Raw genomic sequence first — 57,671 nt, forward strand, 5'->3', positions numbered from 1 at the left:
CGCCATTGTGTTTTCACCATCCCAGAGGAACTCCGCATTTATTTTCTCAAAGACAGGTCTCTCTTAAATTGCTTATTTCATTCTGTCCGTGACGTTGTCCTTCGTATGTTTTCCAAAATGAATAAAACTGAAAACTTTACTCCCGGATTTATCTGTGTTCTTCACACCTTTGGGCGTGACTTAAAATGGAATCCCCATATCCATGCCCTCATCTCTGAAGGCGGTGCTGGCAACATCACTCCCTGGCGTCCTGTCAAACACTTTGATTACAACTTTCTTCGTAATGCCTTCCGCAAAGTGCTGCTTGAACAGCTCTCCTTCCGTATTGGTCCCACCTTTCGTAAAGTTAAAAATGAAATGTACACAAAACACTCCAATGGTTTTTATGTTCGTGCAAAGCCAAATCTCTGCACTCCTGATATTACCATTAAATACATCAGCCGATACCTCGGCAGGCCTGTTATCGCCACATCACGTATTGATTATTATGACGGCGAAAATGTAACCTTTCATTACACCAGACACGAAGACAACAAAACAGTTACTGAAACCATCCCTGCTTTGAACTTCATCCAAAAACTAATTGTACACATCCCCGAAAAACATTTCAAAATGCTTCGCTACTATGGGATATATGCCAAACATCATAAACAGGAAAAGAATCTCCGTAAATGTATTTCTGCTGAAAAACAACATTTCCTGCGTTCTATCCAGGACTGGCGGCACTCCATTCTTCTCTCTTTCGGATACGACCCTCTCTGCTGTTCCGAATGTGGCACTTCTATGTTGGTTTTAGAAGTTTACCACAAAAAAACTGCACTATTTGAACAATATCGAAAGGTTATGGGATATGGATAACTCCATGCTCATAGTAATTCTTTCTCCATAGTCAGATAGTGCAGCTGTCCTAAACCAAAACAAAAAACTTCATAAACAACGTCATGGCGAATCCACCATTCGCTCTTTTGTCATGTCATTTTTTATTTCAAGTTCATTATACACTATTTCTGACTGTTTGAGAAATTTCCTATAAAGTAATAAAAGACGAAGAAGCCTGCTCCACTCAGACCACTTCGTCCCTTACTACCATCTTTTTTTCTGTTGCATATATACAATCAGTACGATAACACATATCACTACAATTGTTATTGCCAGGATTGTCATTCTATTACTTCCAGTGAAATTTTTTTGTACATCCAGAGTACTTTCTGTACTGCTCTCTGTTGTCATCTCGTACTCTGTCACTGTCTCTTCCGTCATGACTGTCCCGGACTCACTGTTTCCTACTTCTATGCTTTCACTTTCTTCTGGTGTATCTTTGGGCAAAGCGTCTGTTGTCAGTTCTGCTTCTTCCATCGCTGTAATTGATTTTACTTCCGGCAGCTTTGCCGCCTGGTCGTACTGCTCCTTTTTCAGGATTACAACAACCGCATTCCCTCCGGTATCTTCCCGCTCGATTTTTAGATCGTCACCATCCGATACTTCCTGTCGAATCAGCTTTATCCCATCTTCTATGGAAATGGAATCCGAAAAAACCAAATAACTATGTATCTCACTTTTCTGTTCGGAAATCTTCTCTGTTGTCTCGATTACTTCATTGCGTGATTCTGCGGCACTGCTGTTTCCGCTCTCCACCTCTTCAAATCGAATCTGATTTGCCATTCCGTCAGCCCCTAACCTATTCAATGCGTATACCGGTATACATTTATTACCAGATGCAACATATTCTAGCACACCTGTTTTAAAGTTTCAATACTTTACTTCTTTAAATTGAATATTCGTTTAAAGTGTTATTGGAATAGCACGGTAACTTTTTACCGATTCATCTTATAACCACACTTTGGGCACACATTTCCTCCTTTATAGGTATATCCGCAGCGGAAACAGCAGATGGTCTCATGCTTTTCTTTTGCAAGATAGGTAACATTTCTAGATTCCGGTTTTTCCTGCAAATACGCGATAAAATCCGAAAGAATCTTTGCCCACTTTGTCATCTCAGAAGTCTCTACCGCATATGGAATCTTTGTCTTGGTTCCATCGTGCTGTTCTACCGTAATTCCTCTTCCAAGCAGACCTGTATTTGCTTTTACACTGCGGATGGTCTGAATCGGAATTCCATACGCATTCAAAATGGTACTGTAAAACAGATGCTCCGGGGTTAAAATGATTCCCTCTTTTCCGCTCTCATTCCTTGACGTATCTACCACTAAAATCGGGTATTCGAATGGTTTCCTTTTCGTTGCATAAGTTCCAAGTGCATAATCAATGACCTGCATTTCCTCCTCGGTCGCCTCTTTTAAGAGGACTTTTCTTGCCGGATAAAAATGATGTCTTGGATTTTCCTTAATTTTCCCATCCATGGCGTCTTTTAACTTAGAAACTAAAAGCTCACATTCATCTGCCTTAATCTTTGTTAAACGTTTCACAAGCATTTCGAGTGCATCCACCTTTAATTCTGGCAGATATGCCCCCTGTGAAATCTTTTCATACGCTTTTGCTGCCGCATCAAAATCCATATGAGAAATATCCTTGCAAATCCCGGCAATCTCATCGGCATCCTTTTCCTTGATGCGCTCCCTGATTTTCTCGATGAAAGGCGCTGCATTTTCCGGTAAAAAGTCTCCCTCCTGAATTTTCTTTAGCAAATCAACATAATCTTCCCTGGAGATTTTTCTGGCACGCTTTACAAGATTTCCAAGCTCCTGTGTCTCAATTCCTTCTCTCCTTTGCTGAAGCTCCTTTTGATACGGTGTCATATCGACATCCTCATATTCCTTTAGCTTATCCACATATCTTTGATAACCTTTTCGGTCAAGATTTTGTGGCATCTGCTCCATTAGCTGCCTTACTTCTTTTTCACCTTTTTCGCGTAAAAGAAGCTTAATTCTATCTAGTAAAGATTCCTTGAACTCCTTTGGAACTTCTGCTCCTTTTATCTCATCAGCCACCCGTTTTAACTGTACATATCCATAGTTTTCCGCCGCATCCGCTCTTTTTTCCAATTCCTGCATGCGCCCCTGCTGCTCTTTTTCCTGTACTTTGGTAAGCATGGTTTTCTTTTGTACATCATCAAACAACGGCTCATTTTTTATCTGAAGTATCAGTTCCTGGCGCTGGCGTGGCGATAAACGCTCCCAGAGATTCATCCTGGTCTCATAATTTTCCTTTTTCTCTTTGGCTGCCTTTTTTCTGCGCTCTAATATCCGAACATCCTCTGGCACCGCCTGTGTGCTGCCAGACAGGTGTTCCTTCTGATATGCTATCTTTTCTTCGCCTTCATAATCAGGCGTCCTCTGCGAAGTTACAACACTTCCTGCACCCCGGCGCTGTGCCATCCTGCCTGTTTCACGCTGCTTTGGACCCAGCTGCCCGGATTGTTTTTCTCCTGGCATCTGTTCTTTTGTATCATATTTGTTCTTTTTCTGACGTTTCTTCGTCTGCTCCTTAATCTTTTCTTCCTGTTTTTGAATCAGCTCATGTGGGAAAAATCCTTCCTCAATCCGCGCCTTTAATCTGGAGAATTCCAAATCCGGTAACTTCTCCAACCGCTCACAAAGATCCGCTAGTTCCTCTTTGGCAGACTCACTTCCCTGCTCTTTTGTACTCTGTACCGGCTTTGCATTGCGGTCTTTTACGAACTCATTAAAGTGATAGTTAGACGTATTTTCCCCTCTTTCCCCAAGCAGTTCCAGATAATCCTCGTAAGCTTTTCGGTCAGACAAAAACGGCATTTCGTAGCATGCGCCCTCCGCTAAAAGTTTCTTTGGCCGCGGGGTGTAAAAACAATTGCAATGGTCACATGCATAGGCTCTTGCTAAATAGACTTTTCCCTCTTCGGTATCCACAAGAAGCTCCTTGCCCTCCGGGAACACGACCATATGCATTTTTTGTTTGCACTTTGGACAAAGATAGCCAACCAGGTAAAAATTATGTCCAAGACGCTCCTTCCGTCGTTCCGCAAGGGTTGTCTCCACCTTTTGAAAAGAAGTATCTAACTTTTTCCAAATCAGCTTGTGCCAAAGTCCTTGCTTTTCTTCCTCTGCAAGTTCCGGCTCCTGTGCCGGTTTTTGCTGTACCTCAAGCATTGCCTGTACAACATCCTCAAAAGTCAGGCGGATTCCTTCCTTGTAGAAGCGGAATTTTTCTCTGGAAAACGCCGGCTCTACATAGATTTCCTCTAATATTTTGGCAAACAACTGGTCTAATTTTGCATAATCCTGATCCACGCGGAGTCCTTTTATCATGCCCCATTTTCCAAATGCATAAAGCGTCATATTAAGCACATTTTGCACCTTCGGATATAAAACCAGCTCAATGACTTCTTCCTGATTGACGGGAATGTCTATGATATTTGTCGCGACCTTTTTATTTTCGAAATGAAAAAAGAGAGAACGCACTTCTCCCTGTAAAATCAGGTAATCCTCTAAGACTGCAATCAGTCCCGTCCACTTCACGTTCTCTCCCATTGTTTCAATTACTTTTTCAAATGTCTGTTTTGTTTCTGTGTTTGCATTCAGTAAAATCAAAAGAAACACCTCATCTTTCCTGTGTTTATGATACTTTCTTTTCCTCCTTGCATCCTGCTAAAATTGCAAGATAGAGGAAAAAGAGTGGCAATGTAATCGGTTGTAAAATACTGAAAATATCCTGTATAGCATATGCGACAACCGGTATCAACAATGCCTTTTTTGCATCTGACATCTCGCGCTTTATTCCCTTTGCTACGGCAGAAATCAAAACACCAAGGTAGGAAACACAGCCAAAAATTCCGATTGTCGTCAGATAGTGAAGGTACACATTGTGTGCATTGTCAAAATAGTATTCCAAATCATATATCATTTCTTTTGCATGATAGGTAAACAGTTCCAGGACCACACTTCCCTGTCCGGCACCGAATAACTTCTGAAAAAGCGGGGCATCCAGAAAAATCTGGAAAAGCCAGGTCCATACATATCCTCTTTGCGTTCCCCACTCCTTACTGAAACGGAAATATCCGTCCAATCTACCTATATTTGTAGTTCTGTCAATCGCAGAAAAATAAACAAATGCACCAAGAATTGTAACGACCACAACAACTGTCACAACAGCTGCAAACACATGTAGTACCCGGTAACATTTTTCCGATTGTAAAAGGAAACGGCATATCAGCCACAGGCATACAATCACTCCTATGAAAAAGAGACATAATTTTACATTCATTGCATATCTTCCCATACTTGAAACCGGTCTTGCGCTATGACACGCAGCATAAATTCTGCCAAAAAGAAGTGCTGTGACGCCTTCCACTGCTAAGCTCTCTAAGAACCTAAGACACGACGCCTTTTCTTTTATCATCAAAAGCAAAAGAAGGCCTGCTGCCACAGCAAATCCCAAATAGGTTGCATCCGTATTTGAGATTAAAACACCAATCGTTCCAATTCCACAGCTGATACCGTAAAATACTTTTTCCAGGAAGCCAGGCAGTTTTTCGTTCTGTTTTCCTTGCATTGGTCTGCAATAATTGTAAATTGCAACCGGAACCACCAGCGTTAAATATTGTCCATATACCCCCGTGTTGCCAAACGTCGAGAGGTAATTGTTAATTTTATCCGTCTTTAAATTTGTCAGTATTCCAAACGAATCTGCGCCCAAAAACTGTATCATTGCAAAAAGAATTACAACATCTGCCGCAAGCGTCATCCAAAAGAACAGTTTTTTGGACAGTACAATCTCTTTTTTTGCTACCACATAAAGTAAGAGCAAAAGGAACATAAAATAAAGACCAATATGCCCGTCTGTACTGCCGGTAAATGCCACGTTTTTCTTTTTTGCAAATAAAAATGATACAACTACGGATGTAAGGAAAACAATCATCCATTTATCTGTCGCACTAAAACTTTTCCAGATTTCGTTTGCTTTTCTTGGATGAAAGCCCTTTTCTTGCACTACACGCCCGGAATAGCCGCTTAATATGACATAAAACGAAATACAGATTGTAGTAACCGCAAACAAACAATATTTTGTCGCCGTCACATTATAATATCCGTTTGTCATCACGAAGGGATAAATCCCCATTAATATCAAAAATAAAATCGTACCAGCCCGTTTTCTTTTGTCACTCATCTTATGCCCTCTTTCTACATCTGATTCACGATGTTTTGTACCTCTTGTGTGCCGTTTGTTCCAATCACATAAATAAGAAGAACCAGCAGCAGAAATCCTATCGCAATCCCAATCCCAATTCCTATCACCTGTGCCGTTATGATGTTATCCTGCTCTTTTTTCTTTTTTTTGCTAATCTTATTTGCCATGAGTTACTGCCTCCTGTCTCCAACGTACTTTCACATCGTCCGAATCCAAGTAACACAACCACGATTCCCATACAGGTAATCATCTGGATTCCAACCAATGCCATTGTCATATAAGCGAAAATTGCAAACGCAATTGCGGTAAATTCCGCATCCTCTTTTCCTTTTTGCATGCATTTTCTAATAGAAAGAAAAATCCAGCCAACATACGCACCCAGTCCAATGATTCCATGTGTCAAAAGCAGCTGCAGATATTCATTGTGTGCATTGTCAAAATAAGAGCCGTAATCCGTCAAAAAGCTTTCCGTACAAATCTGCTGATAAATCTGATATGTGGTATCCGGTCCCGTTCCAAACAGCTTCTGGAAAAGTGGCAGTCCATTATAATAATCCACCGTTTTTAGCCAGATATAACCTCTGTAATTTCCCCACTCCCGGGTAATGTGAAGTTTTTCCAAAAGGGAGGATGCATGAATTGCGCCTTTATTGCTATTTACAACTACAAACATCATTACAATAAGTAATAACACGAGTGCAAGCAGTACTTCTAAAATCCGCTTTCCAATCCGCAACACTCTTTTTAACTGCGCACGTTTTTGTTTTCTGTCCTCTCTTTTTGGACTCTGTCTTTGTCTGGTTCCCATTCCATATAAGATTGCTCCAAGCACAACCAAAAGTGCTGCTCCCAGTGTTACCGCAAGCCCAATTCCTGCAATTTTGCCCTCCAGCATTATTTGGCTGACTCCATCCACTGGTTTTGCCCCGCCGATTTGCTTTTGCAAGACCCGCATCATAAGCGACATTGCAAAAAAAGCAACCAGCAATCCATCATATTCCAAAAACATTCTGACATTTTGAATCAGAATCCAGCCAAACAGGAAAAAGACAATCACTCCAAGAAATGCCCCGTCCGCACTGTTGGTTAATACCGCGCACATTGTAACTACACTTGTAATTATATGTAGCGTTTTCTCCTGCCATTTTTTTGCCATAAGAAAACCAGTCGCTGCAAATGCAAACATCATCCCTGCATAGACGCCAAACACGTCAATATGCCCAATCGTGGAAGAAAAATAGGTCTGCTGCTCTTCCACAAGATCCCAGAAAAAATGAAGTGGGTCCGCGCCAAAATGATTCAAGATGCCGATTCCACAGATAAAAATAGCGGCAAGCTCCATCGCATACAGGCTCCAGCGGTATAACTTTCCATTCTCCACAATCAGAAATATGGCGAGTGCATAAATTAAATAAATCAAAAGTCCGTTTCTTCTTCCGCACTCCCCGGTAAAAGCTTCCATTCCATACTCTGAAAACCGCACGCTGATTCCCCCGGCAAGTAGAAACAAAAGTGCCAGGCAATCCATACCATTCCACTTTGCAAAAAATATCTTTTTCCGGTTTATCACATTACACGTCAGATTGCATACCAAAAAGATGCCACCAAATAATAAGGTCGCATGCTCCATAAACTGGAATTTTGCCAGCGTCAGTGCAAAATAGCCCTGCTTTGTGTATAGTGGCAGCACACACAAGATTAAGATTGTATAAAAGAAAACTGCCTTATCCTGTATCCAGGAAAAAATCTGCGTCACCTTTTTCCCTGCCTTACTTAACTTTTCCTTGTCAAATCCGTGGAAAAGTTGAAGTATTTTACTTTTGTAAGTTTCCATTGTTGTATCCTTGTTATCGTGTATTGTAAGTATCACAATTCTTTCTATGCTTTATTATAGTTATTTTTTGTTTCTACGACAAGATGTTTCTCCATTCCCCAGTTTATAAAGATTTTAGAATTCCCGAACCCCCTGCCATTTCCACCGCTCCCGCTTTTTGTTAGCACTCATTTTAAAAGAGTGCTAATTTTTTATTGACTTTTTGTCATGGAGGTACTAATATGGAATTTATCAGGAAAAACAATAAAAAGATTTCTTTGTGGCATTCGCGCAAAGAAAAAATTACCATATTGAACTAAAGGAGTGTTGTATTATGTCAAACAAACATGGAAGTCTTTCAATCGATAGCGATAACCTGTTTCCAATTATCAAGAAATGGTTATATTCCGATCACGATATCTTCTACCGTGAGTTGATTTCAAACGGATGCGATGCTATCACAAAATTAGAAAAATTAGAGATGATGGGAGAATACCAGTTCCCTGCAGATTACAAAAAGAAAATTGAGGTCATCGTAAACCCAGAAGAAAAAACCTTAAAATTCATCGATAACGGTCTTGGTATGACAGCAGATGAAGTGGAAGAATATATTTGTCAGATTGCATTTTCCGGTGCAACCGACTTCATCGAGAAGTACAAAGATAAAGCAAATGACGATCAGATTATCGGTCATTTCGGACTTGGTTTCTACTCTGCATTCATGGTAGCAGACCGTGTTACCATCGATACCCTTTCTTATAAAGAAGGTTCTACACCAGTTCACTGGACCTGCGATGGCGGTACCGATTATGACATCGAAGATGGTACAAAGACCACAATTGGTACAGAGATTACTTTATATTTAAACGAAGACTGTGTAGAATTTGCAAATGAATATCGCGCAAAAGAAGTCATTCAGAAGTACTGCTCTTTCATGCCAACTCCAATCTTCTTAAGCAAGGCAAATGCGGAAACAGAATATGAAACCATCGACGCTGCCGATAAATTGGATACCGATACTGTTGTGGAAGAGATTCACGAAGAAGCCAAAACAGAAGAAAAAGAAAATGAAAACGGTAAAAAAGAAGTCGTTGAAGTATCTCCAGCAAAGGATAAATTAAAGATTGTAAAACGTCCGGTTGCCTTGAACGATACCAACCCACTTTGGACCAAGAATCCGAACGATTGTACCGATGAAGAATACAAAGAATTCTACCGCAAGGTATTCTTAGATTACAAAGAGCCATTGTTCTGGATTCATCTGAACATGGACTACCCATTTAACTTAAAAGGTATTCTTTACTTCCCTAAGATTAATACCGAGTACGATTCCATCGAAGGAACCATCAAATTATACAACAATCAGGTCTTTATCGCAGACAACATTAAGGAAGTCATCCCAGAGTTCTTAATGCTCTTAAAAGGTGTCATCGACTGCCCTGACCTTCCATTAAATGTTTCCAGAAGTGCTCTGCAGAACGATGGATTCGTGAAAAAGATTTCCGATTACATCACCAAGAAAGTTGCAGATAAACTGATTGGAATGTGCAAAACAGATAAAGAATCTTATGAAAAATACTGGGATGACATCAGCCCATTCATCAAATTTGGCTGCTTAAAAGACACCAAATTCTGTGATAAGATGAATGACTACATCCTATTCAAAAACTTAGATGACAAATACCTTACGCTTCCAGAACTTCTTGTAAAAGAAGAGGAAAAAGCGAACACGGAGGAAAATGACAGCAATGATTCTACAGCTAAAGACGCTAGTGACAGCGCTTCATCAGATCATTCTGATTCTGACAGCACTGCTTCTGATACAGAAGAAAAAGATGAAAGAAAAGTCATCTACTATGTAACCGATAAAGTTCAGCAGGGACAATACATCAAACTCTTCAAAGAGCAGAACATGGATGCGGTTATCTTAGACCACAACATCGATACCTCCTTCATTTCCCAGTTAGAGCAGAGAAATGAAAACTACAAATTCATGCGTATTGATGCTGACCTGACCGAATCTTTGAAAGAAGAGACAAATGCAGAAGATTTAAAAGCCGAAACAGATACCTTGACAGAGACTTTCCGTAAAGCTTTAAACAACGATAAATTAGTTGTAAAAGTAGAGAAATTAAAGAACGAAGGCATCTCCTCTATCATTACACTTTCCGAAGAAGGAAGACGTATGCAGGATATGATGAAGATGTATGCCATGAACGGAATGGGTGGTTTTGATCCATCTATGTTCGGTGGCGACCAGACTCTTACCTTAAATGCAAATAACAAACTTGTTCAGTACATCTTTGAGCACAAAGATTCCGAGCATGTTCCAATGTTCTGCGAACAGCTCTACGATTTAGCTGTCTTAACCAACCAGCCATTATCCGTAGATGCTATGAGCAAATTCGTTGCAAGAAGTAATGAAATCATGATGTTGCTTGCAAAATAAAAACAAATATTTTTAGCCCAGCTATTTTAACAGGACGGACAAAAAGATTTTCCTTTTCTTTTTGCCGTCCTGTTTTTCTACTGCTCTTTTGATTTTTCCCAAAATATCTTCTCCCATTTTACTTTTCGAAAATATGTTCGTTTTTTTCAACTTTTGTCTTGTATCTTCCTATTAAAAAGTATAGAATAGAATCATTACTGTTACAGAAAGATATGGTGACTTCTATGCAATTTATATCAACGTATTTGAAAAAACACAGACTACAATATTTTCTTGGAATATTAGCACTCTTTGCCGTCGACTTTGCCAATATTTTCATTCCAAAGCTGACCGGAACCATCACGGATGGGCTGACCGCTCATAACCTTGACTGGAACGGCATAAAAATGCTTTTGCTTTACATTCTTATCCTGGGACTTCTTTTAGCAGTCGGTCGTTTCCTATGGCGTTATTTTTTGTTTGGCGCCTCCCGCTCCATCGAAAAAGAACTTCGAAACGACATGTTTGCCCACCTTGAAAAAATGAGCGTCGAATATTACAACGAACACAAAACCGGTGACCTTATGACACGTTTTACCAGTGACTTAAACAACATCCGTATGTCAATTGGTCCCGCCATCATCTGTGTGTTTGATGCCTCCGTTATGACGATTATGGTCATTGGTCAGATGATGTACTATGTCAATGTAAAACTGACCTTACTTACCATGATTCCGATGATTTTGATTCTGCTTGGAGAAATCTATTATGGAAAAATCATCCGCTCCCGTTTCCTTGACCGTCAGGAAGCCGTGTCTAACTTAACCGATTACGTTCAGGAAAGTTTTTCCGGTATCCGCGTAATCAAAGCATTTGTACGGGAGCGTGCACAGCTTCGCGCTTTTACCAAAGAAAATCAAAACACGATGGAGAAAAACCTTTCCATTGCAAAATTACAGTCTATTGTCATCCCTCTTTTGGATGTCATCATCGGTCTTTCCAGCTTAATCACGTTGATTTACGGTGGTTACCTTGCCTTAATTGGTGATATCACACTCGGCCGGTTTGTCGCCTTTAACCAGTACATCAATATGTTGGTCTGGCCTATGTTAGCCTGCGGAGATGCCGTCAATATGTTTTCACAAGGCTCTGCCTCCATCCGCCGTATTCAGGATGTCATGGAAGAAAAACCGGAAATCTTTGACGATGCGGATACCAAAGATGTGGAGAAAATCAAAGGTTCCATCACATTTTCCCATCTAACTTTCCTGCATCATGGGCAAACGGAACCTACTTTAAAAGATATCAACCTTCACATCGATGCCGGCACCACGCTTGCGATTGTCGGCCGTACCGGGAACGGAAAATCTACCCTGGTCAACCTTTTATTGCATCTATACAACGCAAAACCTGGCATGATTTTTATCGATGGAAAAGACATTAACACCATCCCGCTTAAAACACTGCGCACCAGCATCGGATATGTTCCGCAGGACAACTTTTTGTTTTCCGATACCTTAAAATCCAATATCGCTTTCGGTGTCGAAGATGAGGATATGGAAGCAATCACCAAAGCGACGACAGCCGCCTGCATTCATGAAAACATTGTGGCTTTCCCGGATGGCTACGAAACCATTGTCGGCGAGCGCGGTGTCACCTTATCCGGCGGACAAAAGCAGCGCAGCTCTATCGCCCGCGCCCTGATGAAGGATGCACCAATTTTGATTTTAGACGATGCACTCTCCGCAGTCGATACAGACACAGAGGAACACATCTTAACGAACCTTAAGAAAAACCGTGCCGGAAAAACAACGATTTTAATTGCACACCGGATTTCCACCATTCAGAATGCCGATGTCATTATGGTGTTAGAGGACGGAATGGCAAAAGAAATCGGAAACCATGAATCCTTAATGAAACAAAACGGAATTTACAAAGACATGTTTTTAAAACAGCAGTTAGAGGCCGCTAACGGCGAAGCCGTTGCAAACTTAGAAAAGGAGGTGTAACCATGAAGCGATTACTTTCTTACTTAAAACCACATAAATGGGCCATGACCACCGCTACCGTCCTGGTTTTGTTTATTATCGTGGTCGAGCTTTACCGCCCTATTATCATCGGAAATGCAATCGACCGCTACATCAACGGTTACTACACTCCTTACGCCGTGACAACCGAGGATGGCAGTCATGCCATTGCCTACGATGACACTTACTTAACCAGAGATTTTTCCGACGACTACGATGGTCCTTTTTATCAGATTTTACTTTATAATAACCAGTATTACATGGCAAAAAATCTGACGAAAGAAGAAGTCCAGACTCTCTCCGATGCAACTACAAATGAAATTGAATCTTATGTAACCTCCAATGCAACGCTTTTAACCAGGGAAGATTTAAAAAATCTGCGCCGCTTTGACTTCACCGGTATCTTAGCCGCCGCAGGCCTGTACCTTGCCTTGCTTTTGATAGGTTTTCTTCTCAATGCGCTCGACACCTGGATGCTGCAAAAAATGGGGCAGCAGATTATTTATCAGATGCGTGAAGATGTTTTTTCCCACATTCACAGCCTCTCCCTTAGCTTTTTCAACAATACACCGGTTGGGAAGCTGGTGACACGTGTCTCAAACGACACAGAGGCGGTAAACGAGCTTTTTAGTTCTATTCTGGTAAAACTCTTCAAGAACATTGTAAAAATCGTCGGATACGCCGTTGTAATGCTTTCTATCAATATCCGGATGGCACTCATCTCTTTTGCCTTATTGCCGGTTGTGACATTACTCACGTTCTATTTCCGTGCGATGTCAAGAAAAGCCTACCAGATTACCAGAAATAAGATTACAGACCTTAATACGTTTTTGTCCGAGCACATTTCCGGCATGAAGCTTATTCAGGTCTTTGCAAAAGAGGAAGAAAAATATCAGCAGTTCGAGCAAAAATCCGAGGAGTTATACCGTGCGAACTGGCGTGAAGTTATGACTTTTGCCATTTTCCGCCCATCGATTTACTTCCTATCCGTCATTGCCATGGTTCTTGTCATCGGAACCGGAAGTTCCTCTGTGTTAAAAGGAACGCTCTCTCTTGGAACCTTATTTGTATTCATTACTTATATCAGTTCCTTTTTCGAGCCGATTCAAGAACTTGCGGAGCAGTTTGGTACCTTACAGTCCTCTCTCGCTTCCGCGGAGAAAATTTTCTCTGTTTTGGATGAAAAGCCATCGATTGTAAAACCTGCCCATCCGGTTGATGTTTCCATCAAAGGCCGCATCGAGTTCCGTCATGTATGGTTTGCCTATGAAAAAGACGACTACATCTTAAAGGATATCAGCTTTGTCATCGAACCCGGCCAAAAGATTGCCTTTGTCGGTGCTACCGGCGCAGGAAAATCTTCTATTTTAAACCTGATTGGACGCTATTATGACATCCAGAAGGGTGAAATCTTAATCGACGGCGTCAATATCAAAGAGATTGACACCGATGTGTTAAGACGTGCCATCGGCCAGGTACAACAGGATGTCTTTCTTTTCACCGGAGATATCAAGAGCAATATCTCCCTTGATAATGAAAACATTTCCCTCGAGGACGTGAAGCGTGCGGCAAAAATTGTCAACGCAGATTCCTTTATTGAAAAAATGCCCGGCACTTACGACGCACCTGTGACGGAGCGGGGAAGCACCTTATCCGCCGGTCAAAGACAGCTTTTATCTTTTGCAAGGACCTTAGCGTATGACCCTTCCATTCTGGTGTTAGACGAGGCTACCGCAAACATTGATACCGAAACCGAATCCCTGATTACCAATGCCCTCTCCAAACTGATGGAGGGACGTACTACCATCATGGTTGCCCACCGCCTTTCAACCATCCAGCATGCAGATAAAATTATCGTCATGCATCACGGTAAAATCAAGGAAAGCGGTTCTCACCAGGAACTTCTTGCCCAGAACGGTCTTTATAAAAAATTATACGATCTGCAGTTGGTGGAAGCCTGATTGAACCGTTGGTTCTGGCGTGATTCCATCTACGAATACTTTTTCAATAGAAAAAGCGCAGCAAATTTGACCGGTATCCTGTCATGCAGGTACTTTTCAAACTTGCTGCGCTTTTCTACTACAATATCTTCGTCGTCCACTTTGAACAATCCCAGACTTCATTTACAATATCCTGGTAAAACTCCGGCTCATGACTGATTAATAAAACACTTCCCCGGTATTCGTTTAAAGCACGCTTTAATTCCTCTTTGGCATCCACATCCAGATGGTTGGTAGGCTCGTCTAACAATAAGATATTTGTCTCACGGTTCATAAGTTTGCAAAGACGAACTTTTGCCTGCTCTCCACCACTTAATACCCGCACCTGACTCTCAATATGCTTTGTGGTAAGTCCGCATCTTGCAAGCGCTGCGCGCACCTCATACTGGGAAAAGGATGGGAATTCCTCCCAGATTTCTTCGATACAGGTATTTTTATTTTCTTCTTTAATCTCCTGCTCGAAATAACCAATCAAAAGATTTTCTCCCAGTTCCACAGAACCTTTTAACGGTGGAATAAGCCCTAAAATACTTTTTAGTAATGTTGTCTTTCCAATACCGTTTGCACCGACTAACGCAATCTTGTGACCACGCTCCATTGAAATATCAAGCGGTTTGGACAACGGCTCGTCATAGCCAATCACCAGACCTTTTGTCTCAAAAATGTATTTTCCAGGCGTTCTTCCTAACTGAAAACAAAACTCTGGCTTTGGACGCTCCGCTGCAAGTTCAATCACATCCATCTTATCTAACTTCTTCTGACGTGACATCGCCATATTACGGGTGGAAACTCTCGCCTTATTTCTGGCAACAAAATCCTTTAACTCACTGATTTCCTGCTGCTGTTTGCGGTAAGCTGCCTCTAACTGTGCCTTCTTGACCTCGTATACTTTTTGGAAGTTATCATAATCTCCCACATAACGGTTCAGTTCCTGATTTTCCATGTGGTAAATAATGTTGACAACCTCATTTAAAAATGGAATATCATGGGAAATCAAAATAAATGCATTCTCATATTCCTGCAAATATCGTTTTAACCAGTTGATATGCTCGACATCCAGATAGTTGGTAGGCTCATCTAACAACAGAATGTCTGGCTTTTCTAACAAAAGTTTGGCAAGCAAAACCTTCATTCGCTGTCCACCGCTTAAGTCGGTAACATCGTGTTCTAAGCCTAGTTCCATAAGTCCAAGCGCTCTTGCCACCTCTTCTACTTTTGCATCTATCACATAAAAATCATGTAAAGTCAAGGCATCCTGTATCACGCCTAACTCCTCCATCATCGCATCCATCTCATCCGGGTCAGCCTCACCTAACTTATCACAGATTTCGTTCATGCGTTCTTCCATCTCAAACAAATAAGAAAATGCGGATTTTAATACGCTCTCAATTGTCATTCCTTTTGTCAGCGTAGAATTCTGATCTAAGTATCCGACACGTACATTTTTAGACCATTCTACCTTACCCTCGTCCGGCATCAGTTTTCCGGTCACAATATTAAAAAACGTTGATTTCCCTTCCCCGTTTGCTCCAACTAACCCGATATGCTCTCCCTTTAGCAAACGGAATGACACATCATTGAAAATGGCTCGGTCACCAAATCCGTGTGTCAAATGTTCTACATTTAAAATACTCATTTGTATTCTTCTCCTCTGTCACATGGTTTTCTTCAAAAGTACAAGAATCATAACAGACTTTTGCCCATTCGTCAACGAATCTGTGTGGTATCCGCCATATAATCGTAGATTTGCTTGTAATTTCCGCGTTCCTCCCCACAGGTTGCTGTCTTATACTGCAATCCGGTACATTCCATCGTCGCAACCGAGTGGGACAAAAAATCATAGCGTTCTAAAAGCTCCTCTCCCCTTTCCCGATTCTCCCTTCCGGCATTTTTTAAATCTCTCCTTTCCTGATTCTCCCTTTCCATATTTTTTTCATTCATCTTTCCTTGTTCCTTTCCTATTTGTCACACATCTGTTTTCATACAAATTTTTTGAAATCCTTATTCTTTTTCCTGTTACGGACGAAGAATGGAAACGATTTCACCCCGTTCTTATTTTGTTATCGAATCCCTGGTTTTATGTATCTGCCCTTGAACCCGTGAATTTTATAAGCGCATTTTCTTACCTATAAAATACTCCAAAAGATTCCACAACCACAAAAAGTGGTTACGGGTTCGACTCCCATAACCACTTTTTCTAAAAATTCGATTCAAAATCTAATTCTTCATTCCAGGTTACTTATTCTGGATTATTTTCCTAAACCTCTTTGTTCTTTCCAAACATCTTCTCTGTCTTTTTGTAGACATGGAAGTATGCCGGGAATAGGAATGCATCTGCAAAAATCCAGGCTACCGGGCTGGCAAAGCACGCTGCAATAAATCCAAAGACCGGCACAAACGCGAATCCAACCAGTGCACGTGCGACCATCTCACATACCCCTGCTAGCACTGCCAGTTTGCTGTAACCCATTCCCTGTATTAAGAAACGGACAATATTGACAAATGCTAACGGAATGTAAAAGGCAGAGTTCCAAAACAGACAGCGCGCTGCATTTGCGATAACCTCTGGCTGCGCTCCATTGACAAAAAATCCTGCAAGATTTTTTCCAAAGACAGCAAGAACAACAAATGCAAGTAACGCATATCCGATTCCTAAAATCGAACAGGACTTCAATCCCTTCGAAACACGGTCTAATTTCTTTGCTCCGACATTTTGTCCACCATACGTTGCCATTGTAGAACCTAACGCATCAAACGGACTGCAGAAGAACATACTGATTTTTCCTCCGGCTGTCATCGCTGCTACCGCATTCGAACCAAGTGTATTTACCGCACTCTGTAAAATAACACTTCCGATTGCCGTAATGGAATACTGTAATCCCATCGGAATTCCCATTCCACATAAAGTTATCATATATTCCTTATTTACCGCACGTTCCTCATGGTTTGTCCGCAAATCTTTAAAATTCGCTCTAGAATATACCACGCATCCCACACCGGATACCGCCTGTGCTATTACAGTTGCAAGCGCTGCACCGGCAACCCCAATCTGAAACACCAGAATAAAAAGCAAATCCAAAAAGATGTTCAAAAAGGAAGCCAAAATCAAAAAGACGACCGGTGTCTTGCTGTCTCCCATTGAACGGACCACACTGGAAATCAAATTGTATAAATAGGTAACCGGTATTCCAAGGAAGATAATCACAATATATTGATAGGATGATTCCATAATATTGTCCGGAGTCTGCATCAAGTGCAGAATCGGACGGCAGAATGCAACGGTTAAAACCGTCATGATAATGGCAAAAATCCCAGACAAATACACCGCATTCATCATAAATTTACGCATGCCGCTAAGATCCCCCGCACCAAATTTGTGTGCAAGCGGAATCGCAAAACCATTGCAGACTCCCATACAAAATCCAATAATCAAAAAGTTTAAGGATCCGGTTGCCCCAACAGCAGCCAATGCATCCACACCCAGATAGCGTCCTACAATCAAAGTATCCACAAGGTTGTAGAACTGTTGAAATAAGAACCCAAATAATAATGGTACCGAGAAACCTAAAATCAGTTTCATCGGAGAACCATTTGTCATATCCTTTGTCATAGCTCTTATGCCTTTCCTTCTTCAAATATTGACGGCATTTTCGCGAATCACATCCGGACTAGATATCACTGCAATAGGTATCATATGTTTCAAAAAATGTGTTTGTCTCCATTTTTACCTGTGTCTCAAGTTCTAATGCATCCCATACCTTTTCATTCAAATAAGAGCCCTGTTTTTTGATGAACTCCTCATAGACATCATCGAACGCTTCCTTTTCACGTTTCTCAATGATGTTGACTTTGTTTGCATCGGTCAGTTCTTCATTGTACTTGTTGAGACATTTAATAAAATAATACCCGTTATCTGTTGAAATCATGCCGGATACTTCATCGTTTTCCAAATTGAACGCAACTTTTTCCACTTCTTTTGGCAAATCATCCCTTGCAATATTTAACTCGATGTTTCCACCCTCGTTGTAATTGCTTGCAACTGATGCGAAATCTTCTCCCGCAGAAAGTCTTGCCGCAGCCTCTTGTGCTTTGTCCTTATCGGTGATGTAAATCTGCATTGCCTCCATGACACGCGCCTCATCATCACTGACTTCCTCATTCACGCTTCCTGTCAGGGAATTGTACAGTTTCTGTGCCAGCGCATAATGCTCATAGTATGTTACAATATCACTCTGTGACACACCAAGGTAAGAAATCTCTTCCTTGGTCAAAGAATCATAATATTCCTTCGCAGCATTAGAAACCAGTTCCTCGTCCTCTTTGGATAACGAAAGATCTTCGGATTCCGCTAACAAGTCCATGCAGACAACTTTTGTCAGTTCCGAAAGTGTCACTTTCTTCACATAATCCTGCAGCGAATCTTCCTTTGTTTTTTCACTTAACAAATCAATTCCGTAGGTGTTGCCGTAGATATTCTGGTAATTTACCAGATAAACTTTCGCCTCATTTAAGGAACACGTTGCATTGCCAATGGAAAACACCTGCTTTCCACTTAAGTTTTTTGATACAACTACATCCGTTTTTCCAATCTGGCATCCTGTCAGTGCACTAGATGTCCCTATCACCAGTGCACAAAGCAATGCCACCCTTTTCTTTTTCTTTCTCATTTTCATAGCCATATTATTCCATCGCCTTTAGAATACTTCTCGCAACGGAAATTCCGTTTGCGGAAGCCTGCTGCAATCCTCTTGTTACAGATGCCCCGTCACCGATTGCGCGAAGTCCCTGGATGCTGGTCTCAAAGTCCTGATTTACCACAACCTTGTTGGAGTAGAATTTTACCTCCACACCGTAAAGCAAGGTTTCATCACTTGCAATACCAGGTGTTACCTTATCAAGTGCCATAATCATTTCCTCGATATCCACCATAATACGATGTGGGAATACCAAAGAAAGATCGCCTGGAACTGCATCCTTTAAGGTAGGAATCAGGTTGTTACGGCAAAGACGCTCCTCCGTGGTTCTTCTTCCACGCTTAAAGTCACCAAATGTCTGAACTAAAATCTTGCCATCGCAAAGCATATTGGAAAGCTGTGCAATCTGTTTTCCATATTCAATCGGTGTCTTAAACGGTTTCGTAAAGTTTTTGGATACCAAAAGTGCAAAGTTTGTGTTGTTTGTCTTCATGTCCTGGGATTTGTATGCATGGCCATTTACAACAGCTAAACCATTGTCATAGTATTCGGTTGCAACCTCACCGGACGGATTGGTACAGAATGTTCGAACCTTATCATCAAATGTCGGGGTATGATAAACCAGTTTTGCCTCATAAAGATTCTTATTGAGGAAATCCATAACTTCATCACGAACCTCAACACGAACGCCGACATCGACAGTTCCAACCTGTGTCTCGATTCCATGTTCTTTACAGATATGGGAGAACCAGTCTGCACCCTCTCGTCCGACACCGGATACGATTTCTTTTGCATAAAATGTCTCATCCTTATCGGTAACGATTCCCTTAGCAACACCATCTTCAATCAGGATATCCTTGACCATGGTGTTGAACTTCATCTCGACACCTTCTTCTAATAAATGCTCCTGAAGTCTTGCGTAAATCTTATATCCTTCCTCCGTTCCAAGGTGACGAATTGGACATTCGATTAATTTTAAGTTCGCATTGATTGCTTTTCGACGAATCTCACGAATTTCTTTTTCTTTATCCACACCATAAACCTTGGTGTCTGCTCCAAATTTCAAATAAATATCATCGGATTCTTTTAACAGTTCTACTGTTTTGTCATATCCTAAAATCTCCGGCAGATTTCCTCCGACATCCGGGGATAAGGATAATTTTCCGTCAGAGAATGCTCCTGCCCCTGCAAAACCGGTTGTAATCGAACATGGTTTACATCCGACACAGACCTTTGTTTTACGTTTTGGACATTGTCTGTCCTCAATTCTACGTCCTTTTTCCACCATTAAAATCTTTAAATCTTTGTTGGCATGAATCAATTCATACGCACAAAAAATACCGGAAGGTCCTGCTCCGATAATAATTACATCATAATTACTCATATTAATAACCATACCTTTCTTATGCCTCTACAATCAAATAACGACCACTCGGAAGTGCAAACACTTCTTCCTGTTCCTCTAAATCACCTAAACTCATTCCGCTGATGTCTGCACCTTCCTCCTTAAAGTATGCTTTTACTTCTTTTATGTTTTTGCATACGACCGCCATACAGTCCTCTAAAAACTCTTCTGCTTCTTCCTTTGAAGCTGCCACCTCTTCCGGGAAAAGTTTCAGCTGGTCTCTTAAAAATACCTCGATGCATTCCTCATCATACTGCTGCACGGAAATCACCTCACTTCTTACTTTATATTCAAATTACGGAGCCAACAGGCTCCTTTTGTAACGGTCTTTTCCAAAAATACGTTACGAACTATTTTACCACAAATAAAGATCAATTCCAAGCTTTTGAAGCTCTTTATATATCCTTGCAACCGGCAATCCGACCACATTGTTGTAGTCACCCTCAATTTTGTCAATATAGATGGCACATTTTCCCTGGATTCCATAAGAACCGGCCTTATCCATCGGCTCTCCTGTCGCAATATACCGGTTGATTTCAAGGTCCGACATCTCGCGCATAAAAACGGATGTTTTCTCATAGAACACCAGTTCTCCCGCTTTTCCACTTTTATCAATGAGAACCAGTGTCACACCGGTATAAACTGCATGCTCTCTTCCTGCTAAAAGGCGAAGCATCCGGTAGGCATCCTCTTCATCCTTTGGTTTGCCCAGTATCTCATCATCAACGGCAACCACAGTGTCTGCACCAATCACAAGCATATCCTGCGGTGTCATAATCTCCTGATGGTTCTTCTGGTAAGAAGTCAGATTTGCTGCCACCTCTTCCGCTTTTTGTCTTGAAAGTTCTTCCACCACCTCGGATGGGATTTTCTTTGTGATAACCTCTTCTCCCTTTGCCGGACAAATCTCAAATTCAATTCCAATCTGTTCTAATAATTCTTTGCGTCTTGGAGATGCTGACGCCAATATAATCTGACTCATTTTTCGCCTGACCTTCCTATCCAAAATCAATCTATTTCTGTTCTATCAACGCTTGTTCATTCCTACAAGTCTCTGTTACATTTTGTGACCTGTTTTCTTCCGACTTACGGAACCAGAATCAGCTTTCCAAGAGAAAACGAATAGATGAGTTTCTCCTTCACCGTTCCTCTTTTTCCATCCTCTGTCGTATAGATTCGCTCTAAACTCTCTGCGTAAAGCGCAAGCTGCGCCTGATAACGGTCTATTAATTCCTGCTCACTGTTCACACGGTCCGTCTTATAATCCAAAAGGACAATTCCATCCTCTTCCATCCAGAACACATCGATGATTCCCTGAATCAAAGTCAAATCATCTTCCTGTATTTTTGTCAGATTCTGTTCTGCATGTCCATGCTCCGTTTCGTCTCCAAAGCCAAATTTATTCAGTTCTTCCTCACAAAATCCCATGACAAACGGCTTCTCACGGTATAGCTGTCCCTTTTTTGCAGCCACGCGCATACGCATTCCGGTATCAGAATCTATAAACTGCTCTACCAGGTTTTGTTTTACCAAATCTGCCATATCCTTCGTCAGCTTTTCTTCCAGAAGGAGACGCTCTATCTGCTCTTTTACCGTATTCTGTGATGTAAAATCATAACATTCCATCACACGATGCACGGCAGTACCGCGAAGGGCTCCCTGATTGACTTCCTCGCTCTTAACTTCCTGCATGAATTTTGGCACATAGGAAACCGGTTCTTCTAAGAAAACCGGAACCGTCTCCTCCTGCTCTTCCTCAAATTTTTCACGCATTGCACGATGTTTCAGCTCAGAAACCGAGTATTTATTTTTTCGTGTGACATCTGTCTGCCTTGGATACCGGAACGAAAACCTCGCATCTAACTCTTTTACCTGTTCCGGCGGAACCGTTAAAATCTCCTCTTTCCGTTTGTCATAGCGTTCCTGTTTGTCTACCTGTGTGACAATCTCCTGCGTTACAAGCTCTGCCACCTCTACAAGCGTCACCGGATAACGTCCGTGATACTCATAAAGAGCAGGCAGAATCCAATCCAGATAACTTGTAGCACTCTCACGCTGTAAATAAGATAATGGCGCATGTTCGCTTTTTTCAAACACCTGGCACTCTGCCTGTGCACGGAAAGCTTCTAGCTTTGCACCTGCATCCTTTAAGCTTCCTGTTAAAATCAGCTTTTCCTTTGCTCTTGTAAGCGCAACGTAGAGGACACGAAGCTCCTCACCAAGATTTTCCATATCAATCTGTTTGGCAATCGAACGCTTTAAAAGAGTCGGTGATTTCAGTCTCCGGTTTCCATCCATAAAATCAAGACCTGCCCCATAAACCGGGTGCAGCACCATTTTACTGCGGACATCCTGCTTGTTAAAGTTTTTTCCAAGACCGGATACAAACACAATCGGGAACTCCAATCCCTTACTTTTATGGATACTCATGATGCGCACAACATCCTCATTTTCTCCAACGGTGTCGGCTTCTCCGAAATCAACGTCATATTTTTGCAATTCCTCTATATAACGGACAAAATGAAACAATCCCTTATAGCTTGTATTCTCGTAGGCAATCGCCTTTTCTAATAACATCGCAAGATTCGCTCTTCTGCGCTCTCCGGCCGGCATCGCTGCAGCATAGTTTCCATACCCTGTTTCCTTTAACAGAATTTCAATCAGATTATGAATCGGCGTATCCGGTACAAGCGCACGAAGGTTCTGATAGCAGTTCCAGAATTTTGCCAGTTTTTTCTCCCATTCTTCCAAAGTCTCACCGGAATTATCGGAATTGTTAGAATTTTCAAGTTTGTTTTGAATTTCCTGACATTTTTTTAAAACCGCTACATGGAAAAGCTCCTCTTTGTATGCAAGACGAATTTTGGCAAGATCTTCTTCTCCTAATCCACAGATTGGTGAATATAGTACCGCTGTCAGCGGAATATCCTGCATCGGATTATCTAAAATTTTTAGCATACTAAGCACAACCTGCACCTCTGTCGCAGAAAAATATCCGGTTGCTGATACCGTGTGTGCCGGAATTCCTTCCTCCGCTAACACTTCCGCAAAACGGTCTGCCCAGCCATTTAAGCTGCGAAGCAAAATCACCATATCGCGGTAATGTGCCAGGCGAAGTTCTCCCGTCTCCTTATCTGTCACAAGCTGCTCCTCTAACAGACGCTTGATACGCTTGGCTAACACTTTTGCCTCTAAAATCTTTTTGTCTGAATAGTCCGTGTCCTCTAACAGTTCATCCTGGCTGTCTACCAAAAGAAGCTCCGGCGCAAACTGCTTTGATTCCGGGTAAGATGCGCCCGGATAAAGTGCCGCATCCGCGTCATACTGCACATTTCCAAGGTCTCTTGCCATAATCTTATAAAAGATGTCATTGGTATAATCTAGAACTTCCTCACGGCTTCGGAAGTTCTTATGTAAGTCGATACGCTGACATTTTGCATTCGCCTCATCTTCTGGATGCAGTGGATACAAATCGTATTTCTCCATAAAGATTTCCGGGCTTGCCAGGCGGAAACGGTAAATACTCTGCTTGACATCTCCGACCATGAACATATTATTCTGCCCTTTTCGTTTTCTTGAAATGGAGGACAAAATAGATTCCTGTACTTGGTTACTATCCTGGTATTCATCGATCATAATCTCCTCGAACATCTCACAGAATTCATCCGCTGTCTTTCGCAATTCCTTCGTGTGCTCATCGACAAAAATCTGGAGTGCAAAATGTTCCAAATCACTAAAATCCACCAGATTTTTCTCTCTTTTCTTTGCAGCAAAAGCATCGGAAAACTCAAGGGTCAGACGCACCAATTCTTCTGCCATCGGACGGGTCTTTTGTAACTGCTCGATTGTATTTTCCATTGTCGTGTAAAAATACTGCTTCTTTAACTTCGCCGTCATATCCTTGACCTGCTGACGAAGCGCCTTTACCTGCTCCTGTTTTTCGACATCCCCGGTAAACTTTTTCCTGGAAAGTGTCTCATAAGAAATCTGTCCGATGCACTCTCCTATCTCCGTAAACGTTTTCGCTTTTTCCAATCTCTGATACTGCAAAAGGTCGCTCTGGATTGCACTTTCGTACATAAACGGCCCATCTTCTGCCCTCGTCAGCAAAAGTGCCTGCTCTAACAGCTTTACCATATCACTACAAATGTAGTTGATATTCCTTGTTAAAAGCCGCAGCCAGAATGCTTCATTTAACGCTTTTTCATCCTCGATTTCGTAGCCAGATGCGCATTTTTCCAGCCATTCTTTTGGCCACGGATAACTTCTGGAAAAAGAAAACAACTGTAAAATCATGTCATTTAATGCATCATCGCTTCTTCCAGACGCATACCCTTCCACAAAATCATGGAATTCTTTCCGGTTTTCGCTGTAATTGCGTTCTAATACCTTCTTTAAGACATCTTCCCGCAAAAGTTTTAACTCACCTTCGTCTGCAATGCGAAAGTTTGGCTCTAAATCGATTTCGTGAAAATGATTTCGGATGACATAAAGACAGAAACTGTCGATTGTTGTAATCTGCGCATTGTGAAGCAGGGTAAGCTGCCGCTGCAGATGCTCATCCTCTGGATTTTCACCAAGTTTTTTTTCAATTGCAACACCAATACGCTCTCTCATTTCCGCCGCTGCTGCATTGGTAAAGGTTACAATCAATAATCTGTCAATGTCCACCGGATTCGTTTCCGACGTGATTTTTTGTATGATACGTTCTACCAGCACAGCCGTTTTACCGGAACCTGCTGCCGCAGATACTAAAATATTTCGATTTCGAAGGTCAATGACCTTTTGCTGTTCGCTTGTCCATGAAACGCCCATTTACTCATTCCCCTTCATTTTTGCTAAGATATCGCTCTCTTTTCCAATCTTTTCCAACCGATGGTACTCATACCCCGGAAGCCTTGGGTCAAACTCACAGATGGTATGATACGGGCAGTAATCACATCCACTTTTTTGCTCCATCTGGTATGGATAAACCGCTACGTCACCCTCATAAATCTTTTGCCCGGTCTTTCGGATTATCTGGTTTACATAATCTGACATTATCTGAAAATCCTCCGTGCTTGCCACTTTGGAAGTTGCCTTTAGGGAACCATCCGTTTTCGTTGCAACCGGAATCACGGCAGAGCTTCCACTGAAATCTGCATCCATCTGCCTGTAAATATCTGGATTTTCATTCACCAAACCATTCAGTTTTAGCTGTTCTAAAACAGCCCGTCGGATTTCTTCTTCGCTTTCTAATCCGCTTCCTTCTACCATCGGGTTCGTCACGTGATAATAGAAGATACCTGCTGGCTCCACCTGCTTCTTCCGATACTTCTTTTGCATCATCTCCATCGCAGTGTTCAAATACACAACCAACTGTAATTGCAGCCCGTAATACAGGTTTAAAAGAGAAAAACTGGTGTTTCCTGACTTATAATCGATAATTTTCACATACACCTTATCCTCTGTCTCACAAAGGTCAATTCGGTCAATTCGACCCTTCAACTGCATTTTTTCCTCTTCGCTCAGAGTAAAATGAACGGCATCTAGTTTTCCGGCGCGTTCAAACGATACCTCAAACTCACTTGGCACAAAATGTCCTTTTTGCACCTGCACCGTAAGCGCCCATATCGTACGTTTTATCGTCTCTCTCATACGATTCAGCAAGTATCCATTTCTGGCATCTTCAAATACCTGCACCTGCTGATTCTTTAAAATCGCATCATCCATACAGGTGGTAATGAAACGCTCCTGTTCCTCTGGTGCAATCTCAGACCAGCTTCTTCCAGTCTCTTTTACCTTTTTGGCGTAAGCCTCTAATGCATCGTGATAGATATTTCCCATATCCACACTTGCAAACTGGTGTTCTTCTCTTTCCTGTAACCGCAAACCATAATCTAAATAATGTGCAAACGCACACGCCGCAAAACGCTCTAACCGTGTGACACTATTGGTCAAAACAGAACCATATAATGCCTTTACGACCGCTTTTGAGATTGGTTCCGCTTCGTAAGACTTACAGTTTGCACTTAGCAGACGTTCCACCTCTTTTTGATAAGCGGGATTGGATAAATACCAGTTTGCCAATGTTCTCCACGCCTCTGACGGCTCCTCTTCCCATAATCCTTCCAGCAAAAAATTTAGACTGCTCTTTGGTGTCACCAAAATCGCTTCTTTTTCCTGATCAATCTCTTTCACTGTCAGATTTTCAAACATACCAAGCAGCGTTCCAATCAGATAGGAACGTCTCATTGCCTTTCCATCCGCATTCACCTTCGAATAAGTGACGTACAGATGTCTGGATGGTTTGGTCAGATTCAGATACAAATAAAACTTCTGGATGAAAACGCGCTCCCTCGCACCAGGTGCAAGTTCCATCGCATGTTCTGCCATCTTCTCGCGCTCAAACTGGGAAATAATGCCTCCCATATTTGCAGCTTTTGGAACAATTCCATCATTTACCCCAACAAAAAAGAGAACCTTAATATGATTTAATCGGGTTCGCTCGATATCTCCCACCAAAATCTTGTCGTTACCGGGTGGGATAATTCCAATTTTTGCCGCTTCAAAGCCTGCATCCAAAATATCGGAATATTCCCCAACGGTTAGCTGCTCCTCACCAAGCAGGGAAACAATCTTATCCAAAAGATCCATCACAATCTTATAAATCTGTGCATACTCTTTTGCCTTCGCCAAATCCCCGGCCTGCTCGTACTCTTCCTGTTTATCCTTTAACTGTCTTTCCACCTCTAAGGAAACAAGAAGCTGATAAAGCGCCTTCGTCATATCCAGCGTATTACTGTCTTTTTTCTTCAGCTCCTCATAAAATGGAAATAGCAGTGCGATAAGATGTTCTCTCGTTGCATTTAAGGCATCCAAATCTTCTTTTCCATTTCTCGATACGGCCCTCCAGACGGTGCTATAACGCTTTGCCCCACGGATACCTTTTGCAATCACATAATTCTCAAGTGCATCAATCTCCGCTGTCTCTATCCCGCTTAACCCACTTCTTAAGAACCGGAATACGCTCTCATAGGAGAAATCAGACTCCACCACCTCTAGGGCTGCGCGGATAAACTCTGTCAGCGGATGAAATAAAATATTTTTGGTCTGGTCAATGAAATACGGAATCTCATATTTTTCAAAAATTTCCGGCACATAGTTGGCATAAGTTGCAACATCACCGGTTACCACCGCAATCTCTTTATAACAATAAGACTCTTTTCGCACCAGCATGGCAATCTCTTTTGCCACAAAATCAAGCTCTTCCTTTGGATCCTTACAGGAAAAAATCTGTACTTCATCCTTCTTCTGGCGAAACCTTGCGTGCTTTGGACGAAACAGATTCTGCTCCATAAAATAAAGCCCCGGTGCCTCCTTATAACGTAAGACTGCCCCCTTATCTAACACAACAGGGTCTAATACCGCAATCTTTTCCTCGCCCGCAATGGTAAGAAGTGTTGCAATGGTCTTTTTGCTCATGGAAAAAAGTTCCTGCATCCCCCTGCAATGATAAAAATCTTCTTTTGCATCAATCGTTACCGTCACAAGCACCTTGGACGCTAACTTTAACAATACCCCAAACAGCTGGTTCTGAATCGGTGTAAATCCCGTAAATTCGTCAAATACAATCACACTGTCCCTGATAATCTCTGACTCTTTTGCCACGTCACAAAGTAACGATAATACCTCTTCTGCCGTAATGTAGCGCCCACGCAAAAATTCGCTAAAGCCCTGATACATCACAAGCACATCCTGTAATTTTAGGCGTAGATTTTCCGCCAAATCTTCCTGATGAATAAAATCTTGCAATGCTTCCGGTGAAATATTATACTGGGTCAGCTCTGAAATCAGTGATTTCACCTCACTGATATAACCCATTTTATTCATATTACCGCCTAATACACAAAGATTTTTCTGCTTTTCGGCTGCCACCTTGCGGAGTACCAAATTTTTACCGGTCTCTTCTAATACCACAAGATTCTGTTTTCCAAGTTCGTCAAACACACGGTATGCAAGGCGCGCAAAACTAAGCACGTCTACATTCATAATCGCATGATTTTCCTGCAAGCGTACCAGCTCCCTTTGTGTCTGCATGGTAAACTGTTCCGGCACAATAACAAGATAATTTTGTTTTGGATTCTCCTGTGCTTCTTTTAAAATCTGCTGGTAGAGATAACTCGATTTTCCACTACCAGAATTGCCTAAAATAAATTGTAATGACATATTTTTCCCTTTTATTCCTCAAATTGAAAAGCCGGGCCTAAATTACCTTCTTTCAGATGCTGTCTGCATAAAGCAATGTAGGAATCATTTCCGCCTAATACAACCTGAGCCCCTTCTCTCACAATTCCATGTTCATTGAATCTGGCATTACATTTTGCCGCCTTTCCGCACCAGCAGACTGTCTTGATTTCTTCAATCTCATCTGCCCATGCAAGAAGCCACATGCTTCCCGGGAAAAGTTCATTTCGAAAATCTGCACGAAGCCCATAACAGATAACCGGAATATGCAGTTCGTCCACAATATAGGTCAAAAACTCTACCTGTTCTTTGCTGCAAAACTGTGCTTCATCCACAATCACACAGTCATAGGCCTTCAACTGTTCATCTGTCATTTCAAGAAGCTCCTCAGTCCAGATACAGTTTCTTTTTAGTCCCATACGGGATGAGACAATCTTTTCCCCGTCCCTGGTATCTGTTGCCGGTTTTGCAAGCAGGGCGCGTTTGCCACGCTCCCTATAATTGTACTCCACCATCAGTGCATTTGCTGTCTTTGAACTTCCCATCGCTCCATAGCGAAAATATAACTTTGCCATTTTTCTATCTTCCTTACCTATAAACTATTGCGCATATTCTGTAATTGATTCAGCGTATTCTGAACCTGAAGTTTCACATTCGAAAGGTTCTGCTGTGTTTGCTTGATTCTTGACTGTACCAGCGCATCCACTAAAAAATTATCAAAACAAATGTCCAAAAATTTGGTCACTCCGTCATCCACTCACAAAACCTCCTCCTAGCATATCCCAGATTCCAAATCCTCTAGCACTGCTAAGGTGACTTTCTGCCTCACAAATTGCCTGATAGGCTCTCTGTCCCGCAAAAATTGCTTCGTCAATTTCTCTTATCTGCTCTTCTCTTGTCATGTTCTTCCCCCTATAAGATTCCAACCGCTTCCTTTGCAAGGCGGTCTGCCTCTTCGTTTCCTTCTACACCGGAGTGCCCTTTTACTTTTACAAAATGAATCTGAATCTTATCCTTTACAGATGCCATATAATCGTGGTACGCTATCGTTCCTTTTTTATTGCGTTTCCATAACCCAAGTGCCCACATCTCAATTCCGAGATAATCATAATATATGGTAATTTCTTTTTTCCCAAGTTCGATTGCTTTTTGAACGGCTGCCATACTTCCAAGCACTTCACCTGCCACATTTCGCATCGCTGCCATCTCTTCATCCGTTCCACTGCCCTGAAGCACAATGCGCTCGTTACCATCCTGTAAAAAGCCACCATAACCGTACGTCTTTGTTGCGATGTTAAAAGAACCATCCACAAAGGCAAAAACCTGTGGCAATTTCTCTGTTACATAAGAGGGCGCTGCACCTGTCTGTTTCTTTGCGATACTTTCCTGTGTGCTTTCCGACTCTTTCCTCTTTTGGCAGGCGTCTCCTACAAACTGTTCTGCCTCTTTTCTCGTCTTAAAACTCTTATATTGTGCTCCCGGATAGCCGTCGACATTTCGTTTGCACGCCTCCCAGCTTTCATAAATTCCCGGAGTCTTTCCTTTTCTTACTGCATAAAATTTGGATGCCATATTTTCACCTGTTACTGTTGACTTAACTGATCTTTATATTTCTGATACAAGTCCTGCACTTCCTGCTTTTCTTCCTCTGAAAGATTATCTTTTACATATTCTTTCAGTCCCGCTGTATCGCCACTTTTCAAATAATCGGCTGCCTGTGAGACTGTCTCCTGCGATAAATTGTTTTCTACAATCTCTTTTACCGTCTCTTTGTCTGCCTCATCCATACTGTTATAAATATCTGATGCGGTCAGATTTCCATAAACGGCGGTGTCTGCACCGATTTTTTCATCCAGAAGTTTTTCTACCACAACCTCTGCTGCCTTATCTTTGACTTTGTTTGTTATCTGATCTTTTAAAACAAATCCAACTATTACTACAATTAATACAATTCCTAAAAATATTTTTAGTCCCAAATGTCTTTTTCTTCTTCTCTTTGCTGCCATAATGTCTCCTTTCAACTAGCAAATCTTTATTCCTGCTCACCTAACACTTTTTTCATATCCGGTGGCATCGGTGCGACAAATTCCATCTGCTGCCTTGTAATCGGATGTGGAAAACTTAGCCGGTATGCGTGAAGCGCCTGCCTGTTAATGTACTCCATATCCGGATTGTAAAGATAATCTCCAACCAAAGGATACCCTAGATACTGCATATGTACACGAATCTGATGGGTTCTTCCTGTCTCAAGTTCCAACTGAATCAGACTATGTCCGTTCACCTGCTTTATCACCTGGTAATGGGTCACGGCACGCTCCCCGTTTTCAAAATCCACAACACGCTCTAGACAGGAACTTTCCTTTCTTGCAATTGGTGCATCGATGGTCCCTTGTGATGGTAACACGTTTCCCCTTACGATTGCAAGGTATTGTCGATGAATTCCTTCTGCTTGTAATCCATCCATGGATTTTGCTGCTACCATCTGGCTTAATATGGCACCACTTACCATATTTTTTGCGACAATCGTAAGACCGGAAGTATCCCGGTCCAAGCGGTTAATACAGCGGTAAACAAACGGTTTTCCCTGCTTTTTAAAATACCAGGCAAGCGCATTTCCAAGCGTATTGTCGTGATTATGCATAGACGGATGAATCGGCATTCCTGCTGCCTTATTAATCACCATCAAATCTTCATCCTCATAGACAATATCAATCGGAAGTTCCACCGGAAGAATCTGATCCGAGCCTTCTTTTTCATTGACCCTTACTTCTAACTCGTCTCCATCCTGCAAAACATAATTCTGGTAAACAGCTCTTCCATTGACCCAGACGCTCTGTTCATCCTTTTTTAAGTGCACCCGCACCGGCGCAGAAAATCCCTGTGTCTTTAGAAATCCACTGATTTTCTGCCCCGGCATTGGATTTTGTATTGTAAAATGAAATATTCGTTCCATACTATAACTCCCTGTAAGAAATCTGATATTCAAACACTTTCATCCGCTTATCCGCAACCCTATCTATAAGTTCCTTTGCCGGATTATTTAAGCAAATAATCCCATACACTTTTTTCCCTTTAAATTTCTCGCTTTTTTCAAACCAGTCAAGATACTGGACCGTCTGCTCATAGGCATCATCATAACCACTATCTTTCTTTAACTCAACTACATATAAATTTCCGGCATCATCTTCACAGAATAAATCAATCCTGCCGACCGGAATTCTATACTGACGACCATATTCACCTTTTCGTTTATACACTTTAAGGTTCATGCCAAATACAGACTGTCCACTTTCCATTCTTGCCGTCAGTTCATCCTCCAACAACTTTTCATTGGAAAACTGCTGTCGCTTTACCCCTATGTCTATTGCATGCTTTTCTGTACTGTCAGCATCATCAAAATCAAGATTCACAACCTCATCGTTTTTCCTTAATCGTGCATTATGGTTCTCGAGTTTTTTCACTCTGTCCCGTATGGCTTTTGAAATCTTAAACTCACCAGAATTTACAAATTTCTTTGCATCTGCATTCCTGCCAAGTGCTACCAGAACACGCACATAATTATTGGCTGCACATGGCAAATCCTTCTTTTCCTCCAGACATTGCCGGAATATTTTCCCTGCTTCTAAATATTTTTTCTGTTTATACAAAGAGTATCCTAAGTTGTTCAAAGTAAACGATACATCTGGAGCAAGTTCATAACTCATACGATAATAGTGCTCTTCCTCCTTGTAATTTTTAATCTTGCCACTAGACCATGCTAACATCCAATAAATATCCGCCATGGAAAAATAATACTCCTCTGTGACTCTTTCAAAACAGGCAATTGCATTATTCCACATCGACATATTGTAATAGGTATATCCAAGCATTTCATTTGGAGATTTATAATTAGGATACTTCTGGAGAAACGATGACAGGGCATCTGCCACAACATCATTATCGTTGCTGCGATAATACAATGTTACCAAATCACAAAACTCAGGTATCCCAGCTTCAGACTTCACACTTTTTACTTCTTCTATTCCAAAATCCCAGACTTCACTCGGCGCATTTTTAAACGGAACCAAAAAGGAATCCAACACCTCATCCTCATTGAAAGCTTCTTTCTTTTGTATTTCCGCACACATTTTATGTATACAATTCTTGCATTTTCTATATTGCTTTTTCAGGTAATAATAAAACGCCCAGAAAAAGTAACTATCCTGATTTAGTTTCTCGATATTATCGCAAACCAGTCCAAGCAAAGAATCATTACTTGCAGCCAATGACTCGTCATACTTATCAAGCTCCTCCGTTGTCACCACAACTACCAAATCTTTGCAGAATCTTCTTCGTAACATCTGAATTTGAGGGTGACTACGCATAACATCTAATTTTGCAGAGATTTCATCAAATGACATCGTATCTGGAAATTCTTTTTCGTAAAATTCATCGATAACATTCTGTTCTTCCTCTGTCATTCAACTACCTCCATTCCAAATGTTCTATGATTTCTATTATAGATTATAATTAAAGTTTTTGCAAGAACGTATGTTCTGTTTTCATTAAAAAATATGCACTGTACCATAAAAAGACAAAACATTAGAGCCAGTCTTTCGACTGACTCTCCCCTACCCCAAAGAATATTATATTTTATAATCCATTCTTTATCCTTGTTTCTTTCAATGCTATTTTAGCATCCTTTACCTGACATGCCTTTATCTGTTTTTCAGAAATTTCAATATCCTCATACATATCGTCATTCCTTGTAGCTGACTTATAAATCCCAACTTCACTCTTTATATCAAACATTTCGCATCCTGCCCATCATATAAAAATCGTCTCACTTCCATAATCTTGTCATCACCCTCATCATCTATGACAACATAATAAACCACAAAGTTTTTTACATAAATCCTATAATATGGGTAGCGTCGCTCTCTAAAAGAATGATATGGTTCAAATGATTCTGCCACAGGCTGGCGTTCCAATAATGCCCTCTCAACCTCATCCAATAAATCATTGGCAGCTTTGACATTATGCAGCTTCTCTGCGATATATACAATCTTCTCCTCTAAATCTTCATAAAACAATGGCAGATAACGCAATATATATTTTGTATCAGCCATCTATCCTCCTTCTCAGATTAGCAAAAACTTCTTCATGTGTATATCTTCTATCATCTTCCTCGGCATATTTATCAGCCTTATCAAGAGCTGCATCAACACCATCTGTTAATCTTGAATATGCTTCCAGACTAAGTACTACCATTGCTCCATAACCATTTTTTGTCAAATATACTGGTTCACCACATGCAACTGCTTTTTCCACATCAGGGAATTTATTTCTTAAATCTGAAACAGGTCTAATTTGTATCATATATGAACCTCCTTACAATATTTATCATAATTTTATCAAAATGTTATCTTCATTCATATTATAACCTGTTCATATTGCTTTTACAACCTATTTTTATAGCCACCCCATGAGCTTTTGGAATCATTTTTTTACCTGAAAACTACATAAAAACCCATAGTCAATCAAAGGCTGCCGTTTTAAAAATGCTTTCTATGTTATATGTCAAAAAACGGTCTTTTGACTATGTCAAAGACCGTTTTTCTTTTCCTATTTTATTCCATTCATATATCCAGTCACTTTTTCAAAAACCAGTAAAATCAAACTCTTAATTATCCTGCATCTTTGCAAGCTTCTTCGCCTGGTCTTCTGCAATACAAGCATCGATAATTTCCTGGATATCTCCATTCATAATCTTATCTAACTTGTAAAGTGTCAATCCGATTCTATGATCCGTTACACGTCCCTGCGGGAAGTTATAGGTACGAATCTTCTCAGAACGATCTCCGGTACCAACCTGGCTCTTACGAAGTTCTGCTTCTGCATCATGCGCTTTCTGCTGCTCAAGGTCATACAACTTGGTACGCAAAAGAGCAAATGCTTTCGCTTTATTCTGAATCTGGGATTTCTCTGTCTGACTGTAAATAACAATACCCGTTGGCATATGTGTCAAACGAACCGCAGAGTCTGTGGTGTTGACACACTGTCCACCTGCTCCTGAAGAACGGCAGACATCGATACGGATATCTTTATCGTCAATGACAACGTCTACTTCTTCTGCTTCCGGCATCACGGCAACCGTAATGGTTGAAGTATGGATTCGTCCACCGGATTCTGTCTCTGGAACACGCTGTACACGATGAACACCGGATTCATATTTCATTACGGAATAGGCACCCTGTCCAGTAATCATGAAGCTGACACTCTTCATACCACCAATTCCGATTTCTTCACATTCCAAAACTTCTACTTTCCATTTTCTGCTCTCTGCATAATGAACATACATTCGATAAATCTCTGCTGCAAAAAGTGCTGCCTCATCTCCACCGGCACCGGCACGAATCTCGACGATAACGTTCTTGTCATCGTTCGGGTCTTTTGGAAGCAATAAGATTTTTAATTCATTCTCTAATTCTTCCATGCGCGCTTTTGCTTCATTTAATTCCTCTTTCGCAAGCTCACGCATCTCTTCATCGGACTCCTCTTCTAACATTGCTAAAGAATCCTCGATATTTTGTTTGCACTGCTTGTATTCTTTATATGCATTTACAATTGGAGTTAACTCACTCTGTTCCTTCATCAGACGGCGAAAACGATCCGGATTGGATGCAACATCCGGCTCACTCAACTCGCTCATCAATTCTTCCAGACGAATTTGGGTATCTTCTAAATTTTCAAACATAAAACTAACCATGCCTTTCTAAAAAAAACTACTTACTACTCTATTTTCTGCCAATTACAACACGATCTAACCCGGCCAGGTCTTTTACCACCTGCACCTCGTAAAATCCTGTTTCCCTTAACATTGTTGTCACATCATTTGCCTGCTCACAGCCAATCTCAAACAAAAGATAACCACCATCCTTCAGATGGCTGCCGCACTCTGCCACAATTTTGCGGTAAAAGAACAGTCCGTCCTCTTTTCCATCTAACGCCTCTAACGGTTCAAAGCTGCCAACTTCCGGCATCAGCTTCGGAATCTCGGCTGTTGGAATATACGGTGGGTTCGATACAATCACATCATACACGCCTGTTACATTATCAAACAGGTCACTCCGCTCAAAATTAACCGGAACTTCATTGGACTTTGCATTTTCTTTTGCCACATTCAGTGCCTGTTTGGAAATATCAACGGCGTACCCCTCTGCAGATGGCACATTTTTAATAATGCTAATAATGATACAGCCAGAACCGGTACACATATCAAGTACCTTCATATCCGGCTGGATTTTTTTAAGTGCCTCCTCGACAAGCGTCTCGGTGTCCTGACGGGGAATCAGTACACTGCTGTTCACCTTGAATTTCAGCCCCATGAACTCCTGTTCTCCCACAATGTACTGCAGTGGAATATGTTCCGTCCTTTTTTTGAGTACAATCTCATATTCTTTTTGCTGTTCCATTGTAATATCCTCACCCATATGAAGATAATAAAACTGGCGGTCCACCTTACAGGCCATCTCAAAAAGCAGCCAGGCATCCACCTTAGCGTCTGCGATTCCGGCAAGGTTTAACACCTTTTCTCCATTCTTTACAGCTTCCTGATATGTCATGTCTGTCACTTTCCTTCTTGTCTGATTTCTGTCACATAGCTTCTCCAGTCAAAAACTGCCTCAACGGAAGCGATTCCAACCTCAATCATCTCATCATCCGGTTCCTTTGTCGTTAAATTCTGAAGCCACAGTCCCGGTTTACTCAAAAAATTAACCACTGCATTATCGCTTCTTCCTGCCAACCGGATAAATTCATAGGAAACGCCTGCAATAACCGGTATCAATACCAGTCTGAGTACAAGTCTTAAAACTCTTGAATCCACACGGATAAACATGAAAAAGAAGATACTGACAATCATGACAATCAGCAGGAAACTGGTTCCACAGCGTTTGTGTTGTTTTGAGCTCTTTCTCACATTTTCAACCGTAAGGTCCATACCGTGTTCAATGCAGTTGATGCACTTATGTTCTGCACCGTGATACATAAAAACACGCCTGATGTCCTCCATCAACGAAATGACTGCTACATAACCAATAAAGATAGCCAGCCGCAAAATACCCTCAATCAATGCAATCAGCATCTGCGAATCGGTTATCTTTTGAAAAAGCAAAGAAATATAATAAGGAATCAGCATAAAAATAACAATCGCCATCAAGACAGAAAAGACAAGGGTTCCTCCCATCATTGCCTTTTCCGATGCCGTCTGTTTTGCTTCCTTTTCTTTGCTCTTTTCCCTATCCTTTTCACCTGGTTTCTTCTCATCCTCTTCCTCAAAAAAAGAAGCGGAAAACATTAACGTCTTCATTCCAAGTGTCAACGATTCTATAAAACTAAAGACTCCCCGCAAAATCGGGAAATTTCTTATTTTCTTATTCTGAATGATTCCGTCGTACTCCGATACTTCTACGACAATCTCGTGGTCCGGCTTTCGAACTGCAACTGCATATTTGTCCTGATTTTTCATCATGACACCCTCCATTACTGCCTGTCCGCCAATGCCTGAATATCTCATGCAGATATGCCCCTTTCCACACTTTTTCTTTTTCAAAAAAAGGTTGAGATTTATCAAACCTCAACCTTACTTGTAAATCACATTCTATTTACTGAATACCATATTTCTTATTGAACTTATCAATACGTCCATCAGTTCTGCTAGCCTTCTGCTGACCTGTGTAGAATGGATGACATTTTGAACAAATTTCAACGTGAATGTCCTGTTTTGTAGAACCTGTAACGAATGTGTTACCACAGTTACATGTAACAGTTGCCTGATAATAATCTGGATGGATTCCTTCTCTCATGATTTTCACCTCTTCTAATTTCTTATCGTTATTTATAGTACCGCTTGTTTCCTATCTTCTTTGTACCCGTATGCCCGATCCGCATATGGCACTGAAAGCAGAAGATAAACACGATTGATCCTCTTAGAGGGTCTGCGTTGCTGAAACGCTTCAACATCTACCTTGTAAATGTCACATCCCGATAAACAGCTTATTTATTGTAACATAGCACCAGCGGGAATGCAAGTAATTTTTATAAAATACGGTTCTTTTTCACCATATTGATATATTCGTAATTATTTTTCGTTCTCGCAAACATATTCAAAATATTTTCAACGGCATCATCTGTGCGCATTCCATTGATGGCTTTTCGCATAATATCGACCGCTTCCTGCTCCTGCGCATCCAATAATAAGTCTTCTCTTCTGGTTCCGGATTTTACGATATCGATTGCCGGGAAAACACGTTTTTCCGATAATTTGCGGTCTAAGACAAGCTCCATGTTACCGGTTCCTTTGAACTCTTCGAATACAACATCATCCATTTTGCTTCCGGTGTCAACCAGCGCTGTTGCTAAAATGGTAAGGCTTCCGCCCTCTCTCATGTTACGCGCCGCACCAAAGAAACGCTTTGGCATGTGAAGCGCTGCCGGGTCAAGACCACCGGAAAGCGTTCTTCCGCTTGGTGGAACGGTAAGGTTATAGGCTCTTGCAAGTCTTGTGATACTGTCTAACAGAATCATGACATCTTTCTGATGCTCTACAAGACGTTTTGCACGCTCGATTACCATCTCTGACACTCTCTTATGATGCTCTGGCAGTTCATCAAACGTAGAATAGATTACTTCCACGTTATCTCCCTCGATTGCCTCCTTGATATCCGTAACTTCCTCTGGCCGTTCATCAATCAAAAGGATAATCAGATGCATGCCAGGATTGCTGATTTTTACCGACTTGGCAATCTCTTTTAAAAGGGTTGTCTTACCGGCTTTTGGCTGGGAAACAATCATGCCTCGCTGTCCCTTACCAATTGGAGATACCAGATCGGTAATACGCATTGCAACACTGCATCCCGGATGCTCTAACCGGATTCTCTCATTTGGAAAAATCGGTGTCAAATCTTCAAAATTCTTTCTTTTCTGTGCAACAGAAGGATGAAATCCATTGACGCTTGTCACATATAAAAGTGCAGAAAATTTCTCCTGCTGGGACTTCACTCTGGTATTTCCACTGATAATATCTCCTGTTTTTAAATTGAATTTTCGAATCTGGGAAGGGGAAACATAAACATCATTCTCTCCCGGCAGATAATTCTCACAGCGGATAAAGCCGTATCCGTCCGGCATAACTTCCAAAATACCGTTTGCCATGATGCCGCTGTCCAAGTTATCCTGACCATGCGGATTTGACTGCTGTTCACGTGTCTCCTGGCTGCGAGGATTTGACTGCTGTTCACGTGTCTCCTGGCTGCGAGGATTTGGCTGCTGCTCACGTGTCTCCTGGCTGCGGGAATTTGACTGCTGTTCACGCGTCTCCTGTCCACGATGATTTGCCTTGTGCTCGTGATGTTCCCTTTCCTGTGTGGACTTTTCTTCCTGTCCTGATTTTACTGTCTGCACTTTGGATTCCTTTTCTTTTTCATCCAGTTCCAGCATACGGTCAATTAAATCCGCTTTTTTCATGGAAGAAATCCCTTTTATTCCCCTTGCTTTCGCTAAGTCGCGTAGTACGGTCAAAGAAAGGCTTTCATATTTTTCTCTCATTCAATTTCTCCTTTATCTTAACATTATCCTGGGAATTCTGTCTGAATTGACGAAACGATTTTTCAGTAACGGTTATTATACACCTATTTTTCAAAAATAGAAACCCCTAATTTTCTTGATTTGTTTTTTTAGAAATGGTATCATTACGTTGTTGCATTAAAATAGGAAATAACTAGGAGCGGATATTATGGACATGAAAGAAAAAGCCATCCAGGCACACAAAGAATGGAATGGGAAATTAGAAACTGTTGCAAAATCAAAAGTAAACTCCCGTGAAGACCTTGCAATCGCCTATACACCAGGTGTTGCAGAGCCTTGTAAGATTATTGCAGAAAATAAAGCCGAAGCTTACAACTATACGATAAAGGCAAATACCGTTGCCGTTGTCTCCGACGGAAGTGCCGTACTTGGTCTTGGAAACATCGGACCATACGCTGCCATGCCGGTTATGGAGGGAAAATGTGTTCTTTTCAAGGAATTTGGAAATGTCAATGCAGTTCCAATCTGTCTTGATACCCAGGATACCGAAGAAATCATTGCTACGGTCAAAAATATTGCACCTGCTTTTGGTGGAATTAATCTGGAGGATATTTCAGCACCACGCTGCTTTGAGATTGAGGAACGTCTGAAAAAAATGTTAGACATTCCGGTCTTCCACGACGACCAGCATGGTACCGCCATTGTCGTCCTAACCGGTATTATCAACGGTTTACGCTTGACCGGCAAGAAAAAGGAAGACTGTCAGGTTGTGGTAAACGGTGCCGGTTCCGCCGGTGTTGCCATCACGAAATTGCTTTTAACCTACGGTTTTAAACATGTCATGATGTGTGACCGTGAGGGAATCATTGGAAAAGATTATCCAAACTTAAACTGGATGCAGAAAAAAATGACTGAAGTAACGAACCTTGAGAATCGTAAGGGAACTCTTGCGGACGCTTTAAAAGGTGCTGATATTTTCGTTGGTGTTTCCGCGCCAAACATTGTCACAGCAGAAATGGTTTCTTCCATGAATAAAGATTCCATTCTCTTTGCCATGGCAAATCCTGTTCCAGAGATTATGCCGGATGTCGCAAGAGCCGCTGGTGCAAGAGTGGTCGGTACCGGAAGAAGTGATTTTCCAAATCAGGTAAACAATGTCATCGCCTTCCCTGGTATCTTCAAAGGTGCCTTAGAGGGACATGCTACCCAGATTACCGATGAAATGAAGCTTGCTGCTGCACAGGCACTTGCAGAACTTGTTACCGATGAGCAGCTTTGTGAAGATTTCATTATGCCAGAGGCTTTTGACCCTCGTGTTGCCGAGGTTGTAAGCCAGGCTGTCAAATCTCACATCTAATTGTTTTTATTGTCCTAATATTTTTGATTATATATGAAACAAACACAATTTATGAATGGGAAACGCTACTACTCTTTGGATTCCTATCTTAAGAGTACCTTTGGTGAAAAAGTCTACCGCCTTTCGCTGAACGCCGGAATGACCTGTCCGAACCGGGATGGCTCTCTTGGTGACCGCGGCTGTATTTTTTGCAGTGCCGGCGGAAGCGGTGACTTCGCCGCCTCGAAGTTTCTCTCTATCACAGACCAGATTGAGCAGGCCAAAGAACGACTTCTTGCCAAAACTTCCTGCCGCAAATTTATTGCATACTTTCAGGCATACACGAACACCTATGCACCTGTGCCTTATTTGCGCCGTATTTTTATGGAGGCAATCGAGCATCCCGACATTGTTGCACTATCCATTGCAACACGATGCGATTGTCTTTCCGAAGAAGTGTTAGATCTTTTGGTGGAACTGAATCAAATCAAACCGGTATGGATTGAAATCGGACTTCAGACCATACACGAAAAAACACATCAGCTGATTCGAAGCGGCTTTACGCTGGCTCAATTTGAAGATGCTGTGAATGCTTTGCAGGAGCGAAATATAACTACAATTGTACATTTGATTTTGGGATTACCCGGTGAGACAAAAGAAATGATGCTTGCCTCTTTGGATTACGTCTGCAAGCTCCCAATTTCCGGTCTTAAGCTGCAGCTTTTGCATGTGCTAAAAGGAACGGATTTGGCTGATTACTATGAAGCACATCCTTTTCCTCTTTTTACCTTAGAGGAATATTGTGATTTCATCGTCACCTGTCTTGCACGGATTCCCGAACACATTGTCATTCACCGTCTGACCGGAGACGGCCCAAGGAACTTATTAATTGCACCGCTTTGGAGTACCGATAAAAAGCGTGTGCTAAACACAATTTTGCGGAATCTGAAACTTACAGATACCTGGCAGGGAAAGGATTTGAGTATACATGGCAGAACCATTGACAATTTATAAATTAACCATTTTAAATATGTTAGAAAAAGTTGATTTTCCTTTGACAAATACGCAGATTTCAAACTTCTTTCTAGAACAGGAATATACCGACTACTTCCGCGTCCAGCAGGTAATCGGGGAACTGGTAGATGCCGATTTAATCCGTCCGGAATCCACACACAGCAACACGCAGTATGTACTGACGGACGCCGGCACTCAGACACTCGGCTTTTTCAAGGACAAAATTACAGAGGCTATCGAGCGGGATACCCTTGCATATTTAGAGAAAAATAAGCTGCAGCTGCGAAATGAGAATTCTACTCTCTCAGATTTCTATAAAACCTCAAATCTGGATTATGCAGTCCGTCTTCAGTACCGCCAAAAAGGGGTAAATCTGATTGATTTAACCTTAACTGTAAAAACAAGGGAACAGGCGGAAGCCATCTGTGCGAACTGGAAAAACGCAACTGAGGATGTTTACGGTTACCTGATGGATATTTTGATTAAATAAAAATGTTATCTTCTTTTTTCAGATTTATCATACAAAAAGAACGGAGAATTTATGGGAAAACAAACCTTTAAACCCGGCAACATGCTCTACCCGCTTCCAGCGGTTATGGTAAGCTGCCAGGGAAACGATAAAAAACCAAATATTATTACCGTGGCATGGGCAGGTACTGTCTGTACCAATCCACCAATGTTATCGATTTCCGTGCGCCCGGAGCGTTACTCCTACCACCTGATTGAAGAATCCGGCGAGTTTGTCGTAAACCTGACCACGCAGGATTTAGTGCGCGCTACCGATTTCTGCGGTGTCCGCTCTGGACGTGACCTCGATAAATTTAAGGAGTGTCACTTAACCCCTCTTCCATCAAAGCGCATCAAAGCTCCTGGAATTGCCGAAAGCCCGGTTAACATTGAATGTAAAGTAAGAGAAATAAAACCGCTTGGCAGCCACACCATGTTTCTTGCGGATGTTGTCAATGTCACAATCGACGATACTTATCTGGATGAAAACGGACGGTTCCATTTAAACCAGTCAGGGCTTGTCACCTACTCCCACGGGGAATATTTCCTTCTTGGAAAAAAGCTTGGCACATTTGGTTACAGTGTTGCAAAAAAGAAAACACAGAAAAAGAAACGGACAAAAAGGTAATTTTCCTTTTTGTCCGTTTCTTTTTTGATACGATTTCATCACACAAATTCTATTTTTCCTGTTACAATAGTTTACATTCTTTTAATGCGTTCTCTAACTGTGGTCTGTTTTTCTTTGAAAGATTCGTCAGTGGAAGCCTTACCACGCCCGCATTTTTGCCCAACATATTTAAGGCTGCCTTCACCGGTATTGGGTTCACCTCGCAAAACAGGGCATGAATCAACGGAAGAAATGACAATTGTAGTTGAAGTGCCTTTTCTCTGTCGCCCTCTAAATATTCCATCACCATATCATGGGTCTGCTGCGGTGCTACATTGGACAAAACAGAGATTACTCCGATACCGCCAAGGGAAAGAATCGGAATCACTTCGTCATCATTTCCAGAATAAATATCCAGATATCCTTTGGTCAGGGACGCAAGTTCTGCCACCTGTGAAATATTTCCACTTGCCTCTTTGATTCCAACAATATTTTCGCACTCTTTTCCAAGTCTTGCAGCTGTCTGTGGCATAATATTACATCCGGTTCTAGACGGAACATTGTACATAATAATCGGAAGTTTTGTGGAGGCCGCAATTGCCTTGTAATGCTCATACAAGCCCTCCTGTGTCGCCTTGTTGTAATAAGGTGTTACCACCAAAAGACCATCGACGCCGATTTCTTCTGCTTTTTTGGAAAGTGCAATTGCGTTTCTTGTACAATTACATCCGGTTCCTGCAATGACCGGAATTCTTCCCGCTACTTTTTTTACCACAAATTCCATACAGGAAGTGCGTTCCTCCTCTGTCATGGTCGCCGGTTCTCCGGTTGTTCCACAGACGATAATTGCATCTGTGTGACCTTTTATCTGCTCTTCTACAAGCTCGCCAAGTGCCTCGTAATTTATGCTTTCGTCCTCGTTATAAGGAGTGACCAATGCAACTCCTGCACCTTTAAATATTGCCATCTTTTTTCTCCCTTACTTCTTCTTTCCTAGACGCCTTTATGCTTCCTTACGATATTCTGGATGTTCTTTTAAAATATCTGCAATCAGTTCACGTTCATCCATGTGATGTTTTTCGCCTTTGATTTCCTGGTAATCTTCATGACCTTTTCCTGCTAGGATAATGACATCCCCATCCTTGGCATTTTCCAGACAATATGCGATTGCTTCCTTTCGGTCTGGAATTGTCACATAAGCACCGTCCGCCTTTTTTACTCCAATCAGAATATCCGAAATAATATCCATTGGCTCCTCAAATCTTGGATTATCGGATGTTACCACGGTAAGATCTGCAAGTTTCGAGGAAACCTCTCCCATCTCATAGCGGCGTGATTTTGCACGGTTACCGCCACAGCCAAACAGACAAACCAGACGTTTTGGCTGATACTCTTTTAACGTGGTTAAAAGGCTTTCTAATGCCATTGCATTGTGCGCATAATCAATCATAACCGTATAACGTTTGGAAACCGGTACAATCTCGATTCTTCCCTTTACGCTTACATGGCGCAGTGCCTCTTTCATCTTCTCTTCTTCGACACCAAAGTGACGGCAGATTGCAATGGCAGTCAGTGAGTTATACACACTAAATCTTCCCGGCACATTGATATCCACATCCATATCAAGAAGGCCGCTGATGTGATAATCGACACCTAACACGCCTGGTTTGTGAACCAGTTTCATGTTGCTGGCACGAAGATCTGCTTTTTCACTGTAACCAAAGGTTTCCACCTTACAGGTATGATCGTTTAAAATTCCTTCTAAATGCTCGCTGTCCGCATTTAAAATCCCCTGTCTGCACTGCTGGAATAGCAGGCTCTTACAATGCATGTAATCTGCGAAATCCTTGTGTTCATTTTCACCGATATGATCTGGCTCTAAGTTCGTGAACACACCAAAATCAAAGGTAAAACCGGAAACTCTGTGAAGCATTAAGCCCTGTGAAGAAACCTCCATTACGACCGCCTGTATTCCAGCTTCCACCATCTCATGGAAATATTCCTGAACGGCATAAGATTCTGGTGTCGTATTTTTTGCACTGATATGCTTATCTCCAATGATAATTTCAATGGTTCCAATCAGACCTGTTTTGATTCCAGACGCCTCAAGGATTGATTTTATCATGTAAGTGGTCGTTGTCTTTCCTTTTGTTCCAGTAATTCCAATGGTTTTTAATTTTTCTGCCGGGTGACCGAAATAGGCTGCTGACATGCAAGCTAATGCCAAACGTGTGTTCTCTACCTTAACAACCGTCACATGTTCGTCTACTTTTACATCTTTTTCTACCACGACAACTGCTGCACCTGCTTTTACAACATCCGGGATAAACTCATGCGCATCTCTTACACTACCCGAAATGCATACAAATGCAGAATCCTTTTCCACTTTTCTTGAATCATATACCAGCGTTGAAATCTCGGTATCTGCACTTCCCTGTACAATCTCATATTCCATTCGTTCTAATAACTGACTTAATTTCATCTTTCCACCTCATGCCCGCTTTTGTACATTCCAGATTTCTGCGGGAGTAATTTTTATTCTAAACCTTGTAATGTAATTTCACCTTCGAATACCGTTGTTGCCGAACCTGTCATGAAAATATGATTGGTCTTTTCGTCATACTCGATGGTTAAATCTCCGCCCAATAAGTGAACCAATACTTTGTTATCCGTATAACCATTTAAAATACTTGCCATAACACAGGCGCAAGTTCCCGTTCCGCATGCCCATGTCTCACCGGAACCTCTTTCCCATACTCTCATATTAAGCTCACTTCTGCTGATAATCTGGACAAATTCTGTGTTTGTTCTCTTTGGAAAAACAGCGTGATGTTCAAAGGATGGTCCATATTTTTCAATTTCAAAAGATGCTGTATCATCAATGTATACCACTGCATGTGGATTGCCCATAGAAACACAGGTCATCTTCCATTCCTTTCCACCTGCCTCGATTGGTTCGTTGACAACCGGACTTTTTTCTGCCACAACCGGGATTTCCTTCGCCTCTAAAATCGGCTCTCCCATATCCACACGTACCAAAGATACTTTTCCATCTGAAACTGTAAGATCTAAATATTTAATCCCTGCACCTGTCTCAACGGAAATCTTTGTCTGGTCTGTCAGATGATAATCATACACATACTTTGCAACACAGCGGATACCGTTTCCACACATCTCACCTTCGGAACCATCTGCATTAAACATTCTCATACGAAAATCTGCTACCTTTGATGAACAAATTAAAATCAGTCCATCGGAGCCAATGCCAAAATGGCGGTCACTGACAACCTTTGCAATCTCGTTTGGATTTTTCAGTTCCTTTTTTGTACAGTCCACGTAAACATAATCGTTTCCACATCCGTGCATTTTTGTAAATTTCATCTTTCTTCCCATACCTTTCTTCGTACTGTTTTTCCTCTTTTTACTCTTATATTTCTTAGTATACTCCGCACTTTTTAAAACGAATATGTATTACGTGCTATATATATTGCAAAAAGTGCTGTTTTGTATTATGATAACACTAATCATCCATCTATTATTAGATGGAGCGTTTTATTTGAATGATATTTTTTTAACATAAATATGCGCTGATTTTGCGCGGGAATGGAGTTTTCTATGGCACAATATCAAAAAATCGGATATCTTCACAGTGATTTTAAAATGTTTCATCTTGTGGACACCAACCGGAAGGAATTTTCTTACCACTACCACGATTTTCACAAGATTTTGATTTTCCTAAGTGGGGATGTCACTTACACCATCGAAGGCCGTTCCTATGATTTAAAACCAAATGATATCGTGTTTGTCAATGCAGGGGAGGTGCATCACCCGGCCATTCACAGCAATGCTCCTTACGAGCGTATCATTATCTATGTTTCCCCTGATTTTTTGCACACCTACCAGGACAGCACTTACCATCTTGGTTTCTGCTTTCAGCAGGTGCATAAGGAACAGTCACACGTACTTCGTATCAATTCCTTCCCTGGCAGCAAATTAGATGCTGTCATCAAAGAATTAGACGCCTCCTTACACGATACCGATTACGCAAATGAGCTGCACCACAGCCTCCTTTTTCTAGAGTTTATGGTGCAGCTCAACCGTGCTGCAATTCATGATAATATTCACTATATCAGCAATTCTGCCTCAAACCAGAAAATTCTTGACGTCCTCACCTATGTGAACTCACATCTGACCGAGGAACTTTCCGTCGATTTTCTGGCAAACCGTTTTTTTATCAGCCGTTATCATCTGATGCATACTTTTAAAGAAGAAACCGGCTATACCATTGGCTCGTATCTCTCCACCAAGCGGCTCATCCTTGCAAAAGAACTTATCGCAGACGGAATGCCCATTACCCAGGCATGCTTTGAGTGCGGATTTCAAAATTATTCCACCTTCTCACGTGCCTTTAAGAAACACTTTGGGATGTCTCCTAGAGAATTAGGCTCTCTCCGCTAACGCATTCATAAATACCGGTATCAGCTGTTTCTTTCTTGAGACAACCCCTTTTAAAATGACACCTTTCTCGTCTGGCTCACAGGAAAATGCCTCCTCTACCAGTTTGTCCGCCTCATTGCCGGAATAAATCAGTTTCGTGGACTCTTCCAAAATATCTGTTAGCATCACAAATACCATATTTAAGTTCTTGTCGGCGAGTACCTGTGTCATGTAAGACATCAAATCCTCTCCTACCTTATCTAACTGTGATGCACTCATCGCACTAATCTGTGCAACACCAAAATCGCAGTCTTTGGTATGGAACATCTTAAAATCCTGATAAAAGATTTCCTCTGTCGTTTTGTTCTTGAAATCGCTTCCCGCCTCAAACATCTTTTTCGCATGTTCTTCAATCTGAATATCCGCAATCTTTGCGAGCTCTTCGGCGATGGATTTATCGAGTTCGGTACAGGTTGGCGAACGGAACATTAACGTATCCGATATGATGGCTGACAAAAGCAATCCCGCAATCTTTTTCGGAACCTTTACCTCCTGCTCCTGATACATCTGGTAGATAATGGTCGCCGTACAGCCAAGCGGCTGGTTTCGAAAATAAACCGGTGACACTGTCTCTAAGCTTCCGATTCTATGATGGTCGATAATCTCTAAAATATCTGCCTCTGCGATTCCATCTACCGCCTGTGATTTTTCATTGTGATCCACTAAAATTAACTGTTTCTTTTGCATACTAAGCAAATTACGGCGGGAAATCATTCCGACATAATTGTTATTTTCATCTAAGACCGGGAAGTCTCTGTGACGAATCTTTGACGTTGTCTCCTTAACCTCATCGACTAAATCCTCTAACTGAAATGTAATCAGATCCTTTTTCGTCATAAACTGCTTGATTGGCATACTCTGGTTGATGAGTCGTGCAACGGAAAAGGTATCATACGGAGATGTAATCAGTACACATTTTTTTCCCTCTGCCAGCTCAATCACTTCCTGATCGACCTCAAATCCACAGCCGACAACCAGACAGCTTGCATTGGACTCGATGGCTCGAATCTGTGACTCTTTCCTGTCGCTTAGGATGACAAGATCATCGTCCTCGATAAAATCCACCATAAAATCAGGATTCGATGTTGACACCACTACTTTTCCGTTTCTAAAGTAAGCATGTCCATTTCCGGCAATGACCTTTCCATCCAGTGTATCTGCAATATTTTTGTATTGGGTACGTGCCTGTGACAACACGTGATTGTCGTACACATCCATATAGGAAGTTGCGATATCTTTTGTAACAATCACACCTTCTAACTTGCCCATGCGGTTTGTGATTGGAAGTGTTACAACATCTAAATCTTTCATCAGCTGCCATGCTCTTTTTAAGGAAATATGGTTGCCGATTCCAGGTGTTTTTCGGATTGTGATATCTTTAATCTGCGCTCCTGCATCCGTAATCAGCTCCGGATCTTCTACTTCGAAATAATCCAGAACGTATCGTGTCTCTTCGCTGATATTTCCGGCACGTTTTGCTTCGTATGTCTTCTCTGAATCTGTCTGATTTTTCAGGTAAGCATAAGCAATTGCTGCGCAGATTGAATCTGTGTCCGGATTCTTATGACCTACTACCCAGACTTTTTTATTCTCTAATTCCATGATAATCTCCATTCCTGTTTTTTATTTCTTTCTCTTTGGTAAAGATTAGAAATTAAACACCCCGATGGAATACAAAATATATCCAACTAAAACAACAAAATTTAGGATAGAGAACCAGGATAAGCATTTGACATATCCTTTTACAGAAGTAATCTTCTTGCTTGTCTCATCCACCTGTTCTAATTTTTCCCCATATTCTTTAAATAAATCCTGAATGTTTCGATAACATTTGACATTTTCTGCATGTACCTTCTCGGACAGCTCATTTTTCAAAGAATCTAACTGCTTTCCGGATTCCTCTAACAGATTCTTGATTTCTTCTTCTGTTTCCTGGACTCTTTCATTTGCTTCTTTTGCCTGTCCGCTCAACAGGTTCTTTACCGCCTCAATCTGTTCCGACTGAAATGCCTTACCTGCATCAATCTGCTCCTCTAACGCTTTCTGGTTGGACGCAATCTGTTCTGCTGTCTGCTGTCTGGTCAGTTCCACCTGGCCTTTTACAGCGCTTTCCATCTCGTCTAACTTTACTTTTGCCTGCGCAATCAGTTCACGAATCTGCTTATCAAAATTGTCTACGATACGGTCAGACTCTTCCTGACGCTCTGTCAAAATGTGTTCTAACTCCTGCGCTTTCCCCTCTCTTTCGTCTACCAGTGACTGAAGTTCCTGCACCTTTGTCTCTTTTGATGATAACAACCCCTGAAGCTGTTTTGCTTTTTCTCTGAATTCATCAATCTGATTCAGTAAAAAATCTTCTTTTTCCACTTTTCTATGTATCCTTTCCCGTTCCCTTTTTCGGCGGTCTCTCTGCGTTTTAAATCTCGTAAACAGATCTGCCATCACGCTTCCTCCCTGCAACTTTATAGCTTGCTGCCAGGAAAATGACCTTCCTGACAGCACCACGATTAAACTGCCATACTACCTGCCGTTTTCTCAGAAATACCTAACGACATTTTATCATTATGCGTTTTTTTTGTAAACACCCATTAGAACCGATTCTCTCCTTGAAAAAATTCCTCTAGGCTTTCCGTTTTCTTCTTTCCATCCTCGTAAAAAACAGCTTCTTTTCCTCCCGCAGCCGGATGATAGCGGAAAATGTCCCAATAGCCGCTGCAGACTGCTTTTTTCTCTTCTTCCTGCACATAACGCATTCCCCGCCTGATACCATGACTGATACACGGCGCATAAGCAATCACAAGTGACGGTCCCTGATATTGCTCTGCCTCTGTCAATGCCTTAATACATTGATTCTGGTCTGCGCCCATACAAATCTGCGCCACATAGACATTCTGATAAGTCATCATCATCTGTCCTAGTTTTTTCTTGTTTTGCTTTTTCCCGTTTGATGCAAGACGTGCATATGCGCCCTTTGGCGTCGCCTTCGATGCCTGACCGCCTGTATTGGAGTAAATTTCTGTGTCAAACACCAACACGTTCATATCCTCACCGGATGCAAGGACATGATCCAGCCCTCCAAAACCAATGTCATACGCCCAGCCATCGCCGCCAAAAATCCATTGTGATTTTTTTGACAAATAATCCTTCTGATTTAAAATTGTCTTGATTTCAGTGGATAATTCCCCCGCAGCGCTTATTTCTTCGAATTTTCTTTTTTCCAGCCACGCAATTAGCTCATCCGTCGCCTTCTCATTTTCACTCCCGTTTGAAAACGTTTCCAACCAGTTTTTGATTTCCAAAGACTCCGTCTTTTCCCACATTTGTTCTAGTTGCTTTCGTAACTGTTCCCGAATCTGCTTTTGCGCAAAAAACATTCCGTATCCAAATTCTGCCGCATCCTCAAATAAAGAATTCGCCCATGCAGGTCCCCTTCCATCCTGGTTAAACGTATATGGGGTAGACGGCGACGAATTGCCCCAGATGGAGGAGCAGCCTGTCGCATTGGCTATCAGTAACCGGCTTCCAAAAAGCTGTGTGACCAGTTTGGCATACGGTGTCTCACCACATCCTCCGCACGCACCTGAAAATTCCAACAGCGGCTGTCTGAACTGGGAACCTTTTACCGTCGTTGTACGGAACTTTTTAAAAACTTCCTCCTTTTTTGGAAGCCTGCTTCCATAATCAAAAAACTTCTGCTGCTCACCCGCCTTTTCTGCCTGTTTTAAAAACAACGCTTTTCCTGGTGCCGGGCATACCTCCACACAGTTTGCACAGCCTGTACAGTCCAGTGTGGAAATTACAATTGCATAATGATAACGAGGGAACCCGTTCATTTCCTTTGACGGCATTCCATCCGGTGCCGCGATGACTTCCTCTTCCTCCATCACAACCGGACGAATAACCGCATGTGGACAGACATAAGAACACTGGTTGCACTGAATACACCTCATCACATCCCAGACTGGCACCTCCGACGCCACACCCCTTTTTTCCAATGCAGCTGTTCCAGACGGCGTCATGCCATTCCGATAGGGCAAAAATACAGAAACCGGAAGTTCATCTCCCCTTCGTCTTACAATCTGGCCTTGTATGTGTTCTTTATAAGAAATTATATCTTGTTTTAATTTTTTATTCTCTTTCGTTCTACATGCCGACTTTACAATCAATTTCTGATTTTTGTAACTCTCTGTGTCCGCCCCACATTCCTGTATTACCACTTGCTTCTTTTTCCAGTCTGCCGGAATCTTGACCTCCTCTGCAGCCACAAATCCTCTCTCGACTGCCAAGAGATTCTTCGCAATGACTTCCTCCCCTTTTTTTAAGTAGGACTTTTCCACCGCCTGTCTCATCGCCTCAAGTGCAGTTTCCTTTTGCAGAATGTCCGTAAGTGCGAAAAAGGCTGCCTGCAAAATGGTATTCGTGCGATGCGCCAATCCAAGTTCCTTTGCAATTTGGGCTGCATCTATGATATAGAAGTGTATCTTTTTTTCGACCAAATACTGTTTCACATCCTCTGGAAGCCTTTCTGCTAATTCTTCTTTTTTCCAGGAGCAGTTTAATAAAAAGGTTCCACCTTCTTCTAAGTCTTGCACAATCTCATAACGGCCTAAATAAGCCGGACAGTGACATGCCACAAATTGTGCTCTTTTCACCCCATACTCACTTTTAATTTCGGATGTTCCAAAACGTAGATGGGAAATGGTGACACCGCCGGACTTTTTGGAATCATATTCAAAATAGGCCTGCACATGCAGCTTCGTGTAATCCCCAATGATTTGAATGGTATTTTTGTTTGCGCCAACGGTTCCGTCCGAACCGATTCCCCAAAATTTACAATTCATCTGTCCTTCTATCGGAGCGAATTCCAACTTTTCTTCCTCCAGCGAAAGGTTTGTGACATCATCCCGGATTCCAATCGTAAACCGTCTTTTTGCCCGGTTGTGAAAAACTGACACAATCTGCTCCGGTGTTGTCTCTTTGGAACTTAACCCATATCTTCCAGAAAAAATCTCGACATCCTTGTATGCACTCTCTTGCAGTGCCGTTACGACATCTTCATAAAGCGGCTCCCCGACCGCCCCCGGCTCCTTGGTACGGTCCAGGACCTGAATACACTCTACCGTATCCGGGACTGCTTCTAAGAAATCTGCTTTTGAAAAAGGCCGGTAAAGTCTTACTTTCAGACATCCCACCTTTTCCCCTTTTTCCTGTAAAAAAGGAATTGTCTCCTCAATCGTTTCACATATCGAACCCATTGCAACGATAATTGTAGTTGCATCTCTCGAACCCACATACTCGTATAACCGGTACTGGGTTCCGCATTTTTCGTTTATTTTGGCAAGGCATCCCTTCACCAGCACCGGAAGTTTTTCATAATCCAGATTGGACGCCTCCCTGACCTGAAAAAAGATATCCGGGTTTTGCGCAGCTCCCATTTCTACCGGATGATTTGGATTTAACGCACACTCGCGAAATGCCATAACCTCCTCGACTGGAAATAGCTCCTGTAATTCCTTCTGGCTCCAGCAAGCTATCTTTTGAATCTCGTGAGAAGTCCGAAATCCATCAAAAAAATTTAAAAACGGAATCCGACCTTCTAATGCGCAAAGGTGCGCCACAGGCGCTAGATCCATCACTTCCTGAACTGAATTTTCACAAAAAATAGCAATTCCTGTCTGCCTGCACGCATAAATATCAGAATGATCCCCAAAAATGCTTAATGCATGGGTTGCAATCGTGCGCGCGGCAACATGAACTACCCCTGGGAGATGTTCTCCCGCCATTTTATACAAATCGGGAATCATCAGCAAAAGCCCCTGCGACGCCGTAAAGGTAGTTGCAAGGGCTCCTGCTAATAAGGCACCATGCATTGCACCGGCTGCTCCTGCTTCCGACTGCATTTCCACAACCGCCGGAACACCACCAAGTACATTTTGTTCACCTGCCGCTGCCCATTCCTCCGTCACCTCCGCCATAACCGTCGACGGTGTAATCGGATATACCGGTACTACTTCCGTATAGGCATACGCAACATACGCTGCCGCATGATTACCATCCATTGTTTTTTTGATACGCTCCATTGTTTTCCTCTTTTCTAACTCTTATGTAATACCATTATCTGTTAAAAAAGAGAATTCTATACAAAGCTTTCGTTACATTCTAAAATTCACACGTTCCATCCTCTGCAAATGCATGTCTTCCATGAAAGATTTTTACGTCTCCTCCTAAGATACCAGGAACAACTCACATACAAACACAACCAGACAGCACAAAACGGATACCGGAAAAAGTCCAAGACCACACCACGCTGCAATCACTCCGACCACCAACGCAATCGCTGCTGCAATAGGGCTTTGTGTCGCATCAAGAATTGCCGGGAATGTCATGACCGCCAGTGTCACATAAGGCACATAAAAAAGAAACGATTTCACAAATCTGCTTTTGATCTGTTTTTGAATCAGTGTCAACGGCAAGACACGGATTGCATATGTAACTACAAACATAATTGCAATATAAATAATAACATTACCCTTCATTTGGATTTTCTCCTTCCTTTACCGGAAATAGCGCTGCCGCAAGCGCAGAAATCGACACGGTCAAAAGAATCGTTCTTGTCCCACTTGACAGATTCGAAACAACCGGAAGCTTTGTAAATAAAAAACTAAAGACAAAGCAAATTACAATCAATCCTGCCACCACTTTATTTTTCCGTGCCGGCGGAATAATGATTGCCAGAAACATTCCATACAATGCCACGCTAAACGCACTGACAATACGGACCGGCAAAAGATTTCCTGCCACAACACCAAGCGCTGTTCCAATTGACCAGCATGGCCAGCCAATGCAGACGGCGCCATAGGTATAAAACGGGTTCAAATACCCCGGTCTTGCAATCGTAATTCCAAAAAACTCATCCGTCACAAAATGTGCCATAATAAAACGGTGAATCATCGGTGTGTCTGGTGAAAAACGCTGGCTAAGCGCACAGCTCATCAAAAGATATCTTGCATTTGTAATCAATGTCACAATTGCAATCTCCAGATAAGTTGCACACGCCGCAATCATCGAAAATCCTGCATATTCCCCCGCTGAAGCGGTACACAATGCACTCGCGAAAAATCCCTGCAGCCAGGTCAGTCCCGCATTTTTTGCAGCAATTCCAAGTGAAAACGATACTGCAAAATATCCCAGTCCAATCGGAAGTCCATCCCTCATTCCATTGCGAAAAGCATTTCTGTTTTGTTCCATCATCATCGTTATCTAATCCCATCTATCCTCAATTTTGCCTGCTTTTATCCTGCACAGACAATTCCATTTCTTACCACAACACTTCTATTATACCCCAACCCCACCTCAGTTGAAAATAGCCGTTTACTATAACCAGTTATCATTTATCTCTATAAAGCTTTTGACACCTGAATCAATATAGAAAAAGGCGCCGTACCCAAACGGGTACGACGCCTTTCATTCAAAACTCTTATTTGTATAATTCAACTAATCTTAAAAGATGTTCGTAACGAGCTTTTGCAGCTTCCTCAGATGCAGCAAAGAGTTTTGCAGCTCTTTCTGGGAAGGATCTTGTTAATCTGCTGTAACGTGTCTCATTATTTAAGAAGTCCTGATATGTTCCATCACCTGGCTTAGATGTCAATGTGAATGGGTTCTTTCCTTCTGCTTTTAATTCAGGGTTGAAGGAGAAGAGGTTCCAGTAACCAGCAGCTACTGCTTTCTTCATTTCATCCTGGCAGTGGTTCATACCACCTTTAACACCGTGTAACTCACATGGAGCGTAACCGATGATTAAGGATGGACCATCATAAGCCTCTGCTTCTGCAAGAACTTTAACAGCCTGAGCCATATTAGCACCAAGAGCGATCTGTGCTACGTATACGTAACCATAGCTCATAGCGATCTCAGCAAGGCTCTTCTTACCGATGTCTTTACCAGCTGCAGCGAACTGACAAACTTCACCGATGTTAGAAGCTTTAGATGCCTGACCACCTGTATTAGAGTACATTTCTGTATCGAATACCATAACGTTTACGTTATGTCCGGAAGCAAGTACATGGTCTAATCCACCGAATCCGATATCATAAGCCCATCCGTCACCACCGAAGATCCATACGGATTTCTTAGCAAGGTAATCTTTCTTGTCGAGAGCTGCTTTTGCATCTGGGCATCCAGCTGCTGCTGCTTTCTCTAATTCTGCTACAAGAGCTTCTGTTGCAGGTGTATTTGCTTTTGTATCCTGTTTTGTTTCCATGAACTTAGCGAATGCATCTTTTAACTCAGCGCTTGCTTTGTCAGATGTAGCACATTTCTCAGCACTAGCGATAGCCTGATCACGTAATACTTCCTGACCAATCTGCATACCTAAACCATGCTCAGCGTTATCCTCGAATAAGGAGTTAGCCCAAGCTGGTCCCTTCTTGGAATCTTTGTTTACTGTATATGGTGATGTAGCAGCTGGACCACCCCAGATAGAAGAACATCCGGTAGCGTTAGAGATGTACATATGCTCACCAAATAACTGTGTAATTAAACGAGCGTAAGATGTTTCAGCACATCCTGCACAAGATCCAGAGAACTCAAGTAATGGCTGGTTGAACTGAGAACCTTTTACAGTGTTATCAGCTGGCATACCAGGTTTCTTACCAACGTTTGCTACTAAGTAGTCAAATACTGGCTGTTCTTCTGCCTGAGATTCCTGTGGAACCATTTCGATTGCACCAACTGGACATACAGTGATACATTCACCACATCCCATACAATCTAATGGAGATACACTCATTGTATATTTGTATTCGCTTGCCTTTGGTTTTGTATCAGCAAGTTTTGTATTAGCTGGAGCAGCTTTTACTTCGTCTTCACTTAACATGAATGGACGGATTGTTGCATGTGAACATACAAATGCACACTGGTTACACTGGATACATTTCTCTGCATTCCATGTAGGGACTGTTACAGCTGTACCACGTTTCTCGTATGCAGATGCACCTTGCTCAAACTGTCCGTCTGGGTTGCCCATGAATGCAGATACTGGAAGAGAATCACCATCCATTAAGGAAATTGGGTTCATTAAGTCTTCTACCATCGTAACTGTCTCTGGACGACCTGTTAATTTCTTAGGAGCTGGATCTGCTTCTGGGTTAGACCAGGATGCTGGAACTTCTACTTTATGCACAGCATCTACACCAGCGTCGATAGCTTTGTAGTTCATTTCTACGACTGCATCACCTTTTTTACCGTAAGATTTCTTAGCAGCAGCTTTCATGAAATCAACAGCTTCTTCGATTGGCATAACGTTTGCTAATTTGAAGAATGCAGACTGTAAAATTGTGTTGGTACGTTTACCCATACCAATTTCGATAGCTTTGTCAATAGCGTTGATTGTGTACAACTGAATGTTGTTATCAGCGATATATTTCTTAGCTTCTGCATTTAAGTGATGAGCTAATTCTTCATCAGACCACTGGCAGTTGATCATGAATACTCCGCCTGGTTTAACGTCCTGAACCATCTTGAATCCTTTTGTTACATAAGATGGGTTATGACATGCAACGAAGTCAGCCTGGTTGATGTAGTATGGGCTTCTGATTGGTTTGTCACCAAATCTCAAGTGAGAAATTGTAACACCACCAGTTTTCTTAGAGTCATACTGGAAGTAAGCCTGGATATATTTATCTGTGTGGTCACCGATAATCTTTGTAGAGTTCTTGTTAGCACCTACTGTACCGTCTCCACCAAGTCCCCAGAATTTACATTCTACAGTACCTGCTGCAGCTGTAATAGGAGCTGGTTTTACTTCTGGTAAGCTTAAGTTTGTAACATCATCTACGATACCGATTGTGAAACGTGCTTTTGGAGCATCTTTCTCTAATTCTTTGTATACAGCGAATAAAGATGATGGTGGTGTATCTTTAGAACCTAATCCGTAACGTCCGCCTGTTAATACAATTGTATCAAGACCAGCCTCACGAAGAGTTGTAGCTACGTCTAAGTATAATGGATCACCAAGTGCTCCTGGCTCTTTTGTTCTGTCAAGTACAGCAACTTTCTTAACTGTCTTAGGAAGAACTTTTAAGAATGCTTCTGATACCCATGGACGATATAAACGAACTTTTACTAATCCGACTTTTTCGCCCTTAGCTGTTAAGTAATCGATTACTTCTTCAGCAACGTCGTTAACAGAACCCATAGCAACGATAACGCGCTCTGCATCTTCTGCTCCGTAGTAGTTGAATAAATCGTAATCTGTTCCTAATTTTTCATTGATTTTAGCCATGTATTTGGATACGATAGCTGGTAAGTTATCGTATGCTGTATTACAAGCTTCACGATGCTGGAAGAAAACGTCTCCGTTCTCATGAGAACCACGCATTGCTGGGTGTTCTGGATTTAATGCATGTGCACGGAATGCGTCAACTG

At 41.8% G+C, this 57,671-nt stretch carries 47 protein-coding genes (2 of these 47 only partly in view); 9 read left to right on the plus strand and 38 right to left on the minus strand.

Annotation, left to right across the window (positions count from 1 at the left end; genetic code table 11):
• Positions 1 to 858: the 3' portion of an IS91 family transposase gene (locus BIV16_RS08105; protein ID WP_075679811.1), read on the plus strand. Its footprint begins 267 nt before the window's first position; the window shows 858 of its 1,125 coding nt (coding positions 268-1,125); its start codon lies beyond the left edge, outside the window; its stop codon occupies positions 856 to 858.
• 225 nt (positions 859 to 1,083) lie between these two features.
• Here BIV16_RS08105 and BIV16_RS08110 read toward each other — a convergent pair whose 3' ends face one another.
• The 5 genes from BIV16_RS08110 to BIV16_RS08130 all read right to left on the minus strand — a co-directional run bounded on the left by BIV16_RS08110 (position 1,084) and on the right by BIV16_RS08130 (position 7,957).
• A complete protein-coding gene (locus tag BIV16_RS08110) occupies positions 1,084 to 1,662 on the minus strand; it encodes a hypothetical protein (RefSeq protein ID WP_075681574.1) in 579 nt (192 codons plus the stop codon).
• 152 nt (positions 1,663 to 1,814) lie between these two features.
• A complete protein-coding gene (locus BIV16_RS08115) occupies positions 1,815 to 4,526 on the minus strand; it encodes a hypothetical protein (RefSeq protein WP_075681664.1) in 2,712 nt (903 codons plus the stop codon).
• Positions 4,527 to 4,551: 25 nt separating this feature from the next.
• Positions 4,552 to 6,102 carry an O-antigen ligase family protein gene (locus tag BIV16_RS08120; RefSeq protein ID WP_075681576.1) on the minus strand — a complete coding sequence of 517 codons (1,551 nt, stop codon included), beginning with the start codon at positions 6,100 to 6,102 and terminating at the stop codon, positions 4,552 to 4,554.
• Between the two features lie 14 nt (positions 6,103 to 6,116).
• The gene (locus BIV16_RS08125; RefSeq protein ID WP_159435951.1) at positions 6,117 to 6,290 is read right to left on the minus strand and encodes a hypothetical protein; all 174 of its coding nucleotides are present in this window, start codon (positions 6,288 to 6,290) and stop codon (positions 6,117 to 6,119) included.
• Positions 6,239 to 7,957, minus strand: a complete 1,719-nt coding sequence (locus tag BIV16_RS08130; RefSeq protein WP_075681578.1) for an O-antigen ligase family protein — start codon at positions 7,955 to 7,957, stop codon at positions 6,239 to 6,241. The genes BIV16_RS08125 and BIV16_RS08130 overlap by 52 nt, the downstream gene beginning before the upstream one ends.
• Positions 7,958 to 8,270: 313 nt before the next feature.
• Between BIV16_RS08130 and htpG the strand changes: the two genes are divergently transcribed.
• From htpG to BIV16_RS08145, 3 genes are all read left to right on the plus strand, one after another.
• Positions 8,271 to 10,385, plus strand: a complete 2,115-nt coding sequence (htpG, locus tag BIV16_RS08135; protein WP_075681580.1) for a molecular chaperone HtpG — start codon at positions 8,271 to 8,273, stop codon at positions 10,383 to 10,385.
• Positions 10,386 to 10,609: 224 nt separating this feature from the next.
• Positions 10,610 to 12,373 (plus strand): ABC transporter ATP-binding protein, encoded by a 1,764-nt coding sequence (locus tag BIV16_RS08140; protein ID WP_075681582.1) that lies wholly within the window; start codon positions 10,610 to 10,612, stop codon positions 12,371 to 12,373.
• A gap of 2 nt (positions 12,374 to 12,375) precedes the next feature.
• Positions 12,376 to 14,352, plus strand: a complete 1,977-nt coding sequence (locus BIV16_RS08145; RefSeq protein WP_075681583.1) for an ABC transporter ATP-binding protein — start codon at positions 12,376 to 12,378, stop codon at positions 14,350 to 14,352.
• A gap of 118 nt (positions 14,353 to 14,470) precedes the next feature.
• On the opposite strand, the gene BIV16_RS08150 is transcribed toward BIV16_RS08145, so the two are convergent.
• The 24 genes from BIV16_RS08150 to rho all read right to left on the minus strand — a co-directional run bounded on the left by BIV16_RS08150 (position 14,471) and on the right by rho (position 39,303).
• Positions 14,471 to 16,027: an ABC-F family ATP-binding cassette domain-containing protein gene (locus tag BIV16_RS08150; RefSeq protein ID WP_075681584.1), complete on the minus strand. Its 1,557-nt coding sequence runs from the start codon at positions 16,025 to 16,027 to the stop codon at positions 14,471 to 14,473.
• Positions 16,028 to 16,098: 71 nt separating this feature from the next.
• The gene (locus tag BIV16_RS08155) at positions 16,099 to 16,332 is read right to left on the minus strand and encodes a hypothetical protein (RefSeq protein WP_075681586.1); all 234 of its coding nucleotides are present in this window, start codon (positions 16,330 to 16,332) and stop codon (positions 16,099 to 16,101) included.
• 316 nt (positions 16,333 to 16,648) lie between these two features.
• Positions 16,649 to 18,001: an MATE family efflux transporter gene (locus tag BIV16_RS08160; RefSeq protein WP_075681588.1), complete on the minus strand. Its 1,353-nt coding sequence runs from the start codon at positions 17,999 to 18,001 to the stop codon at positions 16,649 to 16,651.
• Positions 18,002 to 18,059: 58 nt separating this feature from the next.
• A complete protein-coding gene (locus BIV16_RS08165; RefSeq protein ID WP_242940405.1) occupies positions 18,060 to 19,070 on the minus strand; it encodes a peptidylprolyl isomerase in 1,011 nt (336 codons plus the stop codon).
• A 1-nt stretch (position 19,071) separates the two neighbouring features.
• Positions 19,072 to 20,469: an NAD(P)/FAD-dependent oxidoreductase gene (locus BIV16_RS08170; protein ID WP_075681667.1), complete on the minus strand. Its 1,398-nt coding sequence runs from the start codon at positions 20,467 to 20,469 to the stop codon at positions 19,072 to 19,074.
• 19 nt (positions 20,470 to 20,488) lie between these two features.
• Positions 20,489 to 20,752: a glyoxalase gene (locus BIV16_RS08175; protein WP_075681669.1), complete on the minus strand. Its 264-nt coding sequence runs from the start codon at positions 20,750 to 20,752 to the stop codon at positions 20,489 to 20,491.
• Between the two features lie 93 nt (positions 20,753 to 20,845).
• A complete protein-coding gene (locus tag BIV16_RS08180) occupies positions 20,846 to 21,472 on the minus strand; it encodes a Maf family protein (RefSeq protein ID WP_075681590.1) in 627 nt (208 codons plus the stop codon).
• A 104-nt stretch (positions 21,473 to 21,576) separates the two neighbouring features.
• Entirely contained in the window at positions 21,577 to 25,305 is a 3,729-nt protein-coding gene (addA, locus tag BIV16_RS08185) for a helicase-exonuclease AddAB subunit AddA (RefSeq protein WP_075681592.1), read from the minus strand.
• Complete coding sequence (gene addB / locus BIV16_RS08190; protein ID WP_075681594.1) at positions 25,306 to 28,698, minus strand: helicase-exonuclease AddAB subunit AddB; 3,393 nt, start codon at positions 28,696 to 28,698, stop codon at positions 25,306 to 25,308.
• Between the two features lie 11 nt (positions 28,699 to 28,709).
• Complete coding sequence (locus BIV16_RS08195; RefSeq protein WP_075681596.1) at positions 28,710 to 29,291, minus strand: thymidine kinase; 582 nt, start codon at positions 29,289 to 29,291, stop codon at positions 28,710 to 28,712.
• 17 nt (positions 29,292 to 29,308) lie between these two features.
• A complete protein-coding gene (locus BIV16_RS08200) occupies positions 29,309 to 29,473 on the minus strand; it encodes a hypothetical protein (protein WP_159435952.1) in 165 nt (54 codons plus the stop codon).
• Positions 29,466 to 29,618, minus strand: a complete 153-nt coding sequence (locus tag BIV16_RS08205; protein WP_159435953.1) for a hypothetical protein — start codon at positions 29,616 to 29,618, stop codon at positions 29,466 to 29,468. The genes BIV16_RS08200 and BIV16_RS08205 overlap by 8 nt, the downstream gene beginning before the upstream one ends.
• 10 nt (positions 29,619 to 29,628) lie before the next feature.
• Positions 29,629 to 30,288, minus strand: a complete 660-nt coding sequence (locus tag BIV16_RS08210) for a ribonuclease H1 domain-containing protein (protein WP_075681598.1) — start codon at positions 30,286 to 30,288, stop codon at positions 29,629 to 29,631.
• An 11-nt stretch (positions 30,289 to 30,299) separates the two neighbouring features.
• Complete coding sequence (locus BIV16_RS08215; RefSeq protein ID WP_075681600.1) at positions 30,300 to 30,722, minus strand: hypothetical protein; 423 nt, start codon at positions 30,720 to 30,722, stop codon at positions 30,300 to 30,302.
• Positions 30,723 to 30,748: 26 nt separating this feature from the next.
• Positions 30,749 to 31,669 carry an RluA family pseudouridine synthase gene (locus BIV16_RS08220; RefSeq protein ID WP_075681602.1) on the minus strand — a complete coding sequence of 307 codons (921 nt, stop codon included), beginning with the start codon at positions 31,667 to 31,669 and terminating at the stop codon, positions 30,749 to 30,751.
• Between the two features lies 1 nt (position 31,670).
• Positions 31,671 to 33,176: an endonuclease NucS domain-containing protein gene (locus BIV16_RS08225; RefSeq protein WP_075681604.1), complete on the minus strand. Its 1,506-nt coding sequence runs from the start codon at positions 33,174 to 33,176 to the stop codon at positions 31,671 to 31,673.
• 172 nt (positions 33,177 to 33,348) lie between these two features.
• Positions 33,349 to 33,507, minus strand: a complete 159-nt coding sequence (locus tag BIV16_RS08230) for a hypothetical protein (RefSeq protein ID WP_159435954.1) — start codon at positions 33,505 to 33,507, stop codon at positions 33,349 to 33,351.
• Positions 33,495 to 33,824 (minus strand): type II toxin-antitoxin system RelE/ParE family toxin, encoded by a 330-nt coding sequence (locus tag BIV16_RS08235; protein ID WP_075681606.1) that lies wholly within the window; start codon positions 33,822 to 33,824, stop codon positions 33,495 to 33,497. Before BIV16_RS08235 ends, BIV16_RS08230 begins: the two co-directional genes overlap by 13 nt.
• Positions 33,817 to 34,074 (minus strand): type II toxin-antitoxin system Phd/YefM family antitoxin, encoded by a 258-nt coding sequence (locus BIV16_RS08240; RefSeq protein ID WP_075681608.1) that lies wholly within the window; start codon positions 34,072 to 34,074, stop codon positions 33,817 to 33,819. The genes BIV16_RS08235 and BIV16_RS08240 overlap by 8 nt, the downstream gene beginning before the upstream one ends.
• A gap of 304 nt (positions 34,075 to 34,378) precedes the next feature.
• Positions 34,379 to 35,452, minus strand: coding sequence for a peptide chain release factor 1 (gene prfA / locus BIV16_RS08245; protein ID WP_075681610.1), 1,074 nt, complete (start codon positions 35,450 to 35,452; stop codon positions 34,379 to 34,381).
• Between the two features lie 40 nt (positions 35,453 to 35,492).
• Complete coding sequence (prmC, locus tag BIV16_RS08250; RefSeq protein ID WP_075681612.1) at positions 35,493 to 36,320, minus strand: peptide chain release factor N(5)-glutamine methyltransferase; 828 nt, start codon at positions 36,318 to 36,320, stop codon at positions 35,493 to 35,495.
• Positions 36,321 to 36,325: 5 nt separating this feature from the next.
• Positions 36,326 to 37,273: a DUF1385 domain-containing protein gene (locus BIV16_RS08255; RefSeq protein WP_075681614.1), complete on the minus strand. Its 948-nt coding sequence runs from the start codon at positions 37,271 to 37,273 to the stop codon at positions 36,326 to 36,328.
• Positions 37,274 to 37,361: 88 nt separating this feature from the next.
• Positions 37,362 to 37,562: a 50S ribosomal protein L31 gene (gene rpmE, locus BIV16_RS08260; RefSeq protein ID WP_075681616.1), complete on the minus strand. Its 201-nt coding sequence runs from the start codon at positions 37,560 to 37,562 to the stop codon at positions 37,362 to 37,364.
• Between the two features lie 232 nt (positions 37,563 to 37,794).
• A complete protein-coding gene (rho, locus tag BIV16_RS08265; protein ID WP_075681618.1) occupies positions 37,795 to 39,303 on the minus strand; it encodes a transcription termination factor Rho in 1,509 nt (502 codons plus the stop codon).
• A 187-nt stretch (positions 39,304 to 39,490) separates the two neighbouring features.
• Between rho and BIV16_RS08270 the strand changes: the two genes are divergently transcribed.
• From BIV16_RS08270 to BIV16_RS08285, 4 genes are read left to right on the plus strand one after another with little or no spacing between them, the layout of a single operon-like run.
• Positions 39,491 to 40,639 carry an NAD(P)-dependent malic enzyme gene (locus tag BIV16_RS08270; RefSeq protein ID WP_075681620.1) on the plus strand — a complete coding sequence of 383 codons (1,149 nt, stop codon included), beginning with the start codon at positions 39,491 to 39,493 and terminating at the stop codon, positions 40,637 to 40,639.
• 33 nt (positions 40,640 to 40,672) lie between these two features.
• Positions 40,673 to 41,632, plus strand: a complete 960-nt coding sequence (locus tag BIV16_RS08275; RefSeq protein WP_242940406.1) for a TIGR01212 family radical SAM protein — start codon at positions 40,673 to 40,675, stop codon at positions 41,630 to 41,632.
• Positions 41,607 to 42,122 (plus strand): DUF4364 family protein, encoded by a 516-nt coding sequence (locus BIV16_RS08280; RefSeq protein WP_075681624.1) that lies wholly within the window; start codon positions 41,607 to 41,609, stop codon positions 42,120 to 42,122. The genes BIV16_RS08275 and BIV16_RS08280 overlap by 26 nt, the downstream gene beginning before the upstream one ends.
• Before the next feature lie 51 nt (positions 42,123 to 42,173).
• Positions 42,174 to 42,767, plus strand: a complete 594-nt coding sequence (locus tag BIV16_RS08285; protein ID WP_075681626.1) for a flavin reductase family protein — start codon at positions 42,174 to 42,176, stop codon at positions 42,765 to 42,767.
• A 61-nt stretch (positions 42,768 to 42,828) separates the two neighbouring features.
• On the opposite strand, the gene dapA is transcribed toward BIV16_RS08285, so the two are convergent.
• The 3 genes from dapA to dapF are packed head-to-tail and all read right to left on the minus strand — an operon-like array spanning position 42,829 to position 46,127.
• Positions 42,829 to 43,713, minus strand: coding sequence for a 4-hydroxy-tetrahydrodipicolinate synthase (dapA, locus tag BIV16_RS08290; protein WP_075681628.1), 885 nt, complete (start codon positions 43,711 to 43,713; stop codon positions 42,829 to 42,831).
• 36 nt (positions 43,714 to 43,749) lie between these two features.
• The gene (locus BIV16_RS08295; protein WP_075681630.1) at positions 43,750 to 45,228 is read right to left on the minus strand and encodes a UDP-N-acetylmuramoyl-L-alanyl-D-glutamate--2,6-diaminopimelate ligase; all 1,479 of its coding nucleotides are present in this window, start codon (positions 45,226 to 45,228) and stop codon (positions 43,750 to 43,752) included.
• 53 nt (positions 45,229 to 45,281) lie between these two features.
• Positions 45,282 to 46,127, minus strand: coding sequence for a diaminopimelate epimerase (gene dapF, locus BIV16_RS08300; protein WP_075681671.1), 846 nt, complete (start codon positions 46,125 to 46,127; stop codon positions 45,282 to 45,284).
• 234 nt (positions 46,128 to 46,361) lie between these two features.
• Here dapF and BIV16_RS08305 point away from each other — a divergent pair, with 234 nt between their 5' ends.
• Positions 46,362 to 47,204: an AraC family transcriptional regulator gene (locus BIV16_RS08305; RefSeq protein WP_075681632.1), complete on the plus strand. Its 843-nt coding sequence runs from the start codon at positions 46,362 to 46,364 to the stop codon at positions 47,202 to 47,204.
• Here BIV16_RS08305 and BIV16_RS08310 read toward each other — a convergent pair.
• The 6 genes from BIV16_RS08310 to nifJ (BIV16_RS08335) form a co-directional block, all read right to left on the minus strand.
• Positions 47,187 to 48,845, minus strand: coding sequence for a putative manganese-dependent inorganic diphosphatase (locus BIV16_RS08310; RefSeq protein WP_075681634.1), 1,659 nt, complete (start codon positions 48,843 to 48,845; stop codon positions 47,187 to 47,189). The two genes, BIV16_RS08305 and BIV16_RS08310, sit on opposite strands and share 18 nt — an antisense overlap.
• A 45-nt stretch (positions 48,846 to 48,890) precedes the next feature.
• Positions 48,891 to 49,685 (minus strand): hypothetical protein, encoded by a 795-nt coding sequence (locus BIV16_RS08315; RefSeq protein WP_075681636.1) that lies wholly within the window; start codon positions 49,683 to 49,685, stop codon positions 48,891 to 48,893.
• A gap of 146 nt (positions 49,686 to 49,831) precedes the next feature.
• Entirely contained in the window at positions 49,832 to 53,323 is a 3,492-nt protein-coding gene (gene nifJ, locus BIV16_RS08320; protein WP_083625295.1) for a pyruvate:ferredoxin (flavodoxin) oxidoreductase, read from the minus strand.
• Between the two features lie 144 nt (positions 53,324 to 53,467).
• Entirely contained in the window at positions 53,468 to 53,779 is a 312-nt protein-coding gene (locus tag BIV16_RS08325; protein ID WP_075681638.1) for an AzlD domain-containing protein, read from the minus strand.
• Positions 53,769 to 54,491, minus strand: a complete 723-nt coding sequence (locus BIV16_RS08330; RefSeq protein WP_334309952.1) for an AzlC family ABC transporter permease — start codon at positions 54,489 to 54,491, stop codon at positions 53,769 to 53,771. The genes BIV16_RS08325 and BIV16_RS08330 overlap by 11 nt, the downstream gene beginning before the upstream one ends.
• Positions 54,492 to 54,720: 229 nt before the next feature.
• Positions 54,721 to 57,671: the 3' portion of a pyruvate:ferredoxin (flavodoxin) oxidoreductase gene (gene nifJ / locus BIV16_RS08335; RefSeq protein ID WP_075681642.1), read on the minus strand. Its footprint extends 595 nt past the window's final position; the window shows 2,951 of its 3,546 coding nt (coding positions 596-3,546); its start codon lies off the right edge, out of view — the gene reads right to left on this strand; the stop codon is at positions 54,721 to 54,723.

Origin of the sequence: Roseburia sp. 831b, from assembly GCF_001940165.2 — a bacterium.
Lineage (GTDB): Bacteria > Bacillota > Clostridia > Lachnospirales > Lachnospiraceae > Roseburia.

What these genes read in the sequence shown, in the direction of transcription:
- BIV16_RS08110 (WP_075681574.1), bottom strand. Translation starts at nt 1,662, where the DNA reads ATGGCAAATCAGATTCGATTTGAAGAGGTGGAGAGCGGAAACAGCAGT.
- BIV16_RS08170 (WP_075681667.1), bottom strand. Translation starts at nt 20,469, where the DNA reads ATGAGTAATTATGATGTAATTATTATCGGAGCAGGACCTTCCGGTATT.
- prfA (WP_075681610.1), bottom strand. Translation starts at nt 35,452, where the DNA reads ATGTTTGAAAATTTAGAAGATACCCAAATTCGTCTGGAAGAATTGATG.
- BIV16_RS08220 (WP_075681602.1), bottom strand. Translation starts at nt 31,669, where the DNA reads ATGGAACGAATATTTCATTTTACAATACAAAATCCAATGCCGGGGCAG.
- BIV16_RS08165 (WP_242940405.1), bottom strand. Translation starts at nt 19,070, where the DNA reads ATGGCTATGAAAATGAGAAAGAAAAAGAAAAGGGTGGCATTGCTTTGT.
- BIV16_RS08140 (WP_075681582.1), top strand. Translation starts at nt 10,610, where the DNA reads ATGCAATTTATATCAACGTATTTGAAAAAACACAGACTACAATATTTT.
- dapF (WP_075681671.1), bottom strand. Translation starts at nt 46,127, where the DNA reads ATGAAATTTACAAAAATGCACGGATGTGGAAACGATTATGTTTACGTG.
- BIV16_RS08155 (WP_075681586.1), bottom strand. Translation starts at nt 16,332, where the DNA reads ATGAATGAAAAAAATATGGAAAGGGAGAATCAGGAAAGGAGAGATTTA.
- BIV16_RS08180 (WP_075681590.1), bottom strand. Translation starts at nt 21,472, where the DNA reads ATGAGTCAGATTATATTGGCGTCAGCATCTCCAAGACGCAAAGAATTA.
- BIV16_RS08255 (WP_075681614.1), bottom strand. Translation starts at nt 37,273, where the DNA reads ATGAGATATTCAGGCATTGGCGGACAGGCAGTAATGGAGGGTGTCATG.
- BIV16_RS08125 (WP_159435951.1), bottom strand. Translation starts at nt 6,290, where the DNA reads ATGGCAAATAAGATTAGCAAAAAAAAGAAAAAAGAGCAGGATAACATC.
- dapA (WP_075681628.1), bottom strand. Translation starts at nt 43,713, where the DNA reads ATGGCAATATTTAAAGGTGCAGGAGTTGCATTGGTCACTCCTTATAAC.
- BIV16_RS08280 (WP_075681624.1), top strand. Translation starts at nt 41,607, where the DNA reads ATGGCAGAACCATTGACAATTTATAAATTAACCATTTTAAATATGTTA.
- BIV16_RS08230 (WP_159435954.1), bottom strand. Translation starts at nt 33,507, where the DNA reads ATGTTTGATATAAAGAGTGAAGTTGGGATTTATAAGTCAGCTACAAGG.
- BIV16_RS08295 (WP_075681630.1), bottom strand. Translation starts at nt 45,228, where the DNA reads ATGAAATTAAGTCAGTTATTAGAACGAATGGAATATGAGATTGTACAG.
- htpG (WP_075681580.1), top strand. Translation starts at nt 8,271, where the DNA reads ATGTCAAACAAACATGGAAGTCTTTCAATCGATAGCGATAACCTGTTT.
- BIV16_RS08205 (WP_159435953.1), bottom strand. Translation starts at nt 29,618, where the DNA reads ATGACAAGAGAAGAGCAGATAAGAGAAATTGACGAAGCAATTTTTGCG.
- addA (WP_075681592.1), bottom strand. Translation starts at nt 25,305, where the DNA reads ATGGGCGTTTCATGGACAAGCGAACAGCAAAAGGTCATTGACCTTCGA.
- nifJ (WP_083625295.1), bottom strand. Translation starts at nt 53,323, where the DNA reads ATGGAGCGTATCAAAAAAACAATGGATGGTAATCATGCGGCAGCGTAT.
- BIV16_RS08130 (WP_075681578.1), bottom strand. Translation starts at nt 7,957, where the DNA reads ATGGAAACTTACAAAAGTAAAATACTTCAACTTTTCCACGGATTTGAC.
- BIV16_RS08275 (WP_242940406.1), top strand. Translation starts at nt 40,673, where the DNA reads ATGAAACAAACACAATTTATGAATGGGAAACGCTACTACTCTTTGGAT.
- BIV16_RS08195 (WP_075681596.1), bottom strand. Translation starts at nt 29,291, where the DNA reads ATGGCAAAGTTATATTTTCGCTATGGAGCGATGGGAAGTTCAAAGACA.
- BIV16_RS08325 (WP_075681638.1), bottom strand. Translation starts at nt 53,779, where the DNA reads ATGAAGGGTAATGTTATTATTTATATTGCAATTATGTTTGTAGTTACA.
- rpmE (WP_075681616.1), bottom strand. Translation starts at nt 37,562, where the DNA reads ATGAGAGAAGGAATCCATCCAGATTATTATCAGGCAACTGTTACATGT.
- BIV16_RS08150 (WP_075681584.1), bottom strand. Translation starts at nt 16,027, where the DNA reads ATGAGTATTTTAAATGTAGAACATTTGACACACGGATTTGGTGACCGA.
- BIV16_RS08330 (WP_334309952.1), bottom strand. Translation starts at nt 54,491, where the DNA reads ATGGAACAAAACAGAAATGCTTTTCGCAATGGAATGAGGGATGGACTT.
- BIV16_RS08145 (WP_075681583.1), top strand. Translation starts at nt 12,376, where the DNA reads ATGAAGCGATTACTTTCTTACTTAAAACCACATAAATGGGCCATGACC.
- BIV16_RS08160 (WP_075681588.1), bottom strand. Translation starts at nt 18,001, where the DNA reads ATGACAAAGGATATGACAAATGGTTCTCCGATGAAACTGATTTTAGGT.
- prmC (WP_075681612.1), bottom strand. Translation starts at nt 36,320, where the DNA reads ATGACATATCAGGAAGCTGTAAAGAATGGAGAAAAGGTGTTAAACCTT.
- rho (WP_075681618.1), bottom strand. Translation starts at nt 39,303, where the DNA reads ATGAGAGAAAAATATGAAAGCCTTTCTTTGACCGTACTACGCGACTTA.
- BIV16_RS08225 (WP_075681604.1), bottom strand. Translation starts at nt 33,176, where the DNA reads ATGACAGAGGAAGAACAGAATGTTATCGATGAATTTTACGAAAAAGAA.
- BIV16_RS08305 (WP_075681632.1), top strand. Translation starts at nt 46,362, where the DNA reads ATGGCACAATATCAAAAAATCGGATATCTTCACAGTGATTTTAAAATG.
- BIV16_RS08215 (WP_075681600.1), bottom strand. Translation starts at nt 30,722, where the DNA reads ATGGCAGCAAAGAGAAGAAGAAAAAGACATTTGGGACTAAAAATATTT.
- BIV16_RS08270 (WP_075681620.1), top strand. Translation starts at nt 39,491, where the DNA reads ATGGACATGAAAGAAAAAGCCATCCAGGCACACAAAGAATGGAATGGG.
- BIV16_RS08210 (WP_075681598.1), bottom strand. Translation starts at nt 30,288, where the DNA reads ATGGCATCCAAATTTTATGCAGTAAGAAAAGGAAAGACTCCGGGAATT.
- BIV16_RS08235 (WP_075681606.1), bottom strand. Translation starts at nt 33,824, where the DNA reads ATGGCTGATACAAAATATATATTGCGTTATCTGCCATTGTTTTATGAA.
- BIV16_RS08285 (WP_075681626.1), top strand. Translation starts at nt 42,174, where the DNA reads ATGGGAAAACAAACCTTTAAACCCGGCAACATGCTCTACCCGCTTCCA.
- BIV16_RS08240 (WP_075681608.1), bottom strand. Translation starts at nt 34,074, where the DNA reads ATGATACAAATTAGACCTGTTTCAGATTTAAGAAATAAATTCCCTGAT.
- BIV16_RS08315 (WP_075681636.1), bottom strand. Translation starts at nt 49,685, where the DNA reads ATGGCAGATCTGTTTACGAGATTTAAAACGCAGAGAGACCGCCGAAAA.
- addB (WP_075681594.1), bottom strand. Translation starts at nt 28,698, where the DNA reads ATGTCATTACAATTTATTTTAGGCAATTCTGGTAGTGGAAAATCGAGT.
- BIV16_RS08120 (WP_075681576.1), bottom strand. Translation starts at nt 6,102, where the DNA reads ATGAGTGACAAAAGAAAACGGGCTGGTACGATTTTATTTTTGATATTA.
- BIV16_RS08310 (WP_075681634.1), bottom strand. Translation starts at nt 48,845, where the DNA reads ATGGAATTAGAGAATAAAAAAGTCTGGGTAGTAGGTCATAAGAATCCG.